This window comes from Scopulibacillus darangshiensis (assembly GCF_004341035.1).
Taxonomy (GTDB): Bacteria; Bacillota; Bacilli; order Bacillales; family Sporolactobacillaceae; genus Scopulibacillus; species Scopulibacillus darangshiensis.
Genome location: NZ_SLXK01000013.1, coordinates 57,672 through 101,069 on the forward strand (window position 1 = coordinate 57,672; position 43,398 = coordinate 101,069).

The following is a 43,398-nucleotide window of genomic DNA, read 5'->3' on the forward strand; positions in this document are numbered from 1 at the left end:
TTTCAATCCACGCACTCACAGGGAGTGCGACCTTAACCAAGCCTTAACCACAAACAAGAATGATAAATTTCAATCCACGCACTCACAGGGAGTGCGACGAGGACCTATAAAAACGCAAGAGGATGTTGCAAAATTTCAATCCACGCACTCACAGGGAGTGCGACACCGATAACGGTTAAAAAAGGGAGAGGTTAAAATATTTCAATCCACGCACTCACAGGGAGTGCGACTCGATACGCTTTTCCTTTTTCGCGCCGTAGTGTATTTCAATCCACGCACTCACAGGGAGTGCGACGCCCTTTGATCCCCTCATTATGCAACAATATTTCAATTTCAATCCACGCACTCACAGGGAGTGCGACTCATGAGACAAAGAAAGAGATTAGACGGCTTAGAATTTCAATCCACGCACTCACAGGGAGTGCGACGAAAACCGTTATTCAAGACGAAGGTCATTTTACATTTCAATCCACGCACTCACAGGGAGTGCGACGGCAATTTCGTCAACAATAGCCGTCGATTCAACCATTTCAATCCACGCACTCACAGGGAGTGCGACTGATACTCCCGATCAACAATCATCTTTAGAAATATTTCAATCCACGCACTCACAGGGAGTGCGACTTAGGCATCTTGCGGATTATCATGGTATAATAAAATTTCAATCCACGCACTCACAGGGAGTGCGACCCGGGTGATCGGCAGGGACATAAAATTCAAAGGAGATTTCAATCCACGCACTCACAGGGAGTGCGACGTTCAACATGGGTCTTTAATATTCCTCGTTAGTTATTTCAATCCACGCACTCACAGGGAGTGCGACATAAGATCTCCTTACATCCGTATTGAGCGCATTATTTCAATCCACGCACTCACAGGGAGTGCGACAAGTCTACTGGTATGGACGCCGCTGCCACTGAACATTTCAATCCACGCACTCACAGGGAGTGCGACAGCGGATTTTTAGTAAAAACCCGCTATTTGGATAAATTTATCGCAAATTTTATCCACAATTTTACATATACTATATAATTTATGTTGTAAGTTGGTATTAAAACAACGTTTTTTGGGTGCGAATCTCCCTAGTATTTCATGTGCACTTTACATTCGCACTAGATAAATAATGTTCCTTCTAAATCGAATGTATCCTTTACTCCTATGTGTTCAACTTTTGTTTGATAATTATCACCTAATCGATAGATTCTCAAACTATCTTGCTCTTCATTAATGGTTTCAACTAATTTGTACTTTAACTGTCTCAGTTTCGTTGAATCCACCACACATTCGAAAACAGAATTTTGCACTCTGATGCCATAGTCTTGGCATAATTTCGAAACCTTCCTTAACCTTTTCCGGCCCGCTGCATCTATTGTACTGACATCGTAGGTAATAACAACTAACATCGTAATCCCTTACTTCCATAAGAATGGTGGATACTCATCTAGATCACCTCGAAGAAATCTCGCTAATAACATGGATTGAACATGAGGAACAAGCCCCCACGGGATTTTTTCACCCAAAAAAGGGTGAGTAATCTTTTCCTGTTTTTTCTCTTGCCATGCTTTTAAAAATTTCTTGCGGGCTTCTTCACTCATAATAACGGCCCCGTTTTCCTTGGTTACAAAATCACTCTTGTTTACAACCTTCTTATTTATTAGTGATAGCACAAACCGATCTGCATATACACCCCTTAGCTCTTCCATTAAGTCCAAAGCCAAAGAAACTCTACCTGGTCTATCCCTATGCAAAAAGCCAACATAAGCATCTAAGCCGATCCCCTCCAATGCTGCTGCTACATCATTCGCCAAAAGCGTATAAGCAAAAGATAACATAGCATTCACATTGTCTAAAGGGGGCCTTCGATTTCTTTCTTTAAAAAAGAAATCTTCCTTTTGCTGCAGGATCATCTGATCAAAAACTTTATTATAAAGAATAGCCGCCTGCCCTTCATATCCTCTTAATAAACCTAAATCAGTCACATTTCTAACCTTTAATATTGTCTCAGAAAGACTTTTAGAAACGTCCTTAAACATAGCTACATCTATTCTTAATGAATAGTCTCTGGTCATACGTTCTAGGATCCATTTATTATTATAGACTTTTCCAATGATGAAATTCTTAGCTATTGCCGTACTAAGTTCTTCATTATCAGAAATACGGTACTGCACTTTTCTTAAAACAACATTCCCTCTGCTCTCTCCTATTACTCTTGCCAAAAAACGGCCATTTTTAGTTAAAAAAACTAATGAGATATTTTTTTCAGCGCAAGCCCCCATTAAAGAGGGGCTTGCACCGCTATAGCCAAATGTATAAATTGCTTCCAAATTGTGCAATGGAACTCTTCCGATGCGCTCTTCTTCTTTTTTTACCACAATATTTTCGCCGTTTAACGTTAAATAAACATCTGGACTAGTAATAAATAAGCTGTTTAATAACTTTTTCATTCTTTAATTTTCCTTTCGATATAGCTATTAACCGTCTGCTTATTCATAAGTTCTGGCAAACAAATATTCTGTAGCGAGCAATTTTTACAGAAGGGGCCTGTTTTTACCTTTGGCGTATGATTATTATTAAAATAATGATGCATTTCCCGAAAAATTTGCTTTACTCTTGTTTTGTTCTCGTCAGTAATAGGGATCTCAACCCGATGCTTAATTTCATTGTAATAAATAAACCCAGTTGATACCTCACAAAGCAGCATTTCTTCCAGACACATTGCCTGCGCAGTTAATTGTAGAACATCAGAATAATCCTTTTTTGGCTTTCCTCTTTTGTATTCTACAGGAACGGGAATATAGTTTTCGGGTGAATGATTTAAAGGTACACCCCTATTATCCTGGATGAATTCAACAACATCGCATACACCTGTTGCCCCCAGCTCCCTTGATCTAATTGGCAGTGCCCGCACAATCACTTTGTTTTTACGCTTTTCTTTAATAAAAGGTTGATCTGCTTTCCTATGCAGGTGCTGTCCTTCTACTGTTCTGACATTCTCTTCCCACTGTTGTTCAATGTGAATTAATGCCCACTGACGCTTGCAAAATTGAAAATGTTGAATGCCTGACAGCATTAAGTAATCATCTTCATTATTGTCCGTCATAGACTTTTGCAGGAAGACCCTGTAATTCTTCTAATCTTACGTCAAGGTCTTCAATGGATTTCAGTTCAGTTGTTTGCAAATCCAACTTTAAAGCACGATGGACTTTTGCAGAAGAATATTGGCCTAATTTTGAATTGTGCTCCCACCAGATGACTTTATGGACTCCCATACTACCATCAGGTCGTGCAGAAGAGGCATCGTTTTCAAATAAAGTAATAAGAGCCTGCTTTATTTTCTCGGCATCTTCATTTGTAAATCCCGTCTTCTCAGCAAGTTGTGTGTTAATGCTTCCATAAAATACGTAGACTCCAAAATCAACTCTATGCTTCATCCCCATGGTATCGGAACCCTTTTTATCCGATGTCGTTGAGTTAACACTTTTCGTTATTTGCACACTTGAAATATCAATAGGGTGAAGGCTTACAGCCGGATGAATGGAGACAGGCCCGCGAATACCCACCGACAAAGTATCACCTTTAAAGGCAAAGACTTGTCCAAAGCTTCTTACATCTGTCCAAGTTTGACAAGCTATATCCATAAATAGCTCACTATTTTTACCTTTGTCAGCCTTCTTTAATTCTTCTTTTGCGTCAGCACGTTCCTTTAGGCTCTTAAAACTATCATTCTTCCTTTCATCAGACTGAACAAAAATAGATTCTCCGGCATCTTGTAAGCGGTTTCGAATTTTACGTTTTAGGCCAACATCTGACACTTCACCGTAACCATCATAATTTTGTCTTGGGCGGTTTCCGTTTAATGGATCTCCATTCGGGTTTGCGTTCTTGACAGAAAACACAACAGCAAAGTCAATTTTATTTTCTAATGACATTCATCATCACTCCTTTTAATTAGTTTGTAATGTTTCATTTTCCTTTCCTTTTTTACTTCTATATAGATCATGTCGTTGACTGTAAAAACCTAATAAGTATACACCGCTGAGCGGTCTGTTATTAAAATCTTCAATATCCATTTGTGAAGCTACTTCATCAATGATTCGATTGTAATAAAGAACTTTATCCCCTAATTTTGCTTGATATGGTTGCAGGTTAGTCTGGATGATCTGCCAGGTTCGAGCAGGATGCTTGGAAAAAGCATTCATATAACGAATGGCATTCGTCGCTCGTTTCTCATCTGCAGCTAGCGCTCTCTTTTCCAATACATCAGCAAGGGCCAAAAGTCGGCCAAATAAATAATCTCTGTTTCGGTTGTTTACATCTAGCGGCACAGCATATTCCTCCATTTCGTAATGTTTTTTTAGCAAGGCGCAAGTAATGCTTAACGTTTTCCTCCATTCCCAATCTTCCATTGACACAGGATTAGAAGCCCGATGGACAGCACTCCGAACAATGTCTAAGGGGATTCTTTGTCCATCAACAACGCAAGGAAGCATGCGTTCCATTAAGCCTTTTACAATCTTGTCACTGGCATGGGTGCCATATGCTGCCATCGCAATGTCTTTTGTTGCGGGAGCTCCATAAAAACGAAGAACCTTTTTATTTTCATCTTTCTTGTATTCGTGAAGCCAGTTGCATGTATCATGCCAAGATTTAATTCTGTTTAGGTATTCCTCTTTATCAATGTTTCGATAGTACATAACTGATAAACGTCCGGGTGTAGCAGCGTCAAGAATTAATATCATTACCTTTGATTTATAACTTAAATCTGTTTTATAACCAGCTATAGCCTTATTGAATGCTTCAGCAAATACTTCATGTGTTGCGTCGCCATTCTGTCCAATCTCATTTGTGTCATGCAACCCAATTTCTTCTTGTATAAAACTGAGTAAATCATCCTCTGGAGAAGGAACAGTAGGCTCCGTATTCCCCCATACTAAAAACACACGCCCATCAATTACTTTTCCCTGCTTAAGGATTAACCATTTCAAGGCATTGTGGGCTTTTTGGGAAACGTCATAACTAATATTTGCCACTGAATTTGAATCCCTGAACCGTCCCCTGTATGTGTAGCCACTCTTATCGTTTGCAGAAATTAATTTAGTCTTATCCCCTTGATACCTAATATTACTTGTATGTTTATTAGTTTTCGGATTGTCTTTACTAGTTACGTAACAAATATCATTTTCTCGCAAATTTTCCTTATAGAAGGCAATGAAAGAGTTATAAATCGACTCATCTTTCCAAATCTTAGTATGGACTTTTTTGATGGTATGAACGTCAAATCTGATAAAAACTTTATCTTGAGTTCCACTTAAAACCTTAAAAATAAGGGGTTTTTCACCGTAAAGATCTTTTTCTCTTTTAGTCCATTTATTAATTAATTGATTTCTTTCATCCAATAAAAGGACTTTTGATTTCACAAGATCCTTAGTCATCGTGCTTTTTAACAAATATTTATAAATTGCTTCAATTCTTGGATGGGAATGTTTTGAATGACACCATTTCCCCAATTGTTCCATATATGCAATATGTAAGGACGAGCTTTTTGGATCACCTCCAAATTCAACAAAATCCCCTGCAACATAAAACAAATTATCATGTAGAGGGCGTGGTACAGCGGAATTCCCTCTACTAATAGAAGCCTCTGTACATGGGATAATCGTCGTTGCATCCTGTTTATCCACCACTTTCGCTGAATAGAAATTTCCTTCTTTATCAACAACGACCTCGATCTGTGCATTTTGAGTTGTATGGGAAACAGGCAACAGTGTAAACTCCTGATCACCCCTTCCTTTTTCAATCACTCCAATTTTGCTAGTATTATTCTCATACGTTTCAAATAGATCTCGTAGCCACCCCATTCAACTCCTCCTCTCTTCAAATATTTGATGATGCAATTGGTCAGCAGATTCAATGGTTTCCTTTGTAAATCCCTTGGGTGTAAAATCGGTAAGGGGACGAACACGTTCACATTTTTCAGGATGGATAAACCGTATATAACCATCTTCCATTACAGGCTGCCACAAACGCGTTTCCATTTTGTCTCTTCCGGTTTCATCAGGGTAATTAATGCCATGGACCATTGTTCCCATGTGGATATTGCCGCCATAGTTATCGTAGAACCCCACACCCTTGCCAAATTCACAAGGTTCTACATATCCTTGACATTCTCTTGTTCCCAAATAAATATCCCTGCGTCCACCAGCCTTCACACATCTTTTGGCAATGTTGTGATGTTTATGTTCATTTCGATCAAAGGCTAAATCCGGTCTATGTGAATTAAAAATAAAATGGGCACGGATCTGGTATTTCACATCCTTTAGATAAGTATAGTTAGCTAAAGTATTTCCGCCTTTGTATTCAATAGGGCGTATCCCCTTAGCCTCCATACGAATGGGATTCATGATACGTACTTCATCAATCACCCAAATAATCGTCGGTTTCCAATAGATTGATTCAACAATACCCTTTAGTGCTTGATAGGTAGGAACCTGATAAGAAAGCTTCTCTCCGCCCATTTTTGTGATTGGATCTGTAAACAAGGCATATTTACCAAACACTTCAAATTCGATTTGATTCCGCACACTTTCACCCTTTTCTCGTAGTTATTTTTTCATAAAACTCAAATAAAATGTGTCTCCATTTTTCCATCCCCTTCGATATTTACACCAAAGTCCAGATCATAGGCATTTTCCCTTAATACTAGAATCTTGCCATCTCGTAAATAAACAATATTGTTGTTTTTGCTTAATTCATTTAGTTCACGCTCATAGATGTTAACCGTATACTGCTGGGATTGCTTTAGAAGGACAGAAAAATCCTGAATTGAAAGGTCTTCATTGAATTCGGCAATGATATCTGCCCCCTCTTTATAAGGGACCAAAAGGGATGTTGTGTTGTTATCAATCACATTGAAATACTTGGCCGCTGTTTTTATACTTGTGTGTAATAATAAGGGGAACGGTTTACCGGTTTTATGTTTATAACCACACTTATATATTTCATTGCTGTTAAGCAGTTCATAAAGGGTATTCTTTAAAGCTGGAACATGGTAATCCAATTCAGATTTCAATTCATGGTAGTAATTTTGAAAATATAATTCCAAAGCTTTTGGAGAGAGGATATCATTTATTCCATGGCCGCTTTTTCGATCTAATAGAATTTTATGTGTTATGCCTGCCCCTATTTTGATTGTCTTAAGGTAATCCAGATTCTCTTCATTATGATTAATGATATACACATTTCGAATGGCGTGTTCTCCGTGCCGATTGCACCTGCCTGCCGCTTGGGCAATCGAATCTAATCCCGCTAACGATCGAACAACGCAATTAAAGCTGACGTCAACGCCTGCTTCGATCAATTGGGTACTCAGGCAAACAACTCTTTCTCCCTTGTCTAATGCCTCTCTCACATCACTTAAGATGTCTTTACGATGAGCAGCACACATTGAGGTACTAAGATGATAGATAAGAAGGTCAGGATTATTTTCTTTTAGTTGATTGAATAACTTTCGCACAACCGTTTTTGTATTTAAAATAACTAATACATTTGATAAATCATTGACCTGTTCAAAAACAAAACGCGATAAGTCTTCTGTGTTCCAACCATGATTCGATGTTTTATCAATGATTTCTACTCTTTTAAAGGCATCCACTACTTGATCTAAATCTTGTATGATTTCCCCATCAATTGAATCAATGCTTTTTTCAACAAAATCCAAAGCCGGTTGTGTCGCCGTGCACAATAGAATACTTGAATGACAAACATTTTTTAAGAAGTTCAATGCTTCATTAAACAATGAAATACATTTTATTGGTACCGATTGGACTTCATCAAAGACGATAACAGCGTGACTTAAATTATGTAACCTTCTTACATTTCTAGTACCGCTGGAATAAAAAGTGTTTAAAAATTGGACCATTGTCGTAAAAATGATAGGCGCATCCCAATTGTCCTTTGCAAGCTTTAAAGCCTTATCCCTACCATATCGGTTATTATCATAATCATCATGTTCAATAACGTTAGAATGGTGCTCAATAATGTTCTCGTGATCATTCAGAATACGTTTTACATCTTCAGCATTTTGCTCAATTATTGTGGTATACGGTACGACATAAATGATGCGGTCTTTCTTGTGTTTGATAGCATGTTTTAAGGCGTAACGTAAACTTGCTAGTGTTTTACCCCCTCCTGTCGGTATGGATAACGTATATATGCCTGAAGGATACTGAGCAAAGTCATCACATTCTTTGGACATCTTCTCACGGAGTATATTAATGGCTGTCTTTGAATGTCCATCTTCATTTATTTTATTCAAATACTCTGTTAATTTTTTATAATAGCCTTCAAACAATTTTCTGCTTTCCGTCGTTACACAAGGGAAAGTACCTTCTTCAAAACATCTTGTATCCGTGCGATCAGCATCGATCAAACAACTAAAAATATATTTTGTTAAAAACATTAAGGTCAGCTGTAATTTGTCCATTCGGCTACCAGTAATATTTTGCTTCAAAAATGCAACAAATTCATTTTCACTTTTGCTTATATAATCCTTAAGATCTTCTTTACTAACAGAGGTTTGATAAAATGCTTTTTTTACTTCTAAGAAATCTTCAATTCTCTTTTCCCTTACTCTTTTTAAATAATCCGATTCCATGTCAGATGTTAAAAAGTCTTGTAATCCCATATGGTGTGAGATGATCACATTCCCCACCATCTCGGCAATCATTCTTTCAGGAACAGAATGATTGTTTAAATGAAACTCATCATATAACAACTTTCCACCAGCAGTAGAATGATCCACACTCCCTTTTTTGGGGGGATGATCTGGATTTCCTACCGCTTCTAATATGTAACTCCTAAATCCCTCACTATATTTTCCTAAGTCGTGGAGTAAACCTGCCAAACCCGCGATATGTTCTACTTCAATCTTACTTCCGAACCGAGCTGCTAATCCTTTTACACCGATTAAGTGCTCATGAACTGATTGAATTTTCCCGTCTGATTGTCGGATATGAGCAATATAATCCGAAATTTCCCCCACCTTCTTCATTTAACAGAATAGTTTTTTAAATTATAACATAATATGACATAAAATTGTGAAGTTTTGCCTATTTCTATTTCCATATACGATTTAGCTTGATGGAGATGTGAAGCCAAAAATAGCGAATTAAGGCACTGGAAAGATGTATCCATATTTTAGAACTTATTGATGTTGAAATGCAGTGCGTCTTGGCTATCTTCACTTACCTTTGAATCAATCCAACCCAGAACTATTAGATAGAGTCCATCAATATAGGGCGCCAAAACACTCATCTTTGATTTGGACTCCACTCATGCCGATGCATACGGTGAACAAGAAGATGCCACTTACAACAGCCATTATTGCACAGTTGGTTTTCACCCACTCGTTGCCTTTGATGGCATGACTGGTGATTTTCTAAAGGCTCAGCTGGGGTCCGGGTAATGTCTATACTTCCAATCTCGATGCCGTCCGATGTATCAAAGGCGGAAATTTATTATGAAGAGATTGAATATCAAGCCAAGTCATGGACTAAACCACGAAAGGTGATTGTCCAATCGGTTCGCCCAGCTGGCGAATTGTTTTTCACCCATTCTTTTTTTGTGACAAACTTGATTGATGCTTTTTCTCCAAAAGTTATCGTTCGCTCTTACCAAAAGAGAGGGACAATGGAAAATTTCATCAAGGAAGCCAAAAATGGTTTTAACCTTGATAAAATGTGTAGCCACTCCTTCCAAGTCAATGAGGTAAGGATGATGTTAAGCCTACTGGCATACAACTTAACAAACTGGTTACGCACACTTTGTTTTCCAGAAGGGCAAAAGAATATGCAAATCCAAACAATACGAACAAAGATCATTAAAGTTGCCAGTAAACTAGTGAAATCAGGGCGATCCCTGTACTTCAAATTATCTTCGAGTTTCGTCTATCAAGCATTCTTTTGGGATGTCCTTCAGCGAATCCAAACGTTAAGGTTAGAGTGATTGGAGCGTATGGCACGAGACTCCTGCGGGAAAAGCGCGTCCAAGTGAGACCCCGCAGGAGCGATAGCGACGAGGAGGCTCACGGACCGCCCGCGGAAAGCGAGTGCCAGGAGCGGAAATCACCTGCCAATGTCATACCTAAACTGCGGAAAACAAATAGACAACAATCTTTTAGGAAAGAGTTTTTAAATTTATTTTAGGCACCAAGGGGATAGTATGCCCAAAAACAGGTGTTCTCGCAGAGCTTAATTATTTTATTCCTTCATCGCAGTGAAATTCGCCATCCCTATCCTAAAGGAGAAACGAAAAGTATAGTTTTAGACTTAAACCTCATTTTCCCTAGCAGGTATGAAAAAATCGGGTTTATATATAGCCAAATACTTGCGGTAATCAATCCGAAGTTAAAAAGATATACAAACAGAAAACAACCAATGAAATAAATTAATTTTCGATGATATTGAATTTTATCCACATACACCGTCTTATTGGCTAAGCATTGGATATTAAACCTATTTTAAACACTCCTTATTTTTAATTAACCCATTTAACTTATCTCCACCGTACCCTCCACTTCAATTTCTTTTAAAGCTTGGGTTGCCAAATGATCCGCTTCCTTATTGCCTTTTCTTGAAACGAATTCATAATCCGGTTTAACGTCTAACTGCTCTAGCTTATTTTCAATCCGATCGGCCCATTTATTTAATTCCTGTTCATAACATGGCCATTCGCCGCTTAACTGATTGATGACAACCTGGGAATCACCAACGAATTTAGCAGGCAAATGCCGAACCCCCAGGAGTTCTAATTCTTTCAAAGCGAGATGAAGAGCGGCGTATTCCGCTTCGTTATTTGTGCCAAGCTCGTCGACTAAAGCATTTTTTCGCAGCCGATATGATTTACCGTTCTGTTCATAATAAATCGCAATCCCTAATCCCGACTTTCTCGTTTCCCGGTCAAACCCGCCATCAAAATATACGGTGATATGATGCGGTTCAGTCTGGATGCCCTTCATATATTTCTTTAATTCCTTAATAGTCCAAGTATGGGCATCACTATCAATAAACGTTAAATTCTTCGTCCGCCCGGTTCTTTCCAGATCCTCTGCAATCATAAGGGCCTTTCCCTCTTCCATCTCCTCTGAACTTAATGTTGTTTCAATTCCTTTTGGTGTTTTGTAGGTTATTTCGATTCTCAGATCCATAATAAGACCACCTCATTCTATAATTCATTATGCCCTATTGTTGTTAAAGATTATATATAGTGAATGTTGTATAATTTAGATAATAAGGATTAAATAAATGCATTAGGAGGGAAGTGAGAATATGGGCGTAGCAGATGACAACAAAAAAATAATGACGTACAAAGAATATGCCACATGGGAAGATGAACGGTGTGAAGTCTTGGATGGTAAGGTTATAAGCATGGCTCCTTCGCCACTTCCCGAACATCAGGACATATCCATGCAATTATCAATCGACATTGGGACCTATTTAAGGGGTAAAACGTGTAAAGTATTTGCTGCTCCGATTGACATTTATCTTTTTGAGGATTCACATGAAAAATGGATTGATGAAAACGTTAGAAACTGGGTTATACCCGACTTAATTGTTGTTTGTGATCCTAACAAAATTCGGAGAAGCAAAATTTTGGGTGCGCCCGATTTGGTTGTTGAAATTATATCTCCATCATCGGCAAAAATTGATCGTATGGACAAGAGACTTGCTTACCAGCAGTCGGGTGTGAAAGAATATTGGATTATTGACCCTGCCAATCAGATTGCTGAAGTATACCTTTTGAAGAAACGCTTATTACAACTCCATAATGTATATAATAGAGAGCAGCATATACCAGTTCATATATTTGAGGAATTTACCATAGACCTAGGCGGTGTATTCCCAAACCGTGAAGAAATATAACCTTGCTGCATTAAATAAGCACCTGCATTTATATGCGGGTGCTTTTATCTATTTTGCAATTTTACTTATTGCCCTTGTTTTTCCTTTTGGTCATTCTGCCTAACAAAAAGGCTCCGGCCGCCAAACCAATCATTGTATTAGTCTTCTTGTTAAAAGCCTGCTTGACAACAAGATTAAGGTTTTGCGGTCTTTCGGCAAGACGGCGCATGAAGTAACCGTACCAGTCTTTCCCGAACGGCACGTATGTGCAGAAATTATAGCCTTCACTTGCTAATTGCAATTGCAAGTCTTTTCTAAACCCGTAAAGCATTTGGAACTCGAACTTATCATTCGGAATGTTGCTCTCTTTTACGAACCTCTTCACATGGTTGATAATGTGATGATCGTGTGTTGCGATTGACGCAAATTTGCCATTTAATAGATGCCATTCGATGAGTTTAATAAAGTTAGCATCGATATCTTTCTTCGTTTGGTAAGCAACCTCCGCCGGTTCCTTGTATGCACCTTTTACGATTCGCAGACGAAAATCTTTATATTTCTTAATGTTTTCTTCTGAATTAAAGAAATAAGCCTGAATCACCGTTCCAACATTGTCATAACGCTTGGACAGGTCATCAAGAATATCAAAAGAAGGTTGCAAATGATTATGATCTTCCATATCGATATTGATAAAGATATCATATCGATTTGCCCTTTCCACGATTTCTTCTAAGTTGTTGAAGCAAAAATCATAATCAATGTCGAGTCCTAATTGCGTTGGTTTTAAAGAGATATGCGCATCTACATGATTGTCATGAATCGCTTCAATGACTTCAATAATTTTTTCCTTCGCCTCAGTCGCTTCTTCCTTCTTATAGACGAATTCTCCCAAATTATCAATCGTACACGCGATGCCGTGAGCGTTAAGCTCTCGAATACTTTTTATCGTTTCTTCAATGTTTGTTCCTGCTACGACAGTTTGGGCACCTAATTTCAGCCCATACTTTTGTGCTGCCTTATTAAGAAGTTGGTTCTGAGATAGTCCAATAAAAAGATCTTTCAACATAGCAATTTCTCCCTATTATAATTTACATATTAATTATACCACTGCTTTTTGGTAACGCTATCATTATGGGAAAATTTTTTTGCCGAAAAATGTTGGAAACAGTAATAATTATGCCTTTTGCCACATGTCTGAACCAGAATTCCCCTTCTTTTATGATCTTTTTTAACCCTCTTCTGAACCCACAATTGCCGGCAGTTTTATTTTCAATGTGAATGTTTCCTTTTTATATTTGAACTCTAAATAACCGATATGCTGGTCTACAATTCGACGGATGATTGTTGTCCCTAATCCTTCATGAGTGCCGTTTTTGGTTGTCAGGCCTTGCTTTTGAAATAAATGATCTAGTACGCTATTTGGAATCGGCAATGTATCGTTTTTACAAATAAGAACAAAAAACCCCTGTTTCTGCACGCATTCAACGGTGACTGAGGCTTTCTCTCCCTTTTCCTTCTGAAAGCTGGCAGCTGCGTCAATTGCGTTACCCAAAATGTTCTCGAGAAATGCCGTTTTCTCTTTGAGTGAGAGCGGTAAGGATGACAATGCCGCATCTAGATTATAAGTGACTTGCACTTTTTTTAATTTTGCCAGTTTCTTTGATTGATAGAGAATAGCCCCGACGGCGCTTTCTTCCCCTTTAATGGCTTCATGTGTATCCTCGTAAGAACCGATGAGCCTTTTCATATATGCGATGCTGTCTTTGTATGCCCCTTTTTCCAAGAGGAATTGCAGACTCGTAATATGCTTCATATAATCATGCCGTTCAAGGCGCAGATCGAGAAAGGTTAGGTTGGCGGATTCCAGGGCCTTTTCTAGATGCTTAATTTCTCTGGAATGAACCGCCATTCCCTTACAATTTAAAGACCGCATCATTTCAATTATTATCGATATGATTATGAGCAAAATGACCTGGAGCCAGCCATGATTGCAAATATAGGCAACTGGAAGGAGCATCTGTGTGATGGTCAATAAACGATGTAATGTTGTATTACAAATCTTCAGGAATTTATAACAGCATAAAGCCGCGCCAGTCATCACTATACACACTAGCAGAATCGGCCAAGGCAAATGGATGAATAGATTGATAAAAAAGAAGAGATGAACAGCGAAGCATATGGATAAAATAATAAGGTGTATCCAATTCCTTAGATTCAATATGACCACCACTTAAAAATAATAATCTTGAATATACTCAAGCTTATCCTTCGTTATGATAGCTTTCTTGTTTGTGCCTTCAAAACTGACTGTATAACTGTTTTTTGCATAAAGTGAAAAGTTCTTTACAAAATGAATGTTAATGATAAAAGAGCGGTGAGAGCGGATAAAATCCCGTTCCCTTAGTTCCCCCTCAAGATCGTTTAAAGGCTGATAAGCAGTAATCGTTTCCGATTTCGTATGAATTGTCGTCGACCTTCCTGTGCGTTCAATAAAGATGATGTCCTGCTTTTGAATCACATGGATTTCCGATTTCTGCTTAATAAAGAGCCGGCCTTTCATTTCGGATGATTGGCGTTTTGCCGTGTAGCGATCGATTGAAGTCAGCAAACGTTCTTTTGGGTAAGGCTTCATGATGTAGTCGTGAACGTTCAACTCAAAAGCATGGACCGCATAACCGCTGTTGGCTGTTACAAAAATTATGCCAATTTCCATCGCATTGGTATGGATGATATCTGCGAGTTCGTAGCCGGAAAGACCAGGCATTTCAATATCAGCAATCAACAGATCGATATCCTCTTTTTTTATGCAGTCGTAGGCTTCTTCAGCAGATTGAACGGCAAATAGGATAGTGGTATCCTCTCTTTGCTTTGCAATACTGACCATTTTTTCTAAATCAATGGGACGATCATCCAGAATGCCAACCTTGATCATAGAGCTTCACCTCGGGGAATTCTTATCTTATTGTAACACCTTTTAGAATATCTTTTGGATTAATCACGACAATAAAAGGCTTTTTCACGACATAAGTAAAGCGCTTCACCGTGTTTCTTTCTATAATGAAGATGATGATAACTAAAGAGGTGAAATCATGATTGAAGTGAGGAATGTCACAAAAAAGTTTCGTGATAAAAAGCGTTCCGTCACTGCTTTGAACCACGTCGATTTTATGGTCAGTGAAGGCGAAGTTGCCGGCTTGTTGGGTGAGAATGGCGCAGGTAAAACAACTTTGCTTAGGATCATCGCAACGCTTTTGCAGCCAACCGAAGGGGACGTTCATGTTGCCGGCTATTCAACGATTAAGGAAGCGAAGCAAATCAAACGAAAAATAGGTGTGCTGTTTGGCGGCGAAACAGGATTATATGATCGTTTGACGGGAAAGGAAAACCTTGAGTACTTTGCTATGCTTTACGGCATGAGCAGGCATGAGACGAAGGTAGCAATCGATGATCTGGCGGTCAAATTCGGGATGAAAGATTACCTTAATCGGAAAATTGGCGGGTATTCTAAAGGAATGAGGCAAAAGGTAGCGATTGCCCGGACGGTGATTCATGATCCTGATATTATTTTACTTGATGAACCAACGACAGGGCTTGATATCACATCATCGAATGTCTTCCGCCAATTCATTCACCAGCTGAAGAGACAAGGGAAAACGATCATTTTTTCCAGTCATATTATGGAAGAGATCCAAATGCTCTGTGATTCGGTGATGATGATCCATAAAGGCCAGGTTGTATATCAAGGGGATCTTGAACAATTATATGATGAGGAGAACTCAAAAGATCTTAATTTTATTTTTATGTCAAAGCTAGCAAGAGGTGTCAGCCTATGATCTGGAAAATGTATAAAAAAGAAATGACGGATGCGCTAAGAGATCGCAGAACGTTGCTTTTGACTGCCTTTTTGCCGATTTTGATGTTGTCTGGTCTCGTATTTTTCTATGAAAGTTTGCTTGTCCCAAATACGCATGAAAGCTACACCATTGCCGTCCCGGCGGCTTTAGATAAACAAGAATCAAAGATTTTCAGTGACCAATTGCACTTTACAGTTTTTCCTGATCCAAAAGAAGCTGTCAATCAAGGACATGCGAAGGCAGCCCTAATATTCGATGGCTCGCTGAACGGATTAGACCATGGTAATAAGAAGCTTACTGCCACCATTTACGGTGACTCTCTAAGTCAGGATGCGTCGGCCGCTATGACCCAACTAACAAGTGATTTGGAGAGATATAAGGAAGAGATCGTCGCTCAAAAGCTTTCTTCTAAGGACATCGATAAGGATGTGCTCAATCCAATTCAAATTAATAAGGAAGAGCTCTCGAGTAATAAAGGGAATGCAGCATCGATCACAGCGCTGTCCATTTTCTTGCCAATGATGATCGCATTATCTATCGCGATTGGCGGTTTGCCTGCAGCTTCTGACATGTTTGCCGGTGAAAAGGAACGCCAAACGATGGAAGCCTTATTGATGTCTCCGGTAAGCAGAGGGAAAATACTGACTGCCAAGTGGTTAGCTATTTCAACAATGGGCGTGATCTCTGGCTTCATTGCCGTTGCTGTCACAGTTGTCGAGATTATGTTTCTGACAGAATTCTTGAAGCTAGCCTTTAATAATAATGATCAAATACCCGTCATTATAGGGGCGTCCATCATCATGATTACCCTTTTCGCACTGCTTATAGGAGCTGTGCTGATGGTCATCAGCATCATTGCCAAGTCTGTGAAGGAAACTCAGAGTTATAGTTCACCTATTATGATCCTGCCCGTCCTGCCAGTTTTATTTCTTAGCAGTGTAGGAGTTAACGAGTTATCAATCACCTACTTTATGACTCCTGTTGTTAACCTATATGCCCTGATAAAGGAAATGCTGTACGGCATTGTGGATATACCCCACATGTTGATCACCTTTGGCACAACTGGATTGTGTGTCATTATTGCCCTGCTTCTATCTAGAATTCTTTTCTTAAAGGATAAATGGATTTTAAGTAAATGAGTGAAGGAAGGAGGCGGCTTTGATGAAGAAGTTGTTTGTGTGTGATGGTAATAAAACTAATAAAATGACGAGTGGAATGGCTGTAGGGGTTGTGTTTGGGGCAGTTTTCGGTTTACTAATCGATGACCTTGCCTTAGGGATGGGAGTTGGCATGGCGATGGGGATTGGAATTGGCGCGTCTATGAAAAAGAAGAAATAGCCATCCGTGTTATTCTAAGAGCATGCATAGATAGCCTTTTTTATTTAATAATTTCAGCAAGATCCATCCATCTTTGCATATATGATTCTATGTATTTCTACCTCATGTTCGGTTACCACATAGAACACGAGGTAGTTTTTTATAGTCATGATTCTATATTCTGTCTCAATTGATTCAATTGCCCTATATAACTTACAAGAATATGGATATTCTTGAAGCCATTTTATTGAATTATCCAGAGCATCAATCAGATCCATTGCAGCCTTTGGCGCCTTTAAAGTTTCGGCAATATAAGCAGTGATATCCTGCAAATCTTTTTGCGCCAAATGCAAATATACCCATCCCCGTTCCAAAATCACCTCATCAACATACTCTTCAAAATTAAAAAGATTCATGTTTTCTTGGTCTCCTTTATTGCGGTGTTAAGTATAGTTCATTGCTGTAAGGCTAAAATAGTGGTGATACTTAAATTAGAAAAGGTGAAGAACATGGAAGTTTCCATCTTCATAAGCTTTACGATCTTTTTCGTTGCTTATTTCGTTACATTACGTGAAAAACTCGATAGGAAAATAAATGTATTCATTTGCATATTGATGATGAATCTCAACATCAACTTCTTCACCTTAGCAGAGGATAATCTGAATAAAATAAACTTAACAACAAGCCTGTCCAAATATGTATCTTTTTTATTATACAGAAATATATTAGTTCCCTTTTTTATTTTATTTGGCATTCATTATTTTTTTCGTTCAATATCCATTTATTATAAAATCATTGTTTTCCTGGCAACAATAGGAGCCTTGTATGCCATGGAGGCAATTTGTAAAAGTTTAGAATTATTCACATGGAAACAATGGAATAGCCTATATTCTCTGATGTATTATATCATTCTTTTTAGTTTGGGCTGTGTATCAGTCTTATTATTTAGAAAGATGGCGTTGTCAAGAAGGAGAAATGAGCAAAATGGGGATCGTTTATTATGACAATACATTCAATGAAAATGAATGGTTCATTATCATTGTTATCATTATCTTAAACCTGCTTATTTTCTTATTACCCAGAAGGTTTCCTTTTGAAATTTCCGCTATTTTATACTTGGTTGGAATTACAAACGGTGTAGTTTATGACGACACAATAGGATCCCATCTATTTGATTTGTTTGATATTAACGATGACTCTAAGTATTCATTTATGGATTTTATGACTTATTTTATGTATGGACCGTTTGCTTATCTTCTCATTTATATCCAAGATCGATTTCAATTACATGGAATACTCCTTGTTACATATATTCTAATATGGTCCGTATTCTCGACCGGATTTGAAACGCTGGCCACGCTTTTGGGTGTTTTTCATTACAAAAACGGATATAATCTCTATTATTCCTTTCCCATATACGTTTTCACCATAGGTGTGACGTATTGGCTTTATACCTTTATCACTCAAAAAGACGAGGTTTAATGTTGGACAAGCATGACTTTTTGGCGTTCACTTCCCCTATGAAGGACATTTCCCTCACTTATTTGCCGACTTTTGTCCTTCATCTCACCTTTTACCAGAGGAATTCCCCATGAATGCCATATCAAGGAATGAAATAACTAACGCTACTTAATCATATCTCAAGTAAGGTTTTTTCACTCGGGTCTATTTTTCTAAACAAAAAGTGCCAGACACCCCAATTTTATGGCGCGGGTATTAGTACTCTTTCTAAGAAGTGCAATAAGCTGCGACGACAGCTGCCATGGCTTTTGCACATATAATGAGACTTTTTTCGTTTATATCGAACTTAGGGTGATGGTGCGGATACCATTCTCTTGACTCTGGCATAGCACCGACATAGAAGAAACACCCGGGTACTTGCTTAAGGTAATATGCAAAGTCTTCGGAAGGGGGTTGCGGCTCAGTCTCTAACACAGCATCCACCTCTGGAATAGAGGCTTTTTCCAAAGCTTGGTGCACCTGCTCTGTTACCTCTGGATCATTGTAAAGAACGGGATAGTCATTGGTATAATCAAGAGTCACTTTAACGCCGTATGATACTTCTAATCCTTCGGCAAATTGCCGTACTTGCTCTTCTACCTTTTGGCGTGACTCTTTTGACATCGTCCTTACATCACCTTCAAGCGTTACGGCATCCTTGATAACATTAAAAGATCCTTTTCCATCAAATGAACCGATTGTGATTGAAGCTGTGTCAAAAGGGTTAATTCGGCGGCTCACAATGGTTTGGCAATTCATGACAAAGGAGCTGGCCGCAACGATGGCGTCATTTGCCATGTGAGGTGATGAGCCGTGCCCGCCTTTACCTTGAATATGCAGTTTAAAATAAGATCTGCCCGTTTGCGTGTTGCCGCTTCTGTAATAGATTTTACCTGTTTCCATAGGGGACATCACATGAATGCCAAAAATCGCATCCACCCCATCTAATACACCCGCTTTAATCATCCCAATAGCCCCACCTGGAGGTGTTTCTTCAGCTGGTTGATGAATGACTTTGATAATTCCAGCTAACTGATCTTTTAACTCGGCCATGGATTGCGCCAAAATCAACATGTAGGCCGTATGGCCATCGTGTCCACAGGCATGCATGACTCCTTTGCTTTCCGAAGCAAATGGCAGTCCGGTCTCTTCTGTTATTGGCAAGGCGTCAAAATCCGCGCGGATCGCAATGGTTTTGCCTGGCTTAGCCCCTTTAATCGTTACAACAACCCCGTTGCCGCCGCCAAAATTCCTTTCAACAGAGTCAACAGGTACCTCTTTATAAAAGTCTGCGATGTAAGCAGCCGTTTGTTCCTCATGAAAAGAGAGCTCTGGATGCGCATGAAGATGGCGCCGTATCTCAATGATGCGATCCTTTTTCTCATCTAACTTTTTCATTATGTCAGTCAAAAACATCTAAATGCCCCCTTACTTTCCGCTATAAGTATACCCTTAATGGTCATTGACAATCTTAATAAATGGACTTACTGCCATTATTAAATCGATTGGAAATCCTGCTTTTTACTATCGAAAACGGACTGGAACTCCTGTCTGCTACAATTAAAGGTGCAACCAAAGTCGCTTTTCACGGAAATTTAGTAGGCTCGCTGATAAGCAAGTTTACCGGCTTTGACGACAAAATTAAAAGCCTTGTCAATAATGCCTTGGATCCTCTCGATGAGATTGCCGCTAATGTTGAAAGTATTAGAAAAGCTGTAGGAAGCCTTATAACAGATTATCCGACATTATTAACAAACTTCAAACCATACTTTGATAATGCCGTATTCCAAAAATCAGATTACCACAATGTTTACCTGTATAATCAGGTAGCGTTAAATATTTTGCAAGAGATGGATTTGCTTTTCAGTGATATTGTTACCCAGCTCGCTCATCATAAAGCCAATGCAATCGATGCGCTATGTGCTGTGTCTAAGAATGTAAAAGGAAACATGAAGCTTCTAGATGAATAGGTCGAGCGCGGCACAATTATGTGATTTTAGTCAAGGTACTTCCTCTTTATATAAAGACAGCAGTTTATTCTGAATTACGATCTCAAAAATCGCTTTAATTCTTGATAAAAAGTTTCACGAGTCCCGGCCATAATTCTAACAACAAGTTCCCCGTTGTCATTTTCCGAAATTCGATAGGCTAATTCATAATTTGTACCTTGATACCTTACGTCATAACAATAAATGCCGGCCAGATCCCCTGTCTTTAGTTCACCAATATAGGGATGTTGCCGGATATCTTCAATGGCTTCAAAGAATTCTTTCTTTAATGGTTTTTCCTTTAGCTTTTTAAAATATTGCTTGGCTGGATTTAAATACAGGACAGGTAACATCAACCATCACTCCATAACATCGCCGAAAAGGACTTTCGTTTCTTTGTCATCCGTTCCTGTAAATTGCCCAGCAGCTTGGTCAGCTTCACGAATTAAGTGTTCAACGGTTGGACGTATTTGTGCTTTCCGTTTTCGGAATTCTGAAAGCAGTTGTTCTCCTTCATAACCTTCTTTAACAAGATCTTTTAAAACATTTTCTGAAAAGTCACTTTCCTTAGGTACCTTACGCAACACAATTTCATTGCCACGTAATTCGCAAATTAATTCTTCACCGATTCCTAATTGATCAAAGAAGCGTTTTGGAATAGTGATTTGCCTTTTTTCAGAGACGCTAATTTGTTTAGCATTAATAGGTTCAGATCTCATCTGTCTCAGCCTCGTTTCTGATAAAACATTATCCATTGTTAAAGTCATAGTATGCCCTCCTTTAAATAAAGATACACATTTCCTTGTTTCCTTGTTACAAGGGTAACCTTTAAATAATTCGAACCAAATAACTTTGTTCTACTATTTAGCATACTCTTCCTTTAGAATACTGTATTTTTCTAAATCCACTATTCCTTTCCCTGACCATAATGCAGCTTGTCTTAATGTTCCTTCCTTAGTAAAATTATTTTTCAGCAGCACTCTCTTTGAATTCTTATTTTGCGGCATGACGTCCGCCTGAATTCTATTGATGTCTACTTTCTTAAATAAAAATGGTAATAATAGCTTTACCGCTTCCGTTGCAATTCCCCTTCCCCAATGGGATTCCGCCAAATAGTAGCCAACTGTCACCATATTTACCTTTTGGTTAAATTCAAAGGCTTCTATTATACCCGCGAGTTTATCACTCTCATGTTTGGTGAAGATCCCCCATTTTACCCGTGTCTTTTTATTATAATCACGCTCAAAATGTCCAATCATTTTTTTCACTGTAGCCTTATTATGCTTAGGTTTGATTCCGCAGTGGTCGAAAATCCGTTCATTATCATAAATAGCAAATAACCCTTCAAAGTGATTTTCTTCAATTTTTTTTAGTATAAGATCCTCTGACTCTAATACAGGGAATTCATGAAAAATCGCATCGACGTTCATATTGGCATCTTTACCCGCTTTCTTATTTGATTCGGAAATCATAAATGTTGTGGGTCATAAGGAATGGCTTATTTCTTAGGTTTTTAATACACACTTCTTCAGGCTCATTTATTTTTAATAAGTGCTTCCGCCTCTTGTATACTTTCTTTTAACCAAATGGGAGCCTTTGAATGGTTGAGTATTTCGTGGGTTGCCATCCAGTAGACACCATCAACTTCATCAGGGCTTTTTGCAAAAGGTTCACCCTTATCCAATTCACAAAGAAAAACAATATCTACAACTTCGCTTCCATCATCCAATATAAAGGACGTATTTCTAACATATTTTATATCATCTTTTATTGTTATTCCTACCTCTTCGTAAAGTTCTCTTCTTAGAGTTCCTTCCAAAATACCCCTGGCATTACCCTCATTTTCCACCGTACCACCAACAAGTGATAGCAGCCCTCCAGCATGTCCTTCCATCATACTACGTCCAATGATCAACCATTTATCCTCTTTAAAAACGGCTCCTTCTACATTGATATAGAACACGTAAAAAAGCCCTGCCTTTCTTATTAACTTCCATACCCGTTAAAGGCTCGTTGCCCTATTTCACCATTTAGTTGCGATCAAACCAATTTATACATAAGAATGTCATCAACATATTCATTTTCATCCATCTTAATTTCTCTCATTTTACGTCCTTCCTCTACAAAACCCATCCTTGTGTATAAAGCTATTGCTCTATGATTTGTGGATAAAACGCCTAGACTTAATTTCTCAATCATTGGGTTATTTACAGCCCAATTTATTACCTCATTAATAAGTTTCTTGCCAATCCCTGAATCTCTATAATTTTTGTCTATCATCATCCCAAGCGAGCCGATGTGAGACAGCCTTTTCCGGCCTGGCGATTGGCATACAATCCAGCCAACAGTTTTTTCGCTTATTTCAGCTACAATTATTGTTTCTCTATCATTTTCTAAAATGCTATGCATCCAATCAATTTGTTGCTCAATTGTCTTATTGAATTCATCCAGAACAGTTATCAAATAATCGTGTTCAGCGATAACATTTTGCTGGATCTCTAATATTTGTTTTGCATCCTTTAATTGACCCTTTCGAATATTTACTTCCGTATCATATTTAACTACCAACCTATCCATCCCCTCAAAGTGGCTTTCTATTACAAAAGTTCGATCTCCTAGGGCAAAATCCTTTTCAAAATTTTGGTTAACCATAAATAATCAAACGACGCCTATCTTTGCTTTAGGGAATAACGACCAAAAATCGTCTTCAATGATAAACTTTTGCATAAAATCCCTCCTTTTCATTTTTGATGGCCATTTTCATTTACACATTATTTTTTTAAATTTGCCTTCATTAACGAGGAAATCTGTTGCTCATCCGTATATGAAATCTGTTCTAACTGATTAATAACCAGCTCTTGCCGTTGTGATGAATGGTTTTGACTTAACTTTGCTTTCCCTTCAATCTTATTGATTTTTATTTTGAATCCTTGAACACCTTTGCTCATGCCGGCGAGAAACTTAGCATCGACATCTTGTAATCGGTAAGAACTATCAGGAGCTTCATACTTCAATACCATGTCATTCAAGGAGTCCATTAACTCATGTTCATCTTCTATAAGTTCGAGTTCCCCGTAGACATGAACAGTCACATAATTCCATGTTGGCACTGCTTTATTCGTCTCATACCATGAGGGAGAGATATAACAATGAGGACCGTGAAAAACAGCTAAGACTGTTTGATTCCTAATATCCTTCCACTGAGGGTTCGGACGGGCAAAATGGCCATACAAACAGTCTTTCTCTTTATTCAAAAGCAGAGGTAAATGTGTCGCGAATGGCATTCCTTCATGCAGCGAAAACAATGTTGAAAAACTATTCTCCTGTATGACATCGTAGGCTGCTGCCAATTCTTTTATATTAAATTGCTTAGGGATATACATAAAAAGTCTCCTTTCAACTTTTTAAATACAACAGGCTTGCAACATTAAAAATGAATATCCGTTAGGAGATATAATATTATACAAACTGACATTTAAAAAGGTACAATATTAAAAAAGTACACATGTCAGAGGTGATATGTAATGAATAATACCATTTTTACTTTTAAGGATGACTCCCCCAAATACAAACAAATCTACGAGCAATTCAAATTATTTATTGAACAAGGCAACATACTGGCTAATGAGCAATTACCCTCTATTCGTCAACTTGCGGACTCCCTTCAAGTAAGTCGCAATACAACATTAATGGCTTATGTTCAACTTGTAGCTGAGGGCTATATTCACGGAGAAGGGCGAAAAGGTTATTTTGCAAATAAATTAGAGCCTCAATTGTTTCGAGAACCGTTAATCACTCATAATAAAAAGCAAACGGAGTCGGAGACGCCTGCCCTCATTGATTTCCGAGCAGGCGCCGTAGATCAAACCCATTTTCCTTTAAAAATCTGGAGGAGAATTGCCAATCAAGTTTTAACGCTACAGGAGAGCTTTCTATACGGGGAACCCTTTGGTGAAATGTGTCTGCGTGATCAAATTGCCACATACTTGCTCCAATCCCGCGGGGTGCAAACGGATGCTGATGCCATCATTATCGGCAGCAGCACCCAACAAATGTTGATCCATCTTGGGAAGATACTGAGGGATGATTTCCAAAGTATTATAGTAGAAGACCCTGGTTATGATGGCGCTAGGGAAGCTTTTCAATTTCATCGGTTCACGCTTGAAACGTTACCAGTTTATGAAACAGGTGCTGACTTTTTACAATTAGAACAAATGGCATCACGATTAATCTATGTAACGCCTTCCCATCACAGTCCAATCGGGGTAAGCATGTCCATTCAACAACGGCAAACGCTTATTCATTGGGCTGACAAGATACATGGATATATTATTGAAGACGATTATGATAGTGAATTTCGCTATACACAACAACCATTTCCGGCTCTAGCTTCCATTGATTCAGCAAGAGTCATTTATCTGGGGAATTTTTCAAAGTCCTTTCTTCCAGGAATTCGATTAAGTTATATGGTGTTGCCACAGCCGCTTTTAAATCGTTATAAACATCAATTCCTTCATTTCGAGAGCACCACTTCACTTCTTAGCCAACTCTCAATGGCTAAATTTATGGAAAGCGGAGAATGGACTCGCCATGTTAAACGCATGCGTCTTGTCTATAAACGGAAAATGCAGCACTTGGTATCAGTATTAAAAAAAGAATTCGAGCAAAATATAGCCATTATTGGGGAACAGTCTGGTTTATACGTATTAATCAAAGTACACCTTGACCGTTCAGAAGAATGGCTAATCCAGCGCGCTTCTTTGTATGGTGTTAAAGTGTATCCAACTTTACTCTATGTCGTTAAAAATCATTCTGATAAACCGATTATTAAACTTGGTTTTAGTAATCTTTCTTGCGATGACATCCAGCATGGTGTAAAGCTCTTAAAAAAGGCTTGGTCTTAAAAACATGCAGGATAATATTCAATCTTTGGCGTTGACATTTATCTCGACCCCAATCTTCTATTAATACCTTTTAATCTATTTCTTTGCATCCCATTCAGCATAAAATTGTTCTAAATAGGTTTCGAGAAATTGATGTCTTCCGACTGCCAGTTCTTTAGCTGTATGAGTGTTCATCGTACTTTTAAGTTTTAGTAACTTTTCATAAAAATGCATAATGGCGGTATCTTTACCCGAACGATATTCTTCCAATGTCAAGTTTTCTCTTGGCTTCATATCGGGGTCATGAATCGGACGTCCCTTAAAACCTGCATAGCACATGACCCTGGAAATCCCGATAGCACCTATGGCATCTAATCGGTCTGCATCTTGTACAATTTTACCCTCTAATGTGCTCATTTCCTTTTTCTGTGTCCCACCCTTAAATGACATAGTTGTTATAATTTCTAAAATATGCGCAGCGGACACCTCATCAACTTCATGATCATCCATCCATGTTTTAACCTTATTAACACCAGTTTCTTCATCTTGATTCAGTTTTTCATCGGCTACATCATGCAATAATGCTGCAAGCTCACAAACAAAAACATTTACATTCTCTTTCCTTGCTATGGTTTTTGCCATTTCCGTCACTCTATGAACATGCCACCAGTCATGGCCGCTGCTATCCCCGCCGAGTTCCGCATACACAAATTCCCTAGCTGCCTTAATAATATGTTCTTTTGTATTCAATTTCAGTCCCTCCCTTTATTATCCCGAATCGGCTTTTCCTATTTTTTACTCAGAAAGCCATTAATGAAACGGCTTCAATTTTAAAGACACCTTTAAACCAATTCTATAAGATATCCTAGATTTCTTTTTTTGACTAACCCGCGCACTGCATTATGACCTTTAAAAATCGACATCTTCTTTTATGATGGAATACATATATAAATCGTCAAATTTACCGCAAGTAAATTCATAATGCCTGAGCAAACCTTCTCTTCTAAAACCCAGTTTTTCCACTAGTTTTTGTGACGGGAGATTCATAGGTTCAATTAGAGCCTCAATTCTTTCTAACAGAAAATGTTGATAACCATACCTGATAACGGCTTTCAAAGCTTCATTGGCTATCCCTTTTCCCCAGTGATCTCTGCTTAGTTCATAGCCAACTTCGGCACGGTAATGTTTGGTACGCATATTAAGAAAACCGCAGCTTCCTATAACCTTACCAGAATCTTTTGGTGTGATTCCCCATCTCATTCCTGTGCCTTCTTCGAATATTGATTTATACCAGCCAATTTCATCCCATACGTCTTTTACCGTTTGGAAAGGATCCAATCCCATCGGCTTAACAACGGCTTTATCGGATAAATATGCAAACATATCATTGGCATCATCTACAGTTACTTCTCTTAATATTAATCTTCTTGTTTCAATTACAGGAAATTCTTTCGTCATCGAATTCCTTCCTTTCTGGATTAATGAAACAACTTTGATGATCATTATCATTTTTTCACTTTCAAGCATTACTTAGTTCAAGGAATAAATCAATCGGGAGAGATGAAAAGCTAATTTATATACCGAGAAAGTGCTGCTGCCATTTTAAAGGAATATAGTCCCGCTTGTAGAATAATAATTTATATAAATTATGGGAGGGTTGCAAGTGAATCGGCGTCATGACGTTTTTTTTAATCAATTAGAAAACTATAGAGGCTATCTTTTGAAGGTATTGGGAAATATCACCGAGGAAGAAGCGGAGATTATTCCTAAAGGCTTCAAAAATAATATCCGGTGGAATGCTGGTCATGTCTTCGTTGAGCAATATATGTGGATAAAGAATGTTACTAGAGAAGAGGCTGATGTCCCTACGGAATTCGACGAATGGTTTGGATGGGGCAGTTCCCCTGACAACTTTACAGCCGAAACACCTTCGCTTGAGGAATTGAGAATGTTACTTAAGGAACAGCCCGCCAAAATCAGATATACATATGGCGAAAGGTTAGATGAAACGTTTGAGCCAACAGAAATGTGGGATCTGCAAACGATTGAACAAGTCCTCATTTATACACTTTTTCACGAGGGAATGCATCTGCAAACCATCCTAGATATTAAAAAGTGTATGGATTCTTAATAGAGCAGTTTCTGAAGATATAAGGAGATTTAGGCTTTACCAACAGGCCACCCCAGGACCGCTGCCGGTAAAGCCTGTTAATTTTTATTTTGCTGCCAAAGGTTTTGAAAACGCTGGGAGCCAGTCTCCATGGGCTTCCAATAGGTCATCACACAAATTAATAGTGTCATCTATGGATAGTTCTGACGACGTATGCGGATCAAGCAGCGCTGCCTGATAGATATAGTCCTTATTTTGTGTCACTGTCGCCTCAATCGTTAGCAGTTGCGTATTGATGTTAGTACGGTTCAAAGCTGCCAGCTGTTCGGGAAGATCGCCAACGTAGCATGGCGTGACACCGCTTCGGTCAGCGACGCAAGGCACTTCGACACAAGCTTTTTTCGGCAAATTACTGATCAAACGGCCAGTGTTCAATACGTTTCCACCGAATTTAAAAGGGCTATTGGTCTCCATCGCTTCAATAATCCTCGAGCCATACTCCTGCGATCTTTCGTGTGTCAATTCAGCGTTTTGAACAAGCTCATGTCTCATCTTTTCCCAACCCTTGATTTGTTGTTCGCAGCGGCGAAGGTATTCATCTAATGGGATGTTGAAACGGCCGATCAATTCCGGATAGCGCTGTTTAATAAAATAGGGGTGATATTCGGCATTATGTTCAGAGGATTCCGTCACATAATACCCGAATTTATCCATTAACTCAAAACGGACCATATCATTATGCTTTGTCTTCTGTTTTTCTCTGGCCCTTCTCTTAATTTCCGGGTAAAGGTCCTTCCCATGTCTTTTGATCTCGAGTAACCAAGCCATATGATTAATGCCTGCGATTTTTTCTTCGATTCCGTCCGAAGGGAGATCAAGCGACTTAAGGAGCCCTTTCGAACAGACTTGGACACTGTGGCATAAGCCGACAGCCTTTACATTGGTATGACGGAGAATCGCTCCTGTAAGCGACGCCATTGGATTTGTGTAGTTTAACAGCCAGGCATCCGGGCACACCTTCTCCATTTCCTTTGCAAAATTAAACATCACCGGAATTGTCCTGAGAGTCCTGAAAATGCCGCCGATCCCGACAGTATCAGCGATCGTTTGGCGCAGTCCGTATTTTTTGGGAATCTCAAAGTCGATCACCGTGCTCGGCTTGTAACCTCCTACTTGGATCGCATTGATCACATATTTGGCATCTTTTAGCGCCTCCCTCCGATCAGAATAGGCTTTAATATTGATATCGCTTTGCAAATTCTCCTTTAGCTGCTTCAACATATTTTCCGAATCCTCCAAGCGCATGGGATCAATATCATACAACGCAAACTCAAACCCAGCAAGTGAAGGCACAAGCATGCAATCACCTAATACGTTTTTTGCGAACACCGTACTCCCAGCACCGATAAACGTAATCTTTGCCATAACAAACCTCCTAAACGAAAGATTATTGCTTTTCAAATGACTCTATTCAAATCATTCAAAATGTTGTTATAATCATCATAGAAAAGGTTTGAAAGCGATTCAATGGTAAGATTGTGCGTTAGGAGGGTAGTAAATTGCTGTCTAATGGTAACGACAAACCTTATGGCTATTATGGCTTTCGTTTTTATAAGGATGCCATCGGAGAATTCGCGAATATTTGGAATGTCGGATGGGAGATCAGGACTTCAACCGATTATGATTGGAATGGACGGACAAGGGAAGAATCTGGTGCTTACATTTTCCAATACACATTGAATGGCGAAGGGAGAATTGAATACGGCGGGAAAGCCCATTCTTTAAAAGCGGGAGATGCTTTTATCGTCAAAGTCCCAGGTGACCACCGCTACTTTTTCCCTGAGACAAGCGAAACATGGGAGTTTATGTTTCTGACTCTAGTTGGCGAAAAGGCAGAGGCTTGCTGGGATTATCTGATTCAGGAAATAGGACACATCGCAAAAATACCTCCTGATGCTGCTATGATTCAGTTGTTGCGAAAAATGAATCATGAAGCCGCAGAAGGGCTTATTCAAGACGGATATGTCGCATCTGCCAGGGCCTACGAATTTATTATGGAAAGTTATCGTTATGCTAAAAATCTTGAAAACAGGCAAGTCCTTCTCCCTGAACCAATTGTTAATGCCCAATTGTTCATGCAATCCTATTTTTCAGAGCCCATTACTTTAGAGGATATTTCCGAACATGTCAATCTATCAAGGTATTATTTCATCCAGCAATTTCGGAAATACACGGGGGCTACTCCCAAACAGCATTTAGTGAAAATCAGAATGGAAAAAGCGATCGAGTTATTGTCTCATACGGATCTTTCTATTAAGGACATAGCAAAGCAAGTTGGCTATGAACATCCTAATTATTTCAGCAAGGCTTTCCGCAAATCCGTCGGTGAATCAGCGGGCCGTTTCCGTGAAAATATACGGCAAGTCCCGCTTAACCGTGTTGTCATTGATTAATTGGCGCAGCTATAAAGAGGGAAAAGTATGGAGAAAGGTAAGCGAATTTGAATCGTCAGATAATGATTGAGGGAGAAGGTATGGCTAAAAACAGTAAGGTGGTTTTTGAGGTGCAAAGGTAAAAAATTATAGCATTTAACAAGAAAACTAAAATTCATTCTAATTTTAAGTTTAACAAATCAATCTTATAGCCTGCTCTCATCAATAAACCTAACCCAAGCAATCCATTGATATCCTTGTAACCAAAATCGTTAAAATCAATTTCCACATTCTGAAAATCTCCTTAATCCTACATCTTTTCGGATTTCAAGTACGATGTTTTCGTGAGTAGTATGATACACAAATTCATCACCTTTGGACTTTAACAGTTCGTTTGTTGCATTTCTATCCTCAACCACTCCGATCAGAGCCACATCTTCGATCATTTCTTGTCCATTAGCTACCTTTGATGACAGAGCCTTTAATTTTACAAATTGATTGGGATACATTTTACGAACGGCATACCACTTCATATCAATCCATCCCTTTCTGGTACTTATTTTCCCTAAGTATAACATAGGAGGTTATGAATTCTTCAATTCTAATCCCAAGGTACTCCAACTCATTACGCTATTTTACACCTCCCTAATGCATTCCTTCATTTCATTCCTTGGTGAATTGACTACATTAGAAACTTCATAAGCCTCCATCTTTTCCGCATCATAAGGGACCAGTAATTGCTTCAATACTTGTTTGTCGTTAACTGACCGATCAAGCCACATCCCCTCATCTTCTTTTGACAGAATCACTGGCATGCGATCATGGATATCTTTCATCAAATCATTAGGCTTTGTCGTAATGATGGTGCATGAGGTGATTTCTTCACCATCGGGGGACTCCCATCTGTCCCAAAGGCCTGCAAGCGCAAATGGGTCATTATTTAACATATGAATACGCATTGGTGTTTTTTTGCCTTCATCCCTTCTCCATTCATAGAAGCTGTCGGCAATTATGAGACAGCGTCTCCTTGCCAGCAGCCTTTTGAATGTCGGCTTTTCATCGATTGTTTCCGCTCTGGCATTAATCATTTTGTAGCCAATCGATTTGTCTTTTGCAAAAGACGGGACGAGCCCCCAACGGAGAAAGCCGGCTCTATTATTTTTACCATCATTAATTACTGATAATATCGGCTGGGAAGGAGCAATGTTATACCGGGGCTGATATTGAATCTCACCCGAATTAAAAAGATTAAATTGATCAATAAGAACGTCCAAGTCCGTGAATAATGTAAAACGTCCGCACATCTGTACAACCTCCGTTTTGAATTTAATATAAAGGCTTTTCCTTTCCTCTTCGGCTCCTACATGAATAAAAATAGATGACTTACAAATATTAACTTTAAGGAGGTGTTTACACTGAAAAAAATGATATGTCTATTTATCATTGCTTTATTAACTTTTGCCAGCAATATGCCGCTTGTTCACGCAGAAAGCCGTCCTAAACATAAACACGATTCAAAAGGAATGGAACAAGCATCCGATCAGCTCTATTTAACACTATTCGATCAAAGGATTCATGATGCAGTAACCAATTATTATAAGGATGACTCAATACGGATGCAATATAACTGGTGGGACAAAAATTATGACGTCGTCGAAGTAGACCAATCTGAAAAAGGCCATATTTTAGAGTATCCCTATAAAGGTAAAAAACAACAATTTGCTTTTACAATAAAATTTACTGTTCTAACCTACAAAAATACAAAGCCTTTAGGAACCGATTCAATTACTTTCGGTATCCAGCATGACTCAGATATGGGAGTAAAAATAAAAATGTTGGGCTATGATCATCACCCCAAAAAATAAATAGTTCAGAAAAGGCACGGTCAACTTTTAAGTGCCTTTTTTCATTTGATTTTTTACTGGGGAATGATTTTTCACTTTAAAAACCGCCTATTAATAAATAAGTACCCATTATGGACATCCATAAAGTCGCCCATATGCCATCTGTCAAACCCTTAATAGCTATCACAATTGCACCAATCCCCACTAAAAATCGTAAAAAAGCCATACCAAACTTTAGTATAATTTTTTTCAACAGCCTCAACACCCTATACATAATCTGCAAACAAATCTGTATAATTGTTCTATATACTTCTTCAAATGCCCTTTATTCGCAATTGTAATATCTCCACCGGATGCGGTTATGTTGAACTGATTCCTAGAAAAGACAATTATAGAAAAGTCGTTTTCATGATGATTGGTGTATTTAAATCCAATGTTATAATTTTAGCAACAGAAAAACCTGGGGTATAGTAATGAAAGGATGATTTTGATGGCGGTATGTCAAAATTGTAATCGGCAATGGTCTTATAAACAAATATTCCGAAGGTCATTTAAAAAGGAGAAGAAATGTCCTTACTGCGGTTACACAAACTTCATTTCATCTAAATCCGCTCAGCGGATATCATGGTTCGGCCTTATTATCCCTTTAATTTGGATTGCCTTCCCACTTTTTGAAGTACCGTACATTTACAGCCTGATTTTATCGATAACAATTATTGTTCTTAACATCTTATTAATGCCTTTTATGACTGAGTTATGTAAAAGAGAGGTGTCGCCCAAATAGTCAAATCAGTAGTTAAATAGCGGCCATGCTACATATTGACCTCCTAGATTAAATCCTTTACATAACAAAAACACTCATGCACTCTCTTAAATTTATTCTTTGCCCATTCCCTATCATCCCCCACATAATGTGCAAATGCCTGGATAGGGCGGCATTTGGGAATTTCACTTTTTAAAACACCCTTAAGTTCCTCTTCCCCATCCATAAAGATATGCAAATAGGAATCCACTTTAGCAAAGCCGTTTTTTTCATACCATTCGTTTACCCAGGCATCATCTCGTGTCCATGCTTCTAATCTATTCAAGCCAATTTCCTTTGCTATTTTTTCTGATTCATATAAGAGATGTTTGCCTATTCCTTTGCTTTGAAAGTCGGGGTGAACGGCAATATGCCAGATCATCCCGCCGAGCCCTTTTCCCCTTGAGCAAACCGTACCCTCTTCACTTTCGTATTCTATATCGATCATTCCGACAATTTGGTCGTTCATTTCTGCCACTAATTCAATCGATGGACGATCATATTTCTCTTTTTCTTTCAAAACATTATCGTAATAGGCAGTGTCTAAAAATGATAAGACTCGAAGGCGGAGCCATTCCTTTTCATCTTCTGGGTTAAATCTTCTGATCCTGGGTTCCGTCATCATCTACACTTTATCCCAATCAAATCCAATTTCTCTTAGGAAAGCTCTCGCAATAACCATGTGTCCGGCAGTACTTGGGTGAACCCGGTCCCACGCCAGTGTTGCAGGGTAAAGTTCTTTTAACACTTGATTAAAGGCTGCCTGCGTATCTATAAATAAACAGCCCGTTTCCTCCGCAATACGTTTTACAACAGCACCGTATTGATCCATTGTCCGGCGCATCGCATCATGCTCATTACTCTCCAAGTAGTAAGGCGTCATCAATACCATGCCATTAACAAACGGTTTTGTCTCATTAACCAACTTCCGAAGCGACTCCTGGTATTCATCCAATCCAACATGCCAATCTTTAATGAATGGCGTATCGTACTGCCGCCATACATCGTTAATACCAATCATAATCGATAACCAATCCGGTTTCTGATCAAGAACATCCTCTTGCCATCTATCCTTTAAATTTCGAACCGTGTTTCCGCTAATCCCTTTATTAACGACTCGAATCCCGAGTTCCGGATAAACTGCCTGCAAGAGACCGTCTACGAATGAAACATAGCCATTGCCAAGCGCACCGAATTTCCCTTCTCCAGCAGGCTTTACTCGTTCACAATCCGTAATGGAATCTCCTATAAATAATAACTTTTGCCCCTTATTTAATTTCATGATTGACATCCCCTCCAAATCATTTTCCCCTTTCCTACATACGGCTTGATGTCGGCAGCCCTAGAACCGTTAGTGCATCACCAATGGTTTCTTTGAATTTATAGGTGAGCCAAATTCTAAAGGCTTTTTTGTCTTCGCCCGCCTTCATTATTGGGCAAGCGGCATAGAAACTGTTGAACAATGTCGCGAGCTCATGAGCGTAATTGCATATCGTGTTCAGCGATAGTTCGTTACTGGCAGTATATAAGGTATCTTGCCAAGCTGCGATATGTCTGAGCAATGCGTATTCGCACTTTTCCATCTGCTTTATCTCTTCCGGCACCTCTGGCATCATATTAAATTCAACTTCAGCTTTATTTAGGATGCTAACAGCACGAGCATAAGCATACACCAAATATACCCCTGTATTTCCGGTTACCTCAGTCGCCTGCTCTATGTCAAAAACGACCTCTGTTAATAAGTTGTATCGAAGAAGGTAATAACGGATTGCTGCGGCTGCAATAATTCTGCTGGACAAACCATTTTTATCCGAACGCTTTGTTTCAATTATACCTTCCATACGGTCGAGTAAATCAGATATTTTAATCCCGATTCCCTGTCTGCCAGACATGGCGTACGATGCCTTGCCGTCTGTCGTATCGATGCCAAGTTCCCTTGCAGCCGCCGGACTTAAAGAAACCACGCCGTAGCTGACATGACGGAGCTGCTCGGCTTGTTTTGTGTACCCTAAGATTTCAAGTGCTTGCTTAACCATTGCCTGCGGGTATTCTTGTCTGTGGTCGATGACATTTATGACGATATCCGCCCTGCCGAATGGTGAATGGATGCCATTCGCATGTGTCGTCCACAGGTCTTCTGAGAAGCGTTTATACAAGAAATCTTTTTCAAGCAATCCAAATTTCCACAGGTGATAGGCGATATCCTTTGCTGTATAAGTTAAAAGACCGTTTGAACGCACCAAAACTTTATCCATGTTATGTTCTGATTCATTCTTCTCAATATCAGAAGAAGACTGTTTTAATAACCAGCACCCTGCAAGCTTGCCGGAGGTTTCCTGGTAAAATAGCGTTGTTTGTCTCAGCAAGTCAAAAGCAGATGTCCAAAACCCTTCCCTTACAATATTGCTCTCCCATACTAACAAGTCATAGTCAATGCCGAACGCCTTCATTTCTTCGAGATGTTCACGTACAATCCGTTCAGCTGCAAGTAACCCAATCCAGGATAAATTCTCATTTCCCTTTTCCAGTGAGTGAAGAACTTTGGTCCTTTCTTCAAGTAATGTAGGATTTTCTTGATATTCCTTATTAACCCTAGAGTAGATATCCCAGCAGAAGTCACCAAAGCGTGAATGCTCGGATCTTTCGGGAATATTCATCAATCCTACAACCGTGTCAGCAAGCTGGTTTCCCAAGTCATCAATATAATTGTGCACTTCAACGTTATATCCGGTTCTTTTTAAAAGACGGACAAGGGCATCCCCAATGCAAGAATTCCTTAAGTGACCAATGTGGGCCGATTTGTTGGGATTGATCGATGTATGTTCGACAACGACCTTTTCGCCATTGTTCAAAGGCAAAGTGAATGCCCTCTGAGCCCACTCTTTCCAATCAATCGTCATATTAATAAATCCGGGAGGGGCGACTTCGATTTTGTTAACCAAGTTATCTATGTAACCCTCATCTTCCAGCTTGTTTTTCAGCATGCCCGCGATTTGTATTGGCGGCTTGCGCAAGACTTTAGCAAGCTGCATAGCAACATTCGTTGAATAATCGCCGTGCTCCAAATGGGCAGGTTGTTCGACAGAAATTTTTAAATCACCGGTGTAGTGAAGACCTAATTCATTAAAAAGATTCTTCACGGACTTTTCAATGCTGTTTATCATCAACTGGATTATCATTTTAAAAAACCTCCTCCAAAAAAATAAAGCCCCCGTCTCTATAAAAGAGACGAAGGCTATTAGCGTTCGCGGTACCACTCTTGTTGATAAACATACGTTTAACCACTCTGGTCAGATAACGGTCTTGGCCGTGACTTCCTACTGAATCGTTCAGAAGTCATTCTCATGGGTCCGTTTCACTGTTAACTCGAGTACCGGCTCCCACCATCCCGGCTCGCTTTGACTTGTGTCAGCAGTTACTCTCCCAATCCTAGAATTTGGAGTATTTTGTAATATTATATCCGAATCAACGGAAAAGTCAATATTCAATTCAGGAAATATTGGGACTAGATGCTCTAATCTTGAGCTATTTTGACAATTCCCTGAGTTACGGACCAGTTGCGAACCAAATATACACCCCAAAAAATAAGGGTATTCATCCTACTTATATTTTTCCCACTTTTATTTATTAAATAGACTAGGAATTTTATTGACCTATTAGTATATTTGATATAATAAACTTATAATTCCAAAATGGGGAAGGGTGTGGACTGTGTTTTATAAATCGCGAACTGAATCGGAGGAATTACTGATCCTAAAGGCCTTAAACACGCGAATGACTTTGTCTGACAAGGACAAGCGATACTATTTCAGTCTTAAAAAGGGCTACGAAGGAGAAGTGCTATTTGACTCCATGACCGAAAAACTAGACTGTGACTGCCTTATTTTAAATGATTTGCTGCTTAAATTTAATAACACCCTGTTTCAAATTGACACACTTATTATTCTTTCAGATGCCCTGCATTTTTTCGAAGTGAAAAATTATGATGGTGATTATTTTTACGAACAAGATAGGTTGTACAACAAGTCCAAATCGGAAATTACAAATCCACTCAACCAATTAGGTCGTAGCGAAGCCTTACTGCGCCAGCTGCTCCAAAGCTTGGGATTTAAAATCCCTGTACATTCTTCAGTTGTTTTTATCAACCCCGAGTTCACTTTATACCAAGCACCTCTTGGCAAACCTTTTATTTTCCCAACTCAAATTAACCGTTTTTTGAAAAACCTAAATACAACATCCTTAAAGTTGAATCGGAAACACAAACTGTTGGCTGACAAATTAATTTCGCTGCATATCAAAACCTCTCCTTTTAAACAATTACCAACTTATGATTATGACCAATTGAAAAAAGGAATCACTTGTGCAAAGTGCAACTCGTTTCTATTATCTGTCGAAGGAAGGAAATGCGTTTGTATGGAGTGTGACCACGAGGAATCAGTTGATGCGGCTGTGATGAGAAGCGTGGCTGAATTCAAACTACTTTTCCCTAAGCAAAAAGTCACTACAAATATCATCCATGAATGGTGCAAAGTGGTGGGGTCTAAAACAAGGATAAAAAGAATTCTAGAAAAGAATTATAAAATGGTAGGTATCCATCAATGGACTTACTACGAATAAATACAAAATGAACCCTATTAAACCTTCTAAGAATCATTCACCGGTTATTCCTTTTGAGGATTTTATAAGGTAATTCGCCCGTTATTTCATACGATGTTGTCCTTTCATCACCTGGATGAAAGACATTTCCCTTGCTCAATCACCCTCTTTTGTCTTTCATCACCTGGATGAAAGACATTTCCCTTGCCTCTTCACCGACTTTTGTCTTTCATCGCCTGGATGAAAGACATTTCCCCTGCTCCTTCGCCAACCTTTGTCTTTCATCGCCCGGATGAAAGACATTTCCCCTGCCCATTCAGCGACTTTTGTCTTTCATCGCCCGGATGAAAGACATTTCCCTTGCTCAATCACCCTCTTTTGTCTTTCATCGCCTGAATGAAAGACATTTCCCCTGCCCATTCAGCGACTTTTGTCTTTCATCGCCCGGATGAAAGACATTTCCCACGCTTTTATTCGGAACTATTCTTTTTAGTGGCAACGAAAAAAGGGTGAATTACACTACAACTTTTTGACAAACGACAACAGCCAAGATCCCTTTATTTATACGGGGGGCAAGACTGTTTTTTAATCAAATGAACTGCAAAAGTTAGGATATATCCGAACCAACGAAAAAGTAAATGTTCGATCTCCATCATTTCATATAGTAAACTCAGGTTCATTTAAAAATGGATTTTTAGATAGTATAACTTTCACCCTATCTCTTGTGACATGACCTTTGGGTACACCACCGATTCTATTAAGCAAGATCCATCTTAGACAAGCCAACGCTTCAAAAAGTTCAAGGTCTCTCAGCTGAATAGCATGATCCAATAGATAAGCGGAGCGAAACACATTTGCCAACCGCTCTGAGACGTATATTTTTTTCAGGGTTAGTGACCATGCGAAATCATACCTGGGATCCCCTAATTGTCCGTTCTTCCAATCTATTACGGTGTATCCGCCATCTTTCTCCAAAATATTTTGTAAATGGAAATCACCATGGATAACATGTTCCTGCTTTATTTGGGTTGTTTGGACAAGAGCATTCAAAGCATGAAATATGTCGGGATTTTCTCTTACACCGGGAAAAAAGTAGTCGACGAAATCGTACCGTGGAAGTTGTATTTTTCCAATCTCTTTAACGTGCATGTGATGTATTCTTGATAAAATCGTCGCAATCTCTGTCATTTTCTTCTCGTTCACTTTAAGTACCGGGGTTCCGTCAAATGTTGTTAACAAAACCTTGTCTCCATTCGGATTAATCCCCCAGCCCAACGGTTTAGGGGCTGATAATCCTCGTTCAAATAGAACCTTCAATAAACGGTATTGGAAACCAATATCAGGTTTGGAGTTCTTATTCCATACCTTCAATACAAAGCTATCTTTATTTGAACATATCTTCATGACTTCAGCTTCAAATCCATGATCCATTGGATAAACAGTTAAGGTCTCTTCTTGATCTAATAATTATCTATGATTTTACTTTTTTCTACCCAATCCACGGTCCGTATAGGGTTTCCCAAGCATGTCATTCCTTCCACTTAGTTTTTATATCATTAATAATCCTCTACAAAAGGTTTACTCTAGCAAATCTCGGGCAATATTAACAATTTCGCTAGAAACGGACCTAGCTTCATCAGCATCTTTGATGACAAATAAATGATCTGCTTCGCCTTCTATTGGTGCTGTCACGCCCGCTTTATGAGACTCAGCTTGTTGCCGAGTAAGCACTTCCTCAAAGGTAGAGGCACTCCTAAATATAATCGTACTGCGCTGACTTTTAGCAACACGCTCTTCCAGAACATGATCTGGAATATCAAAATGAACGAGGACACTGGTAAATCCTTTATTCTTAAAATCTTGAATCAGATTTAAACGACCTCCACGACCGCGATTTGAGTTGCAAAGAATAAGGTGATAATTGGTCCGGTCAACTGCATAATCAACAATTGTTTGAGTGAGGGCGTACTTGATGGTGTTAGGCCCTTGTTTCGGAAGTAAGGCGTTGTAATGGGTGTTGATGAATTTCGGCATGGTTATCTTGATCAATCACAAGTGAGCACGGCAATTGTTGTTCTAAAGCTTTAGCAAATGTCGTTTTCCCGCTATGGGTTTTACCGACTGTCATAATCACTAATCTTTTCATAAACGAAAAAACTCCCTCGAAATTATTTAGAGAGCATATGATCTAAGTATTGCTTAATCGCATCAATGTTACCAGAGACCTCTTCTTCTCTGATCTCATCTTTTTTCATTTTGTCCAATGATTTTTCCAAGATGTCTTGTTCCTCAGACTGTGGTATAACCACAACACCATCTGAATCACCGACTAAAATATCCCCAGGATTAACAGCCGTCCCTCCGCAAGAAATTGGAACATTAATTTCGCCTATTCCGGCTTTTCCGCTAGCTGCTACTGCAGTACCCTTAGAAAAAACAGGGAAATTAAGTTTCTTAATCCCAACAATATCACGAATCACACCGTCAACAACTATTGCACTAACACCAAGCGTTTGGGCAATCCCTACAATAAAGTCCCCGGCTATGGCTCGATATTGATCACCCTTAGTATCAATGACAATTGAATAAGGACATAGGATAGCTCCATCCTTGCCATCTTTTAGACCCACTTCTGACAGAAAATAGACCCACCTCTGACATGAACAGATCCATCTACTCCTATATAATGAATTTGCGCAATTACGCGCAAATTCATTATATAGGAGGTTTTTTTGTGGTTAAATATCGTGAAATCCTTAGGCTTCACGCCCAGGGAGTTAGTCAAAGGGGAATCGCAGCTAGCTGTTCCTGTTCTAGAAGCACGATAAGGGAGGTTGTAAAACGGGCAGAGAAAGGTGGAATTTTTTGGCCTTTTGAAGACGACATGTCGGATTGTATATCGCCTTTCACATTGGTACCTTCCTAGAGCGCCAAAAAGTACTTGAAAATAAAATTATCTGCACTGTTGTCTGTCCGGAATACTACAATATGCATATCCCGTTGTTAAAAAAGCTTGAACAATCTTTTGGGGAACAAATGGAAATAAGCAGGGTCATAAATTGGCTGGCCATGAAATCATTCAGCTAAATCCATTTATTTTGGAAGAAGACATTCAAAGGATTCAGCACAGTATCACAAAAATTAAAAAAGAGCGAAGTCATATTAAGCTAAAAAACCATTTAATCAGCCTATTCGATCCACACCTGTTCCAACAAAACATATACTTATATGATGAATTTGAAATAATAAGGCTCATCGGAGATAAAATGGTTCAGTTAGGATTTATCGAAAATGGGGGAATTGACGATATCATTGGAAGGGAAAGAATGTCTTCTACATCGTTTAATAATGTAGCTGTACCACATTCGATGCACATGAACGCACTAAAGTCAGCTATTTCTATTGTACTTAATGATAAACCGGTTAAATGGGGAAATAATTCGATTCAAATCATAGCGCTTATTGCCCTTAATAAGGACGAAAGAAGGATTTTTCGAGATATCTATGATAGTTTTATCAAAATATTATCAGAACCTGAAAATGTTTACCTGTTATTAAAATCTAAAAATTATAATGGGTTTATTAATAGCCTTTTATCATTAATGGAAGTTTGACTATAACACTCTTGTCTTATAGGATCACATATGCCATTTAAGGGATACAAATTTTTGAAAAGAACCTTCAATCCAAGGATGGATCAAAGGTTCTGTATTTTAATTTTATTTTATCCCTGTTTTTTCATTCATTGCTTTTTCAATCTTTTCATCAGGGAACGATTGTCCACTGATCAAAAACAATGATTAAGCCTTTTCTAGTACCTTTGTTTCCACATCTTTTTCTGCATCCAAAGAATTAACTTGGTTCAGCAAGTTTTCGCTTAGACCAAGCGCCCGCGCTGTTGAAATATAGATTTCGTGGAAAAGCTCTGGGTTTTCCACTAGTGATACGCCATAAGAAGGTATCATTTCTAATATTTTCGGCTCCCACTCTTTTAAATGTTGCGGGAAGCATTTTTGTATGATCTCAAGCATGACGTGAACAGCGGTAGAAGCACCTGGAGATGCACCAAGCAATGCAGCTATCGAGCCATCAGCGCCAGTCACAACCTCCGTACCAAATTGAAGCGTTCCTTTGCCGCCGGAATCGGTATCTTTGATAACTTGCACACGTTGGCCAGCTACCACTAAATCCCAATCTTCGCTTTTGGCATTCGGAATAAAATCACGCAATTCTTCCATTCGCTGTTCTTTCGATAACATGAGTTGTTGGACCAGGTATTTTGTCAATGGCATGTTTTTCGCGCCCGCCGCCAACATAGTGACGAGATTATCCGGTTTTACGGACGTTACCAAATCCAACATTGAACCATTTTTTAAGAACTTTGGCGAGAAGCCGGCAAACGGTCCAAATAGCAATGATTTTTTGTTGCCGATATATCTTGTGTCGAGATGCGGAACAGACATTGGCGGAGCACCAACTGAAGCTTTGCCATATACTTTTGCATGATGCTGTTCTATAACATCCGGATTGTTACACACCATGAATAGCCCGCTTACCGGGAATCCTCCAATATGTTTTCCCTCAGGAATGCCGGATTTCTGCAGTAGATGCAAACTTCCTCCCCCAGCGCCGATAAAGACGAATTTTGCAGTATGGTGTTCAACTGTACCGCTTTCGAGATTTTTCACTTTCAATTCCCATAATCCGTCACTATTACGTTTAATATCATTAACACTATGTTGGTAGTTAATATCAACATTATTACTCTTTAAGTGTTCAAACATCATACGCGTTAAAGCGCCAAAGTTGACATCAGTTCCAGTATCAATTTTTGTTGCCGCTATAGGCTCATTTGAAGTTCGGTCTTTCAACATAAGCGGAATCCATTCCATCAGTTTTTCCGGGTCATCGGAAAATTCCATCCCTTGGAATAGAGGATTGTTTGAAAGGGCTTCAAAACGCTTTTTCAAAAACTCTACATTTTGTTTCCCATGTACGTAACTCATATGAGGCAATGGCATAATAAAGTCACGCGGATTACGTAATAAATTGCTATTTACCAGATAAGACCAGAACTGCCTTGAAAGCTGAAACTGTTCATTAATATTGATAGCTTTACTAATATCCACGGAGCCATCCGGTTTTTCGACAGTATAGTTAAGCTCACACAATGCAGAATGCCCTGTTCCTGCATTGTTCCATTCGTTGGAGCTTTCCTCTCCTCCGTCTGCGAGTTTTTCAAAAACCGTAATTTCCCAGTCCGGTACTAATTCTTTCAGCAGTGTCCCCAAGGTCGCACTCATGACTCCGGCACCAATTAAGATAACGTCTGTTTGTCTGCTACTCATTTTTACCATATCCTTATACCCTAAGATTTGCAGAAAGGGTGTAAGCGCTCCCGCTTAAGCGTCACAGTAAAGCCCAGACGGAACCTAAAATCACACCTTTTCTGTGTAGTATTTCAATATTATTTATAGATTAAATATCTATTATTATATGATAGTTATAAGCTATTGAATGCTGCTATTACCCAAGTAGGCAAATTAGGTTGAAATATATAATTGCTAATAAAATTATTCTGGGGAATTAAAAACCTGTTTTTACTCATGATTCTATATCTATTATACCACTATTTAGCTATTAATTAAATCCAGTATAATTTACACTTATATCCAAAGGGATAGCCATTACTTACTACCCCTCTGCAATGAATAAAGGCCTCTTTGCCCCCTACTTTTGCAGTACTTATAATAATCATATAACCCGAAACCGTTGATACTATTATTGGTTTCGGGTATTTTTATTTTAATTTTGTGTCAATTATATGTGGATTTATATGGATTAATATAGTATACTATAGGTATCTCAAGCTTTGATATCGCGAGGGAAGTCATATGTATCTTCGAAAAATGAAAAATAAAAAAACTGGACGAATATATTTGTCTATCGTACATAGTTACCGTGATAAGGTCACCAAAACAACCAGATCAAAAACAATTAAATCCCTTGGCTACCTAGATGATTTGGAAAAACAATATGACGATCCCATTACCTTTTTTACGGCAGAGATTCAACGAATAAATAAGCAACAGGATACGGATCGTTCTCCCATTGCTTTCAGTATTGACAAAGGAGAACGCATTCAGACCGATGAGAAAAATCGTAAAAATTTAGG

Annotated in this window: 44 protein-coding genes, 4 pseudogenes, 1 CRISPR repeat array and 1 other annotated feature (1 of these 50 cut by a window edge); of the genes and pseudogenes, 16 read left to right on the plus strand and 32 right to left on the minus strand. The window is 38.8% G+C overall.

All coding sequences use genetic code 11. The features are described from left to right. Positions 1–954: a CRISPR direct-repeat array (repeat unit 32 nt; unit sequence ATTTCAATCCACGCACTCACAGGGAGTGCGAC); it begins 267 nt to the left of the window's first position. Positions 955–1,112: 158 nt separating this feature from the next. From cas2 to cas3, 7 genes are read right to left on the minus strand one after another with little or no spacing between them, the layout of a single operon-like run. After that, a complete protein-coding gene (cas2, locus tag EV207_RS10605; protein ID WP_132746138.1) occupies positions 1,113–1,403 on the minus strand; it encodes a CRISPR-associated endonuclease Cas2 in 291 nt (96 codons plus the stop codon). 9 nt (positions 1,404–1,412) lie between these two features. Next, positions 1,413–2,444 carry a type I-C CRISPR-associated endonuclease Cas1c gene (cas1c, locus tag EV207_RS10610; RefSeq protein WP_132746139.1) on the minus strand — a complete coding sequence of 344 codons (1,032 nt, stop codon included), beginning with the start codon at positions 2,442–2,444 and terminating at the stop codon, positions 1,413–1,415. Beyond that, complete coding sequence (gene cas4 / locus EV207_RS10615; RefSeq protein ID WP_132746140.1) at positions 2,441–3,100, minus strand: CRISPR-associated protein Cas4; 660 nt, start codon at positions 3,098–3,100, stop codon at positions 2,441–2,443. The genes cas1c and cas4 overlap by 4 nt, the downstream gene beginning before the upstream one ends. Next, positions 3,087–3,929 (minus strand): type I-C CRISPR-associated protein Cas7/Csd2, encoded by an 843-nt coding sequence (gene cas7c, locus EV207_RS10620; protein ID WP_132746141.1) that lies wholly within the window; start codon positions 3,927–3,929, stop codon positions 3,087–3,089. The genes cas4 and cas7c overlap by 14 nt, the downstream gene beginning before the upstream one ends. A 15-nt stretch (positions 3,930–3,944) precedes the next feature. Beyond that, the gene (gene cas8c / locus EV207_RS10625; protein WP_132746142.1) at positions 3,945–5,858 is read right to left on the minus strand and encodes a type I-C CRISPR-associated protein Cas8c/Csd1; all 1,914 of its coding nucleotides are present in this window, start codon (positions 5,856–5,858) and stop codon (positions 3,945–3,947) included. Next, positions 5,859–6,581, minus strand: coding sequence for a type I-C CRISPR-associated protein Cas5c (cas5c, locus tag EV207_RS10630; protein ID WP_132746143.1), 723 nt, complete (start codon positions 6,579–6,581; stop codon positions 5,859–5,861). A 38-nt stretch (positions 6,582–6,619) separates the two neighbouring features. Continuing rightward, positions 6,620–9,040 (minus strand): CRISPR-associated helicase Cas3', encoded by a 2,421-nt coding sequence (gene cas3, locus EV207_RS10635; RefSeq protein WP_243647015.1) that lies wholly within the window; start codon positions 9,038–9,040, stop codon positions 6,620–6,622. 208 nt (positions 9,041–9,248) lie between these two features. Here cas3 and EV207_RS10640 point away from each other — a divergent pair. Then, positions 9,249–10,002, plus strand: a pseudogene (locus EV207_RS10640) (transposase); the annotation flags it as partial. A 544-nt stretch (positions 10,003–10,546) separates the two neighbouring features. On the opposite strand, the gene EV207_RS10650 reads toward EV207_RS10640, so the two are convergent. Continuing rightward, positions 10,547–11,203, minus strand: coding sequence for a ribonuclease H family protein (locus EV207_RS10650; RefSeq protein ID WP_132746146.1), 657 nt, complete (start codon positions 11,201–11,203; stop codon positions 10,547–10,549). Positions 11,204–11,324: 121 nt separating this feature from the next. On the opposite strand from EV207_RS10650, the gene EV207_RS10655 reads away from it, so the two are divergent. Beyond that, entirely contained in the window at positions 11,325–11,918 is a 594-nt protein-coding gene (locus tag EV207_RS10655) for a Uma2 family endonuclease (protein WP_243647016.1), read from the plus strand. Between the two features lie 61 nt (positions 11,919–11,979). On the opposite strand, the gene EV207_RS10660 is transcribed toward EV207_RS10655, so the two are convergent. The 3 genes from EV207_RS10660 to EV207_RS10670 all read right to left on the minus strand — a co-directional run bounded on the left by EV207_RS10660 (position 11,980) and on the right by EV207_RS10670 (position 14,829). Further along, positions 11,980–12,963: a proline dehydrogenase family protein gene (locus tag EV207_RS10660; protein WP_132746147.1), complete on the minus strand. Its 984-nt coding sequence runs from the start codon at positions 12,961–12,963 to the stop codon at positions 11,980–11,982. Between the two features lie 162 nt (positions 12,964–13,125). After that, the gene (locus tag EV207_RS10665; protein WP_132746148.1) at positions 13,126–14,115 is read right to left on the minus strand and encodes a sensor histidine kinase; all 990 of its coding nucleotides are present in this window, start codon (positions 14,113–14,115) and stop codon (positions 13,126–13,128) included. Positions 14,116–14,127: 12 nt separating this feature from the next. Continuing rightward, positions 14,128–14,829, minus strand: a complete 702-nt coding sequence (locus EV207_RS10670; protein ID WP_132746149.1) for a LytR/AlgR family response regulator transcription factor — start codon at positions 14,827–14,829, stop codon at positions 14,128–14,130. Between the two features lie 157 nt (positions 14,830–14,986). Between EV207_RS10670 and EV207_RS10675 the strand changes: the two genes are divergently transcribed. Genes EV207_RS10675 through EV207_RS23005 form a run of 3 tightly spaced genes read left to right on the plus strand, consistent with a single transcriptional unit; the run spans position 14,987 to position 17,089 of the window. Then, positions 14,987–15,730, plus strand: a complete 744-nt coding sequence (locus EV207_RS10675; RefSeq protein WP_132746150.1) for an ATP-binding cassette domain-containing protein — start codon at positions 14,987–14,989, stop codon at positions 15,728–15,730. Beyond that, positions 15,727–16,890, plus strand: a complete 1,164-nt coding sequence (locus EV207_RS10680) for an ABC transporter permease (protein ID WP_132746151.1) — start codon at positions 15,727–15,729, stop codon at positions 16,888–16,890. The genes EV207_RS10675 and EV207_RS10680 overlap by 4 nt, the downstream gene beginning before the upstream one ends. 22 nt (positions 16,891–16,912) lie before the next feature. Next, positions 16,913–17,089 carry a glycine zipper domain-containing protein gene (locus EV207_RS23005; RefSeq protein ID WP_165886905.1) on the plus strand — a complete coding sequence of 59 codons (177 nt, stop codon included), beginning with the start codon at positions 16,913–16,915 and terminating at the stop codon, positions 17,087–17,089. 53 nt (positions 17,090–17,142) lie between these two features. On the opposite strand, the gene EV207_RS10685 is transcribed toward EV207_RS23005, so the two are convergent. Then, a complete protein-coding gene (locus tag EV207_RS10685) occupies positions 17,143–17,484 on the minus strand; it encodes a type II toxin-antitoxin system RelE/ParE family toxin (RefSeq protein WP_132746152.1) in 342 nt (113 codons plus the stop codon). Between the two features lie 568 nt (positions 17,485–18,052). Here EV207_RS10685 and EV207_RS10690 point away from each other — a divergent pair. Further along, the gene (locus EV207_RS10690; RefSeq protein WP_132746153.1) at positions 18,053–18,550 is read left to right on the plus strand and encodes a hypothetical protein; all 498 of its coding nucleotides are present in this window, start codon (positions 18,053–18,055) and stop codon (positions 18,548–18,550) included. A 246-nt stretch (positions 18,551–18,796) separates the two neighbouring features. Here EV207_RS10690 and EV207_RS10695 read toward each other — a convergent pair whose 3' ends face one another. Continuing rightward, a complete protein-coding gene (locus tag EV207_RS10695; RefSeq protein WP_132746154.1) occupies positions 18,797–19,984 on the minus strand; it encodes a M20 family metallopeptidase in 1,188 nt (395 codons plus the stop codon). Between the two features lie 62 nt (positions 19,985–20,046). Between EV207_RS10695 and EV207_RS10700 the strand changes: the two genes are divergently transcribed. Then, positions 20,047–20,538: a hypothetical protein gene (locus EV207_RS10700; protein ID WP_132746155.1), complete on the plus strand. Its 492-nt coding sequence runs from the start codon at positions 20,047–20,049 to the stop codon at positions 20,536–20,538. A 74-nt stretch (positions 20,539–20,612) separates the two neighbouring features. Here EV207_RS10700 and EV207_RS10705 read toward each other — a convergent pair whose 3' ends face one another. The 6 genes from EV207_RS10705 to EV207_RS10730 form a co-directional block, all read right to left on the minus strand. Beyond that, complete coding sequence (locus tag EV207_RS10705) at positions 20,613–20,909, minus strand: type II toxin-antitoxin system RelE/ParE family toxin (RefSeq protein ID WP_132746156.1); 297 nt, start codon at positions 20,907–20,909, stop codon at positions 20,613–20,615. Positions 20,910–20,915: 6 nt separating this feature from the next. Continuing rightward, positions 20,916–21,323: an AbrB/MazE/SpoVT family DNA-binding domain-containing protein gene (locus EV207_RS10710; protein ID WP_207902946.1), complete on the minus strand. Its 408-nt coding sequence runs from the start codon at positions 21,321–21,323 to the stop codon at positions 20,916–20,918. A gap of 93 nt (positions 21,324–21,416) precedes the next feature. After that, positions 21,417–21,986 (minus strand): GNAT family N-acetyltransferase, encoded by a 570-nt coding sequence (locus EV207_RS10715; RefSeq protein WP_132746182.1) that lies wholly within the window; start codon positions 21,984–21,986, stop codon positions 21,417–21,419. A 104-nt stretch (positions 21,987–22,090) separates the two neighbouring features. Continuing rightward, positions 22,091–22,519 carry an NUDIX hydrolase gene (locus tag EV207_RS10720; protein ID WP_132746157.1) on the minus strand — a complete coding sequence of 143 codons (429 nt, stop codon included), beginning with the start codon at positions 22,517–22,519 and terminating at the stop codon, positions 22,091–22,093. Between the two features lie 77 nt (positions 22,520–22,596). Continuing rightward, positions 22,597–23,124: a GNAT family N-acetyltransferase gene (locus EV207_RS10725; RefSeq protein WP_243647017.1), complete on the minus strand. Its 528-nt coding sequence runs from the start codon at positions 23,122–23,124 to the stop codon at positions 22,597–22,599. Positions 23,125–23,327: 203 nt separating this feature from the next. Beyond that, positions 23,328–23,939, minus strand: coding sequence for an FMN-binding negative transcriptional regulator (locus EV207_RS10730; RefSeq protein WP_132746158.1), 612 nt, complete (start codon positions 23,937–23,939; stop codon positions 23,328–23,330). Between the two features lie 141 nt (positions 23,940–24,080). On the opposite strand from EV207_RS10730, the gene pdxR reads away from it, so the two are divergent. Then, a complete protein-coding gene (pdxR, locus tag EV207_RS10735) occupies positions 24,081–25,460 on the plus strand; it encodes a MocR-like pyridoxine biosynthesis transcription factor PdxR (protein WP_132746159.1) in 1,380 nt (459 codons plus the stop codon). A gap of 75 nt (positions 25,461–25,535) precedes the next feature. On the opposite strand, the gene EV207_RS10740 is transcribed toward pdxR, so the two are convergent. Continuing rightward, positions 25,536–26,189 (minus strand): HD domain-containing protein, encoded by a 654-nt coding sequence (locus EV207_RS10740; protein ID WP_132746160.1) that lies wholly within the window; start codon positions 26,187–26,189, stop codon positions 25,536–25,538. Positions 26,190–26,348: 159 nt separating this feature from the next. Beyond that, positions 26,349–26,897, minus strand: coding sequence for a GNAT family N-acetyltransferase (locus EV207_RS10745; RefSeq protein ID WP_132746161.1), 549 nt, complete (start codon positions 26,895–26,897; stop codon positions 26,349–26,351). A 205-nt stretch (positions 26,898–27,102) separates the two neighbouring features. On the opposite strand from EV207_RS10745, the gene EV207_RS10750 reads away from it, so the two are divergent. Then, positions 27,103–27,570: a DinB family protein gene (locus EV207_RS10750; RefSeq protein ID WP_132746162.1), complete on the plus strand. Its 468-nt coding sequence runs from the start codon at positions 27,103–27,105 to the stop codon at positions 27,568–27,570. An 84-nt stretch (positions 27,571–27,654) separates the two neighbouring features. Here the strand turns inward: EV207_RS10750 and melA are convergent, their stop codons facing one another. Further along, the gene (melA, locus tag EV207_RS10755) at positions 27,655–28,974 is read right to left on the minus strand and encodes an alpha-glucosidase/alpha-galactosidase (protein WP_132746163.1); all 1,320 of its coding nucleotides are present in this window, start codon (positions 28,972–28,974) and stop codon (positions 27,655–27,657) included. Between the two features lie 134 nt (positions 28,975–29,108). Between melA and EV207_RS10760 the strand changes: the two genes are divergently transcribed. Continuing rightward, positions 29,109–30,002, plus strand: a complete 894-nt coding sequence (locus EV207_RS10760) for an AraC family transcriptional regulator (protein ID WP_132746164.1) — start codon at positions 29,109–29,111, stop codon at positions 30,000–30,002. 257 nt (positions 30,003–30,259) lie between these two features. On the opposite strand, the gene EV207_RS10765 is transcribed toward EV207_RS10760, so the two are convergent. Beyond that, entirely contained in the window at positions 30,260–30,514 is a 255-nt protein-coding gene (locus tag EV207_RS10765) for a hypothetical protein (protein ID WP_132746165.1), read from the minus strand. A 102-nt stretch (positions 30,515–30,616) separates the two neighbouring features. Next, positions 30,617–31,285 (minus strand): SOS response-associated peptidase, encoded by a 669-nt coding sequence (locus EV207_RS10770; RefSeq protein ID WP_132746166.1) that lies wholly within the window; start codon positions 31,283–31,285, stop codon positions 30,617–30,619. 120 nt (positions 31,286–31,405) lie between these two features. On the opposite strand from EV207_RS10770, the gene EV207_RS10775 reads away from it, so the two are divergent. Further along, positions 31,406–31,846: a DUF3888 domain-containing protein gene (locus EV207_RS10775; RefSeq protein WP_132746167.1), complete on the plus strand. Its 441-nt coding sequence runs from the start codon at positions 31,406–31,408 to the stop codon at positions 31,844–31,846. A 76-nt stretch (positions 31,847–31,922) separates the two neighbouring features. Here EV207_RS10775 and EV207_RS23010 read toward each other — a convergent pair whose 3' ends face one another. Beyond that, positions 31,923–32,078, minus strand: coding sequence for a hypothetical protein (locus EV207_RS23010; protein ID WP_165886906.1), 156 nt, complete (start codon positions 32,076–32,078; stop codon positions 31,923–31,925). A 237-nt stretch (positions 32,079–32,315) separates the two neighbouring features. Between EV207_RS23010 and EV207_RS23895 the strand changes: the two genes are divergently transcribed. Next, positions 32,316–32,609, plus strand: coding sequence for a TIGR04104 family putative zinc finger protein (locus tag EV207_RS23895; RefSeq protein ID WP_165886907.1), 294 nt, complete (start codon positions 32,316–32,318; stop codon positions 32,607–32,609). A gap of 43 nt (positions 32,610–32,652) precedes the next feature. Here EV207_RS23895 and EV207_RS10785 read toward each other — a convergent pair whose 3' ends face one another. Genes EV207_RS10785 through EV207_RS10795 form a run of 3 tightly spaced genes read right to left on the minus strand, consistent with a single transcriptional unit; the run spans position 32,653 to position 35,806 of the window. Beyond that, positions 32,653–33,252, minus strand: a complete 600-nt coding sequence (locus tag EV207_RS10785) for a GNAT family N-acetyltransferase (protein WP_243647018.1) — start codon at positions 33,250–33,252, stop codon at positions 32,653–32,655. After that, positions 33,253–33,909, minus strand: coding sequence for an SGNH/GDSL hydrolase family protein (locus tag EV207_RS10790; RefSeq protein WP_132746169.1), 657 nt, complete (start codon positions 33,907–33,909; stop codon positions 33,253–33,255). Positions 33,910–33,943: 34 nt separating this feature from the next. Next, positions 33,944–35,806, minus strand: coding sequence for an arginine--tRNA ligase (locus tag EV207_RS10795; RefSeq protein ID WP_132746170.1), 1,863 nt, complete (start codon positions 35,804–35,806; stop codon positions 33,944–33,946). A 42-nt stretch (positions 35,807–35,848) separates the two neighbouring features. Continuing rightward, positions 35,849–36,067, minus strand: a binding site (T-box leader). Positions 36,068–36,338: 271 nt separating this feature from the next. Between EV207_RS10795 and EV207_RS10800 the strand changes: the two genes are divergently transcribed. Then, positions 36,339–37,244 carry a nuclease-related domain-containing protein gene (locus EV207_RS10800; RefSeq protein WP_207902947.1) on the plus strand — a complete coding sequence of 302 codons (906 nt, stop codon included), beginning with the start codon at positions 36,339–36,341 and terminating at the stop codon, positions 37,242–37,244. 636 nt (positions 37,245–37,880) lie between these two features. Here the strand turns inward: EV207_RS10800 and EV207_RS10810 are convergent. The 3 genes and pseudogenes from EV207_RS10810 to EV207_RS10820 form a co-directional block, all read right to left on the minus strand. Continuing rightward, a complete protein-coding gene (locus EV207_RS10810) occupies positions 37,881–38,654 on the minus strand; it encodes a phosphotransferase family protein (RefSeq protein ID WP_243647019.1) in 774 nt (257 codons plus the stop codon). 147 nt (positions 38,655–38,801) lie between these two features. Then, a pseudogene (locus tag EV207_RS10815) lies at positions 38,802–39,369 on the minus strand (ATP-binding protein). 22 nt (positions 39,370–39,391) lie between these two features. After that, positions 39,392–39,805, minus strand: a pseudogene (locus tag EV207_RS10820) (RraA family protein); the annotation flags it as partial. 104 nt (positions 39,806–39,909) lie between these two features. Between EV207_RS10820 and EV207_RS10825 the strand changes: the two are divergent. Continuing rightward, positions 39,910–40,149: a helix-turn-helix domain-containing protein gene (locus tag EV207_RS10825; RefSeq protein ID WP_243647021.1), complete on the plus strand. Its 240-nt coding sequence runs from the start codon at positions 39,910–39,912 to the stop codon at positions 40,147–40,149. Positions 40,150–40,282: 133 nt separating this feature from the next. Continuing rightward, positions 40,283–40,837 carry a PTS sugar transporter subunit IIA gene (locus EV207_RS10830; protein ID WP_165886908.1) on the plus strand — a complete coding sequence of 185 codons (555 nt, stop codon included), beginning with the start codon at positions 40,283–40,285 and terminating at the stop codon, positions 40,835–40,837. Between the two features lie 186 nt (positions 40,838–41,023). On the opposite strand, the gene EV207_RS10835 is transcribed toward EV207_RS10830, so the two are convergent. After that, positions 41,024–42,580, minus strand: coding sequence for a malate:quinone oxidoreductase (locus EV207_RS10835; protein ID WP_132746173.1), 1,557 nt, complete (start codon positions 42,578–42,580; stop codon positions 41,024–41,026). Between the two features lie 537 nt (positions 42,581–43,117). Between EV207_RS10835 and EV207_RS10840 the strand changes: the two are divergent. After that, positions 43,118–43,398, plus strand: a pseudogene (locus EV207_RS10840) (IS1634 family transposase); the annotation flags it as partial.

Excerpts from the sequence above, each read along its gene's own strand:
- cas2 (WP_132746138.1), bottom strand. The coding sequence starts at position 1,403 with ATGTTAGTTGTTATTACCTACGATGTCAGTACAATAGATGCAGCGGGC.
- EV207_RS10680 (WP_132746151.1), top strand. The coding sequence starts at position 15,727 with ATGATCTGGAAAATGTATAAAAAAGAAATGACGGATGCGCTAAGAGAT.
- EV207_RS10765 (WP_132746165.1), bottom strand. The coding sequence starts at position 30,514 with ATGAAGTGGTATGCCGTTCGTAAAATGTATCCCAATCAATTTGTAAAA.
- EV207_RS10825 (WP_243647021.1), top strand. The coding sequence starts at position 39,910 with ATGAATTTGCGCAATTACGCGCAAATTCATTATATAGGAGGTTTTTTT.
- EV207_RS10810 (WP_243647019.1), bottom strand. The coding sequence starts at position 38,654 with ATGGATCATGGATTTGAAGCTGAAGTCATGAAGATATGTTCAAATAAA.
- EV207_RS10650 (WP_132746146.1), bottom strand. The coding sequence starts at position 11,203 with ATGGATCTGAGAATCGAAATAACCTACAAAACACCAAAAGGAATTGAA.
- EV207_RS10695 (WP_132746154.1), bottom strand. The coding sequence starts at position 19,984 with ATGTTTTTGACTGACATAATGAAAAAGTTAGATGAGAAAAAGGATCGC.
- cas1c (WP_132746139.1), bottom strand. The coding sequence starts at position 2,444 with ATGAAAAAGTTATTAAACAGCTTATTTATTACTAGTCCAGATGTTTAT.
- EV207_RS10675 (WP_132746150.1), top strand. The coding sequence starts at position 14,987 with ATGATTGAAGTGAGGAATGTCACAAAAAAGTTTCGTGATAAAAAGCGT.
- EV207_RS10660 (WP_132746147.1), bottom strand. The coding sequence starts at position 12,963 with ATGTTGAAAGATCTTTTTATTGGACTATCTCAGAACCAACTTCTTAAT.
- EV207_RS10790 (WP_132746169.1), bottom strand. The coding sequence starts at position 33,909 with ATGAAATTAAATAAGGGGCAAAAGTTATTATTTATAGGAGATTCCATT.
- EV207_RS10715 (WP_132746182.1), bottom strand. The coding sequence starts at position 21,986 with ATGAACGTCGATGCGATTTTTCATGAATTCCCTGTATTAGAGTCAGAG.
- EV207_RS10700 (WP_132746155.1), top strand. The coding sequence starts at position 20,047 with ATGGACTTACTGCCATTATTAAATCGATTGGAAATCCTGCTTTTTACT.
- EV207_RS10655 (WP_243647016.1), top strand. The coding sequence starts at position 11,325 with ATGGGCGTAGCAGATGACAACAAAAAAATAATGACGTACAAAGAATAT.
- EV207_RS10775 (WP_132746167.1), top strand. The coding sequence starts at position 31,406 with ATGATATGTCTATTTATCATTGCTTTATTAACTTTTGCCAGCAATATG.
- EV207_RS10795 (WP_132746170.1), bottom strand. The coding sequence starts at position 35,806 with ATGATAATCCAGTTGATGATAAACAGCATTGAAAAGTCCGTGAAGAAT.
- EV207_RS23005 (WP_165886905.1), top strand. The coding sequence starts at position 16,913 with ATGAAGAAGTTGTTTGTGTGTGATGGTAATAAAACTAATAAAATGACG.
- EV207_RS10770 (WP_132746166.1), bottom strand. The coding sequence starts at position 31,285 with ATGTGCGGACGTTTTACATTATTCACGGACTTGGACGTTCTTATTGAT.
- cas8c (WP_132746142.1), bottom strand. The coding sequence starts at position 5,858 with ATGGGGTGGCTACGAGATCTATTTGAAACGTATGAGAATAATACTAGC.
- cas4 (WP_132746140.1), bottom strand. The coding sequence starts at position 3,100 with ATGACGGACAATAATGAAGATGATTACTTAATGCTGTCAGGCATTCAA.
- EV207_RS10730 (WP_132746158.1), bottom strand. The coding sequence starts at position 23,939 with ATGTATATCCCTAAGCAATTTAATATAAAAGAATTGGCAGCAGCCTAC.
- melA (WP_132746163.1), bottom strand. The coding sequence starts at position 28,974 with ATGGCAAAGATTACGTTTATCGGTGCTGGGAGTACGGTGTTCGCAAAA.
- EV207_RS10685 (WP_132746152.1), bottom strand. The coding sequence starts at position 17,484 with ATGAATCTTTTTAATTTTGAAGAGTATGTTGATGAGGTGATTTTGGAA.
- EV207_RS23895 (WP_165886907.1), top strand. The coding sequence starts at position 32,316 with ATGGCGGTATGTCAAAATTGTAATCGGCAATGGTCTTATAAACAAATA.
- EV207_RS10785 (WP_243647018.1), bottom strand. The coding sequence starts at position 33,252 with ATGATGACGGAACCCAGGATCAGAAGATTTAACCCAGAAGATGAAAAG.
- pdxR (WP_132746159.1), top strand. The coding sequence starts at position 24,081 with ATGAATAATACCATTTTTACTTTTAAGGATGACTCCCCCAAATACAAA.
- EV207_RS10705 (WP_132746156.1), bottom strand. The coding sequence starts at position 20,909 with ATGTTACCTGTCCTGTATTTAAATCCAGCCAAGCAATATTTTAAAAAG.
- EV207_RS10710 (WP_207902946.1), bottom strand. The coding sequence starts at position 21,323 with ATGACTTTAACAATGGATAATGTTTTATCAGAAACGAGGCTGAGACAG.
- EV207_RS10670 (WP_132746149.1), bottom strand. The coding sequence starts at position 14,829 with ATGATCAAGGTTGGCATTCTGGATGATCGTCCCATTGATTTAGAAAAA.
- EV207_RS10835 (WP_132746173.1), bottom strand. The coding sequence starts at position 42,580 with ATGGTAAAAATGAGTAGCAGACAAACAGACGTTATCTTAATTGGTGCC.
- cas7c (WP_132746141.1), bottom strand. The coding sequence starts at position 3,929 with ATGTCATTAGAAAATAAAATTGACTTTGCTGTTGTGTTTTCTGTCAAG.
- EV207_RS10690 (WP_132746153.1), top strand. The coding sequence starts at position 18,053 with ATGGGGATCGTTTATTATGACAATACATTCAATGAAAATGAATGGTTC.
- EV207_RS10745 (WP_132746161.1), bottom strand. The coding sequence starts at position 26,897 with ATGACGAAAGAATTTCCTGTAATTGAAACAAGAAGATTAATATTAAGA.